The sequence below is a fragment of the Gordonia sputi NBRC 100414 genome (assembly GCF_000248055.1).
GTDB lineage: Bacteria > Actinomycetota > Actinomycetes > Mycobacteriales > Mycobacteriaceae > Gordonia > Gordonia sputi.
In genome coordinates this window covers 1-46056 of record NZ_BAFC01000049.1, presented here as the reverse complement: position 1 = coordinate 46056, position 46056 = coordinate 1, and the positions used below count along the sequence as shown (strand labels likewise).

Genomic DNA, 46056 nt, shown 5'->3' with positions numbered 1-46056 from the left:
AATCGACCTACCCGCGCTCCGCGATTCCTCCGACGACGCGCCGGAGGAATCCGCGGGTGCCTCGGTGACGGTCATTGCGCGCTGTCGTCACCGGTGTGTCGACGCCGTAGCAGCTTGAGTCCTGCGGCGACGATCAGGAACAGGATCACGGCTCCCAGAATCACCGCCACGACGACGAGCCACCCGAGCGGATGATCGTTCGACGTCTCGTCGTGCGCGACTGCGTTGGCGTCGACGGTGATCGGGTCGCGCCCCGAGATCTTCAGCGCGGCGTCGCCGGACGCGTCCGAGGCGTTGCCGGTGAACCAGCGCAGGAGGTCGTCGAGGTCGGCGGCATCGTTGGTCGAGCTCGCGACCAGCATGCTGCGGTCGTCGGACCGCGTCACCTGCAGCGAGCCGAACTGCACCTGCGGATTCAGCGTGACCTTCGATTCGGCGCCCGACGACGAATGCACGGTGACCGTCCCCGACTTCTGCGTCACCGGCAGCGCGACGCCATCGGGGAGCCCCTGCCCGTCGGCGGCGATCAGGACCGCGGGCTGTGTCGACGACGCGGCGTCGGACATCGACACCACGTCGACGCCGAGCGGCACCGCGGACAACCGCTGCATCGTCGTCATGATCGAGACCGCACGCGCGACGTCGGGGACGTCGCCCTTGGTCCACGCGAGTTGTGTGCGCGGCATCAGCGCCTGCGGCAGTGACCCCAGCCCTGCCGGGACTGGCGGATCAGCAGGCGAACTTCGTATCTCGCCGGCCGCCGAGACGCTCAGCGACCCGCGGGTTCCGTTGCCGCAGCCCTCTTTGACGTCGCCCCGTTCGAGCGTGACGATCAACCCGTTGTACCTGCTCAACGCATTGTTGGGCAGGTCGACCCACTGGTTGAACGCGCCCGAACCGTCGGGCTTGATCGTCGCGATGACACGATCACCGAGCCGCACCGACACCACCGGCGACGATCCGTTTGCCGCCGGTGTCGCCGTCCCGATGAGCTGCACACGGATGTCCTTCGACGGCCTGCCCAGGCGGGTCTGGTCGATCCCGAGTGTGATCGACGGCCACGCCGACGACGTGACGATCTGATCGGTGATGCCCAGATCAGCCAACGTCTGCACCTCGGGGGTCAACTGCGGGGCGTCGTGCAGCGGACCGGCTACCGCGGAGGAACTCTGCGCGATCGCCGACAGATTCGAGGTCAGAGCTCGCGCCTGGTTCGTCAGCTCGTTGGCCGGACCACCGATCACGAGGTAGGCGGCACCGTTCTGGTTCTCGACACTCAGCCCGGCGGGCGCCGCACTGCTGATCACGATCTGACGTTCGAGCGAATCCGGTTGACCGCTCGGCACGAGCGAGCCCGCACCCAGGGATGCGACGTCGATGTCGAAGTCGGCCGTGCCGTAGTTCGACGCGACCGATGTCGCCAGACCGACCGCGGCCGACGCCTCGGCGGTCGTCGGCTGCTGCGGCACGAAGACGGTGAGTTTGCGCAGGATTGGGGGAAGGAACTCGGCGACGCTACGCGGGATCGCCTCGCGCCCGGTGAACGAGAGCGTGGTGTCGCGGATGCGGAAGGCGTTGTCCGGGTCGAACTGGCAGATTCCGCTCACCGTCAGATACGCCCGCAGCGTGATGTCGGCGGCATTGCGGGCCACTCGTACGCCCGCCAGCGACAGTTCGATCGGCGAGTTCGGCGCCGGATTGATCGGCGTCCGCGAGATCACCCGGTCACCCTGCACTACATCGACCGTCCCGCCGGTGACGAACGGCGGCACGTCGGTGAACCCGCGCAGTTTGTCCGGCGCCAGGTTCTGCGGCACCGGAATCGACAAACTGACCTGCGACTGCTGGCCCGCGAAGGTGATATCGGAAGCCGCCCCGATGGACCACAGACCCAGCGGCGGTGGCGTATCGCCCTGCGCTGCCAACGCGTCGCCGACCCCGGACAACGACAGCACGGCACACAATGCCGCGGCGATCACCACAATGCGACGGCACATGCCCACTCTGCACACCCAATCCCCCGTGACGGGAACTCCACCTGTCTCGCCTGAATAATCTTGCCGGAAGCACTTGCACGTTCGAGGCTAATGCTGCTCTGATCTGGCTGTCAGCGAACGCATATCAGCGTGTCAGCGTCGGGACCGGCGACCTGCAGCATGTGTGCCGCCGTTGCAGTTTCGAGGCCTTTCCGTGTCCAAACCCCCCGCAGCTTCTGGAAGCATGGGCCGCATGTTCAACGGCAGTTGTCGCCGCCTGGGAGGGTTGGCCGGAGAATCGAGCGGATGATCGACACGCACTTCCGCAACGTCCCGCCGAGTGTGGGTGACCGCGTCGACGGGGGCACATTCGTCGACATCAACGGCGATCTGCTGTGGCATTTTCAAGGTGGCGACCCGATGGGTCCGCCCACCGTGCTCCTGCACGGCTCGTTCTCGTCGGCGTCGAGCTGGGGCGCACAGTTCGGCGATTTCACCGACGCAGGCCTGCGCCTGTTCGTGCCCGAGCGCAGCGGCCACGGCCACAGTCCCGACTATCCCCGCCCCTACACGTTCGCGTCGATGGCCGACCAGGTCATCGCCTACCTGGAGAACGTCGTGCGCTGCCCCGCGAACATCGTCGGCTGGAGTGACGGTGGCGTGATCGCGTTGATGATCGCGCAACGTCGGCCCGACCTCGTCGCCAGAATCGTGATGACGGGTAGCTACGTCAATCGTCGCGGACTCACGGTTTCCGCACTGACCGACCGCTTCGACGAGGACGACGAGGGAGTCGTCGCGTGCCTACGGGACAGCTTTTTGCACGACGACGCGGAATCCGACGTCGTCTTCGACAAGACCGTCGCGATGCTGCGCTTCGAGCCGGATTTCGAGAGCACCGACTTCGCGTCGGTGGCAGCCCCGACCCTCGTCATCGCCGCTGACTGCGGCATCGTGCGTGTCGAGCACGCCGTCGACCTTGCCGCGACCCTGCCGAAAGGACGGCTCGCCGTCCTCCCCGGAACGCACATCCTGCCGCTGGAGTCGCCGCACCTGTTCAACCCGCTGGTGCTGACCTACCTGGCGTCAGATCCCCCGAGCAGCGTCGAACTCTGACTCGATCAGGCCATCGTCGACGATCAGGCCGGTCCCCCGATGCCACGCGAGTCTGCGTTCGCCGTCGGGATCGGCTTCGACGTGATCGCTCCGGTCGATGACCAGGATCTCGCGGTCGTCCTCGAAGTAGCGCGGCCAGTCGTCGCCGGGGACGCCGGTGCGCGCGAAGGCTCCCCACCTCGACTGCACGTCGGCGGTCACACGCGCCACGGCACGCCAGTCCCCGACGCTCAGCGGTGCACCGAGAGCCGAGCGGTAGGCACCGAACACCGCGAACAGTTCGGTCGCGTGCGTCGCTCCGACGCCGAGCTTGTCGAGCACCTTGGTGAAGAAGTCGTAGCGGTAGGTGTAGGTCGGCGCGACCCGACTGTGCCCGTCGGCGTAGGCCACCGCTGGGGCCCAGAAGGTCGCGTCGGCCGACAGTCTCAGCCGTTCGCCCGGACCCGCATAGAGCGCGGAGATCTGCTCGCGGGCACCCTCGTCCTCGACGCGCAGGAGCATGCGCTCGGCGTCGGGAAGCATGTTCCACAGCTTCTCGAAGAGTTTGCCCTCGTCCCGGTTGCCGCCGACGATCAGCGGAACCGCATGTGTTTCGCCTGCTCGCGCCGCGTCGACCGGTAGTTTCGGCAGCAGCGCGCTGCCCGCGACGGGTGCGAACGGTACCGGTTCCGGGGTCTGCGCCCTGGAGGCGAAGCGCATCAGCCGATTGCTCGCCCGGAAGATGTCCTCGGTGCTCGCGCCGTCGAGGAGTGCGCGCGCAGCGACGGGATCGATCGGGTCACCGCGGTCGTCGAGGTCTGCGCTGCGACGCTCCGGGTCGCGCAGCAGGCGCAGGAACTCGTCGGCGAACGTTGTCGCGCTCGGCTTGCTCACGACGAGTTCGGGTGCGGGGCTCTCGGCGATCGCGCGCGCGAACAAACCCTTGGCTTCCGGCGTCGCGAGCAGCGTCAGCACCGCCGATCCGCCCGCACTCTCGCCGAACACCGTCGTGTTGTCCGGGTCGCCGCCGAATGCCGCGATGTTGCGCTGTACCCAGCGCAGCGCGGCGAGCATGTCCGACAGGCCCGGGTTCTCGTCGAAGGTGCGATCCGGCGTCGAATACCCGCTGAAATCGAGCATCCCGAACGCCCCGAAGCGGTACTGCACGGTGACGACGACGACGTCCTGCGTGCGTGCGAGCGCCGAGCCGTCGTAGAGCGGAGTCGCCGCGGTGCCGAGGATGTATGCGCCGCCGTGGATGAAGACCATCACCGGGCGCGGCGTCGACGACTGCTCCTCGGGAGAGAAGACGTTGAGTGTCAGGCAGTCTTCGCTGGTCGGGGCGTAGCGGCCGGGACCGGTCGCCGTGAATCGACGTTCCTGAACGGCGGCATTGCCGAATGCCGTGCAGTCGCGCACGCCAGGCCACGGCGCCACCGGCTGTGCGTCACGGAAGCGGCCCTCGCCGACGGGAGGAGCCGCGAACGGGATGCCCTTCCAGCTGATGGTTCCGCGTCGAGCGCGCCTTCCCCTGCGGCCCCCGACCAATCCGTCGGTCGTGGTCACGATGGTCTCGATCAACGTCATTGCCCCAACCTAACGAACGTCGGGAGACCACGGTCACACAGGTCCGATGCGACACGCGCTGTCGGGCTACTGCTGACGGCGCTGGCGCGCGAACTCGGCGAGCACCACACCAGCGGCGACCGACGCGTTGAGGCTTTCGACGTCGCCCGCCATCGGAATCGAGAGGATCGAGTCGCACGTCTCGCGCACGAGCCGCGACAACCCCTTGCCCTCCGAGCCGACGACGATCACGGTCGGACCGGTGCCGTCGTAGTCGTCGAGCGTCACGTCGCCCTCGGTGTCGAGGCCGACGATCTGCGCGCCGGTCTCGGCCCACTCCTTGAGCGTGCGGGTCAGATTCGGGGCCTGCGCGACCGGCAGCCGCGCCGCCGCGCCCGCACTGGTCCGCCAGGCGACCGCCGTGACACTCGCGCTGCGGCGCGCCGGAATCACCACACCGTGCCCACCGAATGCTGCGACCGAACGGATCACCGCGCCGAGATTGCGCGGATCGGTGATGTTGTCGAGCGCGACGAGAAGCGGCGGGGTGCCCGACTCCATGGCATCGCGCATGAGGTCGTCAGGGTGCGCGTACTGGTACTCGGGCACCTGCAGCGCGACGCCCTGATGCAGGCCGTTGGCCGACATGCGGTCGAGTTCGGGCTTACCGACCTCGAGGATCGCGATGCCCTTGTCCGCTGCGAGTTTCACCGATTCGGCGACGCGGTCGTCGGGTTCGCTGTTGACCGCGATGTAGAGGGCCGTCGCGGGAACACCCGCGCGCAGACACTCCAGTACCGGGTTGCGGCCGAGCACGTACTCCGGTCCGTCGTCTTTGCGACGCGGATTCGGCCGTCCCGCAACACTTTTCCCGGCAGCCTTCGCCTTCTTGTGTGCGGCATGGTACGGCCGGTCGACGGCCTTGGGTGTCGCGCCACGGCCTTCGAGACCGCGTCGACGCTGCCCACCGGAGCCGACGGTTTGCCCCTTCTTACTGCCCGATTTGCGCACTGCGCCACGGCGTTTGGAGTTTCCGGCCATCGTTGTCGTCCCGTCCGCTTGAATTGCTTACTTGCCCTTGAGCGCCCAGGTGGGGCCGTCTGGGGTGTCGGTGACCTCGATACCGGCCTCCGACATGCGATCTCGCACAGCATCGGCCGTCGCCCAGTCCTTGTCGGCACGCGCCTGTGCGCGCCGACCGAGTTCCGCGTGCACCAGTACGTCGAGCGCCGACATCGCATCGGTCTCGTCGGAGCCTTCCAACCAATGCTCGTCGAGAGGATCGACGCCGAGCACACCTATCATCGCGCGCACCGACTCTGCCGCGGCAAGCGCGGCGGCACCGTCGCCCGCTTCGAGAGCGGTGTTGCCCTCGCGCACGACGTTGTGGATCGTCGCCAACGCGGCGGGCACGCCGAGATCGTCGTCGAGCGCCGCGGCGAAGTCGGGGTGCACCTGTCCGACGGCCACCTGTCCCACGCGCGAAACAACCCGTCCCACAAAGGATTCGATACGCCGATATCCCGCAGCAGCCTCGGTGAGCGCGCCGTCGGAGTACTCGAGCATCGACCGATAGTGCGCACTTCCGAGGTAATAGCGCAGTTCGACGGCCCGTACGCGCTGCAGCATCGCCGGGATGGATACGACGTTGCCGAGCGACTTGCTCATCTTCTCGCCACCCATGGTCACCCAGCCGTTGTGCAGCCAGTACCGGGCGAACGGATCGCCCGCGCCGTGCGCCTGCGCGATCTCGTTCTCGTGGTGCGGGAAGATCAAATCCATTCCACCGCAATGGATGTCGAACTCGGGACCGAGCAACGACGTCGCCATCGCCGAGCATTCGAGATGCCAGCCGGGCCGTCCCGGACCCCACGGCGTCGGCCACGACGGCTCGCCTGGTTTCGCGGCCTTCCAGAGGGTGAAGTCCTGCGGGTTGCGTTTGCCGGTGCCCGCACTCTCGCCCTGGTGCATGTCGTCGAGCTTCTGTCCCGACAGCGCGCCGTAATCGGGGAGGCTCCGGACGTCGAAGTAGACATTGCCGTCCGACGCGTAGGCGTGTCCGCGCGCGATGAGTCGCTCCATGTACTCGACCATCTGCGTCACGAAGCCGGTCGCGCGCGGTTCGGCCGACGGCGGCTGCACCCCGAGTGCGTCGTACGCCTTCGAGAACTCGCGCTCGTGCGTCGCGGCCCACTCCCACCACGGCCGCTCCGCTTCGGCGGCCTTGCGCAGGATCTTGTCGTCGATGTCGGTGACGTTGCGGACGAACAGGACGTCGTCTCCCTTGTACTCCAGCCAGCGGCGCAGCACGTCGAATGCGATGCCGCTGCGCACGTGACCGATGTGGGGAACGCCCTGCACCGTTGCGCCACACAGATAGATCGTCACTCGGCCGGGGTGCAGCGACACGAAGTCGCGCACCTCTCGAGCAGCGGTGTCATGTAGGCGCAAGGTCACGACGTGCGATTCTACCGGTCGCCCCGCGTGGGCTCCGCCCCGGTGAGCAGGGTCGGAACCGCCTCGGTCACCAGCGCCGTCGCCACCGCAGCCACTCCCTCGCCGCGGCCGGTCATCCCGAGACCGTCGGTTGTGGTCGCCGACACCGACACCGGGGCGCCGAGTGCGTCGCCGAGGACCTGCTGCGCTTCCGCACGTCGCGGACCGATCTTGGGTGTGTTCCCGATCACCTGCACAGCGGCGTTGACCACGACGAACCCGTCGTCGGCGAGCAATTGGGAGACGTGCGCAAGCATCGTGACGCCCGACACCCCGTCCCATTCGGGCCGTCCGGTACCGAATACGGAGCCGACGTCGCCGAGCCCTGCCGCCGACAGCAGGGCGTCGCACAGCGCGTGCGCACCGACGTCGCCGTCGGAATGCCCGGCACATCCGGGCGTGTCGGGAAAGAACAGCCCGACCATCCAACACGGAACGGTCGGGTCGAGTGCGTGGGCGTCGGTGCCGATGCCGACTCTCATCGAGGAACTCCTGCAGTCATCGGGCGTCGTTTCATCGAGCACCGTCTTGTCACCGTGCGCAATCTCATCGTGCGACCTCTTGCACCAGATCGCGCGCGATGCGTAGGTCCCACGGCGTGGTGATCTTGAAGGCCAGCGGGTCGCCCGCGACGACGTGGACGTCGATGCCGATGCGCTCGGCGAGTCCGGCGTCGTCGGTGGCGAGGCCGGAGTCGTCTGCGTGCGCTGCGATCAGCGCGTCGCGGGTGAAACCCTGTGGCGTCTGAATGGCGCGAAGTGGTTCGCGGTCGACGGTGTCGAGGACCCGGCCAGAAGCGTCGACGCGTTTGAGTGTGTCGGCCACCGGCAGTCCGGGCACCACAGCGCGATGGCCGGCGAGTACGGCATCGACGACCGCGCGAAAAACGCGGGGAGGTGTGAACGGCCGCGCGGCGTCGTGCACGAGCACGATGTCGGTGTTGCCACTCACCGCAATACCGGCACGCACCGATTCGGAACGGTGCGCACCACCGGGCACAACAACTGCCGACGGGACGAGCGCTGCAGCATGCTCGACCAGATCTGCGGGAACGACCACGACGACCTCGGCGTTGATGTCAGCGTCGAGGACGCCGTCGACACAACGCTCGAGGATCGTCGATCCGCCGAGATCGACGAATGCCTTGGGCTGGTCGAGTCCGAGTCGGGTACCCGAACCGGCCGCAGGGATGATGACGCTGGTCAACGGTCCGCCGAATATCGGCTTGGTCCCTTGGGCCACGTCGATCAGTAGCCGGTCGGCGTCAAGACGCCGCGGCCAGCACCTCGTCGAGGATGCTGGTGGCCCTCTCGTCGTCGGTGTTCTGTGCGAGCGAGAGCTCGTCGACCAACACGCGACGGGCGCGGGTCAGCATGCGCTTCTCGCCAGCGGACAAGCCACGATCCTGCTCGCGGCGCCACAGGTCGCGCACGATCTCGGCGACCTTGATGATGTCGCCGGAGATCAGCTTCTCCTGATTGGCCTTGAAACGGCGGGCCCAGTTGGTGGGCTCCTCGGTGTGGGGCGCCCGCAGCACCTGGAACACCTGGTCGAGTCCCTCTTCGCCTACGACGTCACGGACGCCGACATACTCGAGCTTCGTCGAGGGAATCTGGACTGTCATATCACCATCGGCAACCTTCAGAACGAGGTATTCGATCTGCTCACCTTTGATGGTCCGGGTAACGATGTCTTCGACCCGGGCAGCACCGTGATGGGGGTAGACAACGGTGTCGCCAACTTTGAAATTCAATGTTCCGTGCCCCTTTCGAGTAGGCCCAGTCTAGCACGGGGGTCATTTGGGTCACATCCAACGGTGCAGGTCAAGGCACTACTACTAGGCCGGGAGCCCCCGACTTTCACCGTTGCAGCAGGTGAGCGGGTGAGGCCATAACAGCCTCGACGACAACGCGCAAGGGCTCGCTCCACAGCTCCTTGCGAGAGTGTTTTCGACGCCCCGCCCGCCCGCGTTCGAGGCACGCGAAATCCGGCTCGCAGATACCAATCCGGTACCCCGTCGGGCTTTTGGCACGCCCGCCCACTACGCTGCGTAGTGCAGGGTTCGCGCCAAGCGATTTCGGCCTTTCGATTACCTGGGAGGAACGGGTGTCTGTGTCATCGCAGAATGAGGCAACTCGGAGTGGGACAACTCGGAGTGAGTCGAGCCATCCGACTCGTCGTGTGCGTCGGTTCGCCGAAGCCACAGCCATCGCAGCAGTCGGAATCGCGATCGCGTTCGGGACGACCGGCTGTGGCGCCGGACAGATCTCGCAGACGTCGAATCAGCTGCCCGCCGTCAACGGCAACAACGCCAGCCTCGGCAGCATCGAACTGCGCGACGTGCAGATCGTCTACCCCACGCAGAACGCTGCGTCGGTCTTCGACAACGGCGGCCCCTTCGAGCTGTCCTGGGTGATCGCCAACCAGAGCGAAATCGACACCTACCGGCTCACCAACGTGACTGCCGAGCAGGGCACGGTCACCCTCAAGGACCGCTACGACCTCCAGCCGGGCAAGGCGCTGCGCGCGGGCGAACCCGCCGCCCTCGTCAAGGATTCGAGCATCACCGACGAGAAGCGCATGTCCGCGACTCTCGACGGCACCGGAAAGTCAGTCGCTGTCGGGCTGACCACCAAGCTGACCTTCACCTTCGAGAAGGTCGCCGCCAACGGCTCCACCTCCCCGGTCGGCTCGGTCACCGTCGACACTCCCGTCGACTCCGGCACGCTGCTCACCCGCCAGGACAAGGTCCGCGAGGCCGAGGCACCTGCCGACGAGCACGCCGAAGACGCACCGAACGTCCTGCCCAACTGACTCCTTTCGCAGCTCCGCTCGCGTTGGCCGCGGTTCACGCTCACCGGCTTCCTTCCGGCTTATCGAATTCAATGAGCGGGAGGGAAATGGGTGAGCGTCACGGCCCCTCCCGACACATCCCGGTCGGCATGCCGAGACGTGTCGGTGGCCTGACCTAGGCTCAGATTCGTGGCAAAACCCAAGTCGACGTTCCGCTGTTCCGCGTGCGGCCATTCCGTCGCGAAGTGGGTGGGGCGCTGTCCAGAGTGCGGCGAGTGGGGCACCGTCGACGAGGTGGCCGCACTTCCCGCCGCGACCGCCGCGCACAGCGCTGTCGCGCCGTCGAGTCCGGCTGTTCCGATCACCCAGGTCGACGCGGCGTCGTCGAACGCAATCCCCACGGGCATAGCCGAATTCGATCGTGTTCTCGGGCGCGGCGTCGTGCCCGGATCGGTGATTCTGCTCGCGGGCGAGCCGGGCGTCGGAAAGTCGACGCTGCTTCTCGAAACGGTCAAGCATTGGGCACGCGGCGGGCGTATCGCGCTGTACCTCACCGGCGAGGAGTCGGCAGGGCAGGTCCGGTTGCGCGCCGAACGTACCGACGCGGTTCACGAAAACGTCTATCTCGCAGCCGAAACCGACCTCGCCACGGTCCTCGGCCACGTCGACGCCGTCCGCCCGTCACTACTCGTGATCGACTCGGTGCAGACCATGGTCGCGACCGGAACCGACGGCGTGACGGGCGGTGTCACGCAGATCAGGGCTGTCACAACGGCACTCGTCTCGCTGGCCAAGAATCGCGGGATCGCGGTCATCCTCGTCGGGCATGTCACCAAGGACGGCAACGTCGCCGGACCGCGCTCACTCGAGCATCTCGTCGACGTCGTGCTGTCGTTCGAGGGCGACCGCCACACGTCGTTGCGTATGGTGCGTGGCATCAAGAACCGGTTCGGCTCCGCCGACGAGGTCGGCTGCTTCGAGCAGCGCTCCGACGGCATCCATCAGGTCTCCGACCCGTCGGGAATCTTTGTCCACCAACATGATTCGGATGTGAGCGGATCGTCGTCGATCGTCGCGATGGACGGCAAGCGCGCGCTCGTCGGCGAGATCCAGGCGCTGCTCGCCGAGTCCAAGATGGCCAACCCACGGCGGGCGGTGTCCGGTCTGGATTCCGCACGCTCCGCGATGGTCCTCGCCGTGCTGCAGGGTCGGGCAGGGTTGCCGCTGGGCGAGAAGGAGATCTATCTGTCGACGGTCGGCGGGATGAAGGTCACCGAGCCCGCCGCCGACCTCGGTATCGCGCTCGCGGTGAACTCCTTCGTCACGAACAAGCCGACGCCGCGCACCACCGTCGCGATCGGCGAGGTGGGCCTGGCCGGAGAGGTTCGTCGGGTCTCGGCGGTCGGACGTCGGGTTGCCGAGGCCAAACGGTTGGGCTTCACGCACGCGATCATCCCCGCGGGCTCCGACGACCCGCTACCCAAGGGCATCCGGGTGACGCGAGTGTCGGGTATTTCCGACGCCATCAGCGCGGTCACGATCAGAGATGTGTCCCGCGCACCGTTCTGAGGCTCACGGAGTATTCGACATCACGGGCGCGACATGCGCTGCTTGTACTCGTCGGCCATCGCGCTGTTCTCGACGTGCTCGGCGAAGTGCTGCCGTGCGTCGATGGTCACAAAGATGCTGTGGCCGACGACGACCGGCTGCGAGGGGTCGCCGAGATGGCCGACGGCCTCGACGTAGACCTTGCGACGCTGCCTACCGAGGATGTCGGCCCGCAGGTACAGCGTCGAACCGATCGGGACCGGGGCGACGAAGTCGACCTCGAGGTGCACCGTGACAGCGGACGGTCCGATCAGCAGCGGGACGGTCCCCATCACCTCGTCCATCGCCGTCGACAGGATGCCCCCGTGGATCACACCGGGGCCGCCCTCGAATCGCGGCTCGACAAGCATCGACGTCTCGACAGCGAACCCGTCGGCCGCGCGCACCTCGAGATGCAGTCCCTGCGTTGACTCGGCGCCACAGCCGAAGCACAGCGGATTGTGCATGCGGATCGGCTCCCCAGGTGCAGCCGCTTTCGGGTGGCGTTGCAGCGGGTCGAGGTCGGTGGGCACCACGAAGTCACGTTTCACGTGCGGTTACCCTAGTCTGCGACGGACCGTGACCTTCACTCGCGGCCGCGAGAAGGGACGCAAGCCATGAGCGACACCGCGCGAACCGAGCCTGGAACACGCTCGGAACTGATGCGTGAGACGCTCGCTCGCGTCGCGCCGGGGACCGGACTTCGGGACGGGCTCGAGCGCATCCTGCGCGGCGGCACCGGTGCGCTCATCGTCATCGGACACGACTCCGACGTCGAGAAGATCTGCGACGGCGGGTTCCACCTCGACGTCGAGTTCGCCCCGACACGTCTACGCGAACTGGCCAAGATGGACGGGGCCGTGGTGCTGTCCACCGACGGTAAGCGGATCGTGCGCGCCAACGTCCAACTCGTGCCCGACCCGTCGATTCCGACAGAGGAGTCGGGCACGAGGCACCGGTCGGCCGAGCGCACAGCGATCCAGACCGGGCATCCGGTCATCTCGGTGAGTGCGTCGATGTCGATCGTCAGCGTCTACGTCGACGGACTCCGCAAGGTGGTCGAGAGCCCCGACCCGATCCTCTCGCGCGCCAACGTCGCGCTCTCGACGCTCGAACGCTACAAGGCGCGGCTCGATGACGTCAGCGCTGCGCTGTCGCGCGCCGAGATCGAAGATTACGTACTGCTCCGCGACGCGATGTCGACAGCCCAACGCATGGAGATGGTGCGTCGGGTCTCGGCCGAAATCGACGACTACGTCCTGGAACTCGGCGTCAACGGCCGACAAGTCAGCCTGCAGCTCGAAGAGCTCATCGCCGAGAACGACACGATGCGTGAACTGCTGGTCCGCGACTACTACGCCAGCCCGGAGCCCGCGACCACCGAAGAGGTACGCGGTTGCATCGAGGCGATCGAAGCGCTGTCCGACGCCGACCTCCTCGATCTTTCCCTCCTCGCGGGCGCATTCGGTTACCCGACGACGATCGAGGCGCAGGACACCGCGATGAGTCCTCGCGGCTACCGCCTTCTCGCGGGCATCTCGCGCTTGCAGTTCGCACACATCGACCGCCTCGTGCGCAGCTTCGGGACGCTGCAGGCGCTTCTCGCGTCGTCGGCCGCAGACCTGCAAGCCATCGAAGGCATCGGCGGCATCTGGGCCAGGCATATCCGTGAAGGACTGTCGCGGCTCGCGGAGACCAGCATCGAGCGGTTCGACTAGCCGATCCACCTCGGCCCAGAGCCGCCTTGACCTTCGAGTGGGTCGAGACTCGATGATGTTCGAGTGAATGACACGGAACTGATGTCGATCGGCGCGTTCGCCGAGCTCGCCGGAATCACGACCAGTGCGCTGCGGTTCTACGACGACGCCGACGTGCTCCGCCCCCACCGCGTCGACCCGGCGTCTGGGTATCGGTTCTACAGCAGGTCGCAGTTGACGCGCGCCACGCGGCTGCGCGGGCTCCGTGCAATCGGGATGCCCCTGCCGACAATCAATCGGTTCTTCGAGGCGACCGCCGAGCAGGCCACGAAGCTCATCGACGAGCAGGTTGCCAAGGTCAACGCTGAGGCCGACGAGATCGCCCGTGCCGCAACAACTCTCAAAGCTTCGCTCGACGATGCAGCCTGCCACCCACTCTGCGCGGTCGCTGGCCCGGTCCTCGCTGCGGCAGTCCATCAAGTCTTGACCTCCACCGCCGACGACCCCGACTTCGCTGTCCTGCGCGGCGTACGCGTCGAGGTCGACGCCGACGGAATCTCGCTGACCGCAACCGATCGCTATCGGCTGACCACCCGAACGTTGGTGGGGAGCCGTCTGCCGACGGCGGACCACCCCTGGGCGGCGACCGTCGCCGGCGAAGACCTCGCGGCGTCGACCTCCCTGCTGCGCCGCAGTCCGTCAGTGACGCTTGACGCCTGCGCCACGACCCTCGATTTACGCGCGGCCGACGGCAACGCGACACATTGCCGCCTGCTGACCGCAGACTTCCCCGATCGCTCGGCATTACTCGACTCTCTCGCCCCTCCGACGCATCGCGTCACCGTCGGGACCCGACAGTTCCTGAAAGCCCTGGAGCGAGCATCGGAGAAGGTCGGTCTGCGTGTCGCCGACGGCCGGGCCATCCTGCTCCTGCCCGACGAATCCACACGACTCGACGGCACGTCGACGGGCCACGACATCACAATCTGGTTCGAGCTGACCACCCTGTACCCGGCGCTGAGCAACGCACTCGGCAGCGACGTGATCCTCGACCTTCGCTCTACCGATCAGCCGGCCACCGTTCGCTCAGCAGACGACGGCGACCTCACGACGCTCGTCATGCCCTGCAGGCCCAACTGACCCCCGAACCGAAGGAGCGCATGGACACGATGGACGCAACCACCACAACCGACCCGACGATGGATGCGATCAGCAAAGCCGTCGCCCTCGGGCACACGGGTGACGCGGCGTCGGCGCAGCGCGATCTACTCGAGATCTGGGACCGCATCGGTGCCGCGGGCGATCCGTTCCACCGCTGCACCCTGGCTCACTACCTGGCCGACCTCTACGACAATCCCGCGCAAGCCTTGGTCTGGGACATCCGCGCGCTCGACGCCGCTGCAGCACTCACCGATGAGCGCACCGGGCAACATCACGACGGACTTCGTGTCGCAGGCTTCTACCCGAGCCTGCACCTCAACATCGCCGACGATCTCCGCCGCCTGAGCGCATTCGACGCCGCGGCCGAGCACATTCGCACCGCAGAGCGGCACGCGGCAGCGCTGTCCGACGATGCCTACGGTGACATGATCCGCACGGCCATCGTTGAGGTCGGTGCGGCCATCGAGAGCAGGGATACCGATCCCAGAGCGTCGGCACTGGCGTCGCCGGCTGAACCCGCAGGACGCTACTGCTGCGCCGGCGCCACGACGTTGAACGTGATCGGCGCCGATTCCTTCTCGCCCATCTTGCCGATCGCCTGATACGACCCGACCGGCACCTGGACGCGCGGCTTGTCGCAGCCGGGGTTGCTCGTCGTACCCGACCAGGTGATGGTGTCCGTGGCTTGCTGCTTCGGTTGCAGCACGACGTTGTTCACGTCTTTCAGCGGCGAGCAATCCTGCGCCGACCACAGCGTGCGCGTGCCGTCGAGTGTCCTCACCACAACATTCTGCGCGGCCTTCCCGACGTCGCGGGTGCACGCGGTCAGACCCGCGTTGGTGGTGACGATCGTGAACACCGGCTGATCGCCGACCGTGTAGGTCGGCTTGTCGGTGTAGAGCACCACGGCGATGTTCTGGTCGGGGCACAGCGGAGTCCCGTTCACTCCCGTCGCGGGAGCCGGGACGTCTCCGGAAGCCTGCGACGCTCCCGGCTGACCGGACACGCCCGCAGCATTGTTTCCGCCGCTACCGCCGCCACCGTTGCCTGCCCCACCGGACGGGGCTTCCGACGACTCCGACGATCCGTACGCGGGCGTCGTCGTTGTCGAGATCGACGACGACGACGCGGCTTTCGACGGCGACTTGTCGCCTCCGGAGGTGGTCCACACGATCAAACCGATGACCAGGGCAAGCACGGCCACACCGACACCACCGGCGACGATACGACGACGCCAATAGATCTCAGATGGCAACGGGCCCTGCGGTTCGATCACGCATCCACGCTAACGGCCACGTTCTATACGACGGCTGACCCGAAGCGGCGTGTCGCTGAGAAAAACGCGCCTGACCGGCGCAAAGTCTAAAGGTTGACTTCAGCTGCGTGATCCGCGAGCCGCGTGAGCGTCACGCAGACGCGGCCTCGTCGACAGCTGGAGACACTTCATGTGCGACAGCTGGAGACGCTTCGTGTGCGCCCTTGTGGCCATTTCCAGCAGTATCGATCTCGACGTAGCTCTGGCCGATGTCGCCGTAGGCACCCTGCAACTGAACGGCTCCCTCATTGAGCGCGTACGTCAGTCCGACGATGGCCAGCTTTCCGTTGGCCACCCGATCGGCGATGATCCGACTGCGCTGCATCAGCAAGCGGCCGGTTTCGACGACGTGTCGCGCCTCGAACTCGTCGACCCTGGTCAGCCCCTCGCTGCGACCCGCGAGGATGCTCGGCGTGACGCGTTCGACCACGTCGCGGATGTAGCCACCGGGAATCTGCAGGTCGTCGAGAGCGTCGAGCGTCGCCTTGACCGCTCCACAGCTGTCGTGACCGAGGATCACGACGAGCGGCACCTCGAGCACCTCCGCGGCGTACTCGAGTGAGCCCATCACCGCCGAGTCCACAACGTGGCCCGCAGTGCGAACCACGAACATGTCGCCGAGACCCTGGTCGAAGATGATCTCCGCCGCCAGTCGCGAGTCGGCGCAGCCGAACAACACGACGTGGGGGTGCTGGCCTGCGACGAGACGCGCGCGGTCCTCGATACCCTGACTGGGATGCTCAGACTCTCCGTTGATGAAGCGCCGGTTACCTTCGCGCAGAACGTCCCACGCCTGTTTCGGGGTCAATCCGATCATGTCGTTTAGTCTGCCACCTCAAGTGCTGCTGGGCTGGTTCGACGCCAATGAGCGCGACCTGCCATGGCGCGAACCAGGGCTTTCGGGCTGGCAGATTCTCATCAGCGAGATTATGCTCCAGCAGACACCCGTGGCCCGCGTCGTCGAACCGTGGCGTGCGTGGGTCCGACGCTGGCCCGTCCCATCGGCGATGGCAGCCGCGTCGCCCGGCGACGTCCTGCGGGCGTGGGGAAAGCTCGGCTATCCGCGTCGTGCACTGCGCCTTCACGAATGCGCGCGGGTGCTCGCCGCCGATCACGACGACAGGGTCCCCGACGACGTCGCGACGATGCTCACTCTGCCGGGCATCGGCGACTACACCGCCCGGGCAGTCGCCTGTTTCGCCTACGGCCAGTCGGTTCCCGTCGTCGACACCAACGTCCGGCGCGTTCTCGCGCGTGCTGTCCACGGGCGTGCCGAGCCCGGCAATCCGTCGAAGAGAGATCTCGCCGACGCCGAGGCCGTGCTGCCCCGCGATCCCGACGGCTCCTATGCGTCGTCGACGCCGCGTTTCAGCGCCGCACTGATGGAGCTCGGCGCCCTGGTCTGCACGGCGCGGAACCCCGACTGCGCGCGGTGCCCGCTGTCGTGCGCGTGGGTCGAGGCGGGCAAACCCGCCCACACCGGCCCGCCCAAGCGCGTGCAGAAGTTCGCGGGTACCGACCGTCAGGTCCGCGGACTGCTACTCGACGTTCTGCGCGGCACCGAGGGGCCGGTCGTCCGCGACCGACTCGACATCGTCTGGACAACCGACACAGCACAGCGTGACCGGGCTCTCGACTCACTTCTCGTCGACGGCCTGGTCGAAATCACCTCGGACGGCCGCTTCTGCCTGGCAGGCGAGGCGGGCTGAGCACACCCCTCGCCCAAGCGGCAGATCAGCCGGACCACGACACGGCCAGCAATATGTCGTTCGTACTCTTCAACTGAGCCCCAAGGGTTGCTAGCTTTGCCTGATGACTGAGCCGCCGAACGAATCGACGCCTTCCGAATCCAACCCGAATGAGCCATACGGGACGAACCCCACGCCGGGCCAACCCCAGTACGGACAACCCCAGTATGGCCAACCCGCACCCGGCCAACCTCAATACGGGCAACCCGACCTCAGCAAGCCCTCGACCGGCCAGCCCCCGACCGGTCAACCCCAGTACGGGCAGCCGCCGACCGGCCAGCCCCAGTACGGGCAACCCCAGTACGGGCAGCCCCAGTACGGGCAGCCTCAGTACGGGCAGCCCCCGACCGGCCAGCCCCAGTACGGCCAGCCGCCGACCGGCCAACCCCAGTACGGCCAGCCGCCGACCGGCCAACCCCAGTACGGCCAGCCCCAGTACGGGCAACCGCAGCCGGGTTCGGTTCCCCCCGGCGGTACGCCACCTCCCGGCCAGTTCGGTGCCGCACCCGGTTACCCGGCCGCACCCGCACCCGGCGCTCCTGGCACCCCGTTCAGCGTCGGCGAGAGCTTCAGTTGGGCATGGAGCCAGTTCAAGGCCAACCCCGGCCCGATGATTCTGCCCGGCGTGATCATGGCTCTCGTAGCACTTGTGTTCTGGTCATTGATCGTCTGGGGTTCGTCGCTTTACACGACCACCACCACCGAAACACTCGGCGGCTCCGAATACGGCGGCACCAGCTACAGCTACGAGACCACGTCGATCAGCGCCGGAGGGCTCGCCGCATTCATCGCCATCTACATCATCGGGCTTCTGATCCTGCTGTACATCGAAGCAGCGATTCTCTCCGGCGCGGTACGTGTCGCCAACGGAGAATCCGTCGACGCCAAATCGTTCCTGGTGCCCATCCGCTTCGGCCCCGTCATCGGCACGGCAATCCTCGTCGGACTCATCACCGGCGTCGCCTCCCTGTGCATCGGTATCGGCGGCCTCATCGCGGGATTCCTCCTGCAGTTCGCTGTCCTCGCGACGATCAGTGAGGGCAAATCGCCAGGCGACGCCATTACTCGTTCGTTCAGGGTCACCACCAACAGGATCGGCGACTCGATCCTGACCCTGATCATCGTGTGGCTCACCAACCTCGTGGGCGCCCTGATCTGCGGCATCGGCCTGATCGTGTCGGCACCGCTCGCCGCACTGTTCCAGGTGCACGCGTTCCGTCGCATCGTCAACGAGCCGATCGCGCCGCCCGCTCCCTGAGCAGCTACCGATACGGCAACGCAGAGAGAAACGCTTCGACGGCGCCCCGGAAGACCTCCGGGGCGTCGTCGTGTATGAGGTGACCTGCGCCGCTGATCTGGATGTGAGCGGAGTGGTCGTTGATCGACGCCATCTTCCGCATCTGCCCCTCGGGCGTCACGGTGTGCTCGGCTTCGATCAGCAGACTCGGCACCGGAACGCTGCGCCACTGATCCCAGAAGTCGCGTTCACCCCACTCCTGCGCGATCGCGGCCCAGGTTGCGAGCTGACCGTGCAACGCGCCGTCGTCGAATGCCTCGTAGAAATACCGTCCCGCGACGTCGCCGAACATCTGCCTGGCGTGTCCGAGTGAGCTGAACCGGTCGGGCCAAGAGTCGAACCAGGGCGTCCACTCGGCGGTGGTGCGGCCACGGAAGTCCGGCGCCATGTCTTCGACGACGAGCGCGCTGACCAGTTCGGGGTACTCCGCGGCGGCGCACCACGCATGCAGCGCGCCCATCGAATGTCCAACCAGCACAGCGGGTCCGAGGTCGATCCAGGTGAGGATCTCGGCGAGGTCGGCGACGAATCGTTCGGTGGAGACCTCCGCGGGATCGGAGATGAGCGCGGCGTCGGCTCCGGTGTGAAATGCGGCGTCGAACGTGAACACCCGGCCGTACCTACGTAGCCAGGGAATCTGCCGCCGCCAGGTGCGGCCACGCCCCATGAGTCCGTGGAGCAGCACGATCGGCCCAACACCGAGCGCGTCCGCCGACTGCTGCGCATCGAGGCCCCGGTCCGGACCGCCGTGATCGAGCAGGCCCGTCTCAGCCGTCACATACCCCGCCTCCGACGTCGGATATCCCGCCTCGGGCGTCGAATATGCAGTCACAGTGAATGAGGTTAATCCGACGCACAGACATTCCGAACTAGGCTGAGGACATGACTGTTGTGAAGATCAACGCGATCCATGTCCCCGAGGGCTCAGGGCCCGAACTCGAGAAGCGCTTCGCACACCGCGCGCACTCGGTCGACGGCTCGAAGGGCTTCCTCGGATTCCAGTTGCTGCGCCCGGTCAAGGGCGACGACCGCTACTTCGTCGTCACGCAGTGGGAGACCGAAGAGGATTTCCAGGCATGGGCTGCCGGTCCCGCACGCGAGGCTCATTCGGGTGAGCGCGCGAAGCCGGTTGCCAGCGGCGCAGACCTTCTCGAGTTCGAGGTCGTCCTCGACGCGAAACCCTCTGCCTGACAATCCCTTTCACACCGGATAGACGATTGCCCACACGGAGAGTGTGAACATGAGCGCACAACCCATGTTCCCGCTCGGCACAGCGCTGCTGCCGGGTGAGGTGCTTCCGCTGCGGATCTTCGAACCGCGCTATCGAACGATGCTCGACGACTGCCTCGCCGTCGCCGACGGACCGCCACGTTTCGGTGTCGTTCTCATCGCGCGCGGTTCGGAGGTCGGCGGCGGCGATGTGCGCCACGACGTCGGAACCTTCGCGGCAATCGACCGCGTGAGCCGCGACCCGGGCGGACTGTCGTACGTCCATTGCGTCGGCACCAGACGCTTCCGGGTGACCGAATGGTTGCCCGACGATCCGTACCCGCGCGCCGAAGTGTCAGTCCTCAACGAGCCGAAGACCAACGCCGCGGCCCGTGCCGACTCGATCGCGCTCGGAGTCCGCATCCGTGAGATCGTCGTCGACGCCTACACCCGGCGTGGCACACCCATCCCCGACGACCTGCCTTCGTTCGACGACGCCGACCTCGACGACGCCGGGCTCTTCGGCTGGGCAGCCCGCCTTCCGATCGGCGCCGCCGACCGACAGTCACTCCTCGAAGCACCCGACACCCCCGCGCGGATCGCGATACTCGACGACGCCGTCGAGGGATTCGCCGCCCGCATCGCCTTCGATTCCTGATCTCGACACCAGAGTTAGAACGTGTTCTAGTATTGGATGTGCGGTGGTTCACACCTGTCCGCGCCCCTCCCCGAAGAGTGTTCAGCAATCTCCAGAGCACAGCGGAGTCGAGGGAAACATCGGGTACCAACTTCAGGAGCACGCATGACCCAGACCGTCGAACCTCGTTCCTCGAACGAGGCAGGCACATCCGACGACCGGACCGAGCTCTACATCGGCGGCACGTGGGTGAAGCCCCATTCGACCGAGATCCTCGAGGTGTTCTCGCCCGCGACCGGCGAGCGAGTCGCATCCGTTCCGCTCGCCGACGAGGTCGACGTCGACACGGCTGTCCGTACCGCTCGCGCCGCCTTCGATGCTGGCGTGTGGTCGCAGAAGTCTCCGGAAGACCGTGCAGCCGTGCTCGATCGCGTGGCCGACATCATCGACGAACGCGCAGAAGCGATCTCGGCTCTGGTGTCGTCGGAGATGGGCGCCCCGCCGAGCGCCGTCGACATGCTGCAGAAGCTGCCCGGCACCGGCGTGCTGCGCTCGTACGCCGAGGCCGCACGCAACTACGCCTGGATCGAGTACCGCAACGGCCTGTTCGGCACCACGCGCATCACGCGTGAACCGGTCGGGGTCGTCGGCGCGATCACCGCATGGAACGTCCCGCTCTTCCTCGTCTGCAACAAGCTCGGCGCAGCACTCGCGGCCGGCTGTTCAGTGGTGCTCAAACCTGCACCGGAGACACCGCGGACGGCCAACGCCGTCGCCGAGATCTTCACCGAGGCAGGCGTTCCCGAGGGAGTCATCTCGATCATCCCCGGCGGACCGGACACCGGCAAAGCACTCGTCGCGCACCCGGACGTCGACAAGATCACGTTCACCGGGTCGACGGCCGCCGGTCGGCAGATCGGCGCCGCGTGTGCCGAGTCGCTCAAACGCTGCTCGCTGGAGCTCGGCGGCAAGTCGGCGGCAATCGTCCTCGATGACGTCGACATCAACAACATCGGCATGATGGTCTTCCTCGGCCTGTTCAACACCGGACAGGCGTGCGTCGCGCAGACCAGGGTGCTGGTGCCCGCGAGCCGCAAGGACGAGATCGTCGCGGCAATGGTCGAGGCAGCCAACGCCATGAAGGTCGGCCTGCCGAGCGAACCCGACAGCCAGCTCGGACCCGTCATCAACAAGCGCCAGTTGGAGAAGATCGAGGGCTACATCGCCAAGGGCAAGGAAGAGGGAGCCACCGCGACCCTCGAAGGCGGCCGCCCCGAGGGCCTCGACTCCGGCTACTTCCTCACCCCGACGATCTTCACCGACGTCACCAACGACATGACGATCGCCCAGGAAGAGATCTTCGGCCCGGTGCTGTCGGTCATCACCTACGACGACGTCGACGACGCGATCGCCATCGCCAACGACTCCGACTACGGTCTGGCGGGCACCGTGTGGACCGCCGACGTCGAGCGCGGCATCGAGATCTCCGAGAAGATCCGCACCGGCACCTTCGGGATCAACTTCTACGCCATCGACCCCGGCTCACCGTTCGGTGGCTTCAAGAGCTCGGGCATCGGCCGCGAATGCGGGCCAGAGGGACTCGAGTCGTTCGTCGAACACAAGTCGACGATGATGCCGATGGGCTATCAGGTCTCCTGACTCGAGTCCCAGGCTCGGGTTTACAGCAGCGAGCTCACGAATCCGCCGTCGAGCACGAGGCTGCTGCCGTTGCACCACGACGATTCGTCCGAGGCAAAGAAGGTCACCGCAGCAGCTACTTCTTCCGGCGTTCCGTAGCGTCCCTGCTTCTGCGCCATGACTGCGTCGAAGCCGCCTTCGGGTAGTCCGAGGGCGGCTTCGAACAGTGGAGCCGCGGTGGTGACCAGTTCCGTATCGATGAAGCCCGGCAGCACGGCGTTGACCCGGATTCCGTGCGCCCGGAACTCCGCGGCTGCGGTCTCGGTGAGGTTGCGTACTGCAGCCTTGGCCGCGGCATACGGCGCGATCAGCGCGGAGCCCGCGGTCGCGGTGATCGAGCTGATCGTCACGATCGACCCTCCGCCGGACGCGATGATCGCCGGTGCGGCGTAGCGGATCGAGAGAAACACGCCGTCGAGGTTGACCGAGGTGGTCTTGCGCCAGTCCGCGTACGACATCTCCGCAATCGGCTGCACGGAACCGACCCCCGCGTTGGGAACCATGATGTGCAGCCCGCCGAAATGCTCCTGCGTGTCGGCGATCAGTTGCTGCACCTGCGCCTCATCGGTGACATCCGTGGTGCACGCGATAGCGCCGTCGATCGAGTACGCGACCGACTTGGCGGCGTCGGCGTTGATGTCGGAGACCACCACACGCGCACCCTCCTCTCCGAACCGTCTGGCGATTGCGGCGCCGAGTCCTGCGCCCGCTCCGGTGACAACGGCAACGCGGCCGTCCAGCTTCTGTGACATGAGTTGGTCCTCTTTCTCTACTGGTGGGACGTTTTCTACGTATAGGTCGGAGTGAGTCGAAATACGAAGTCAGACAAGGGAAGCGGTGAGCCCGCCGTCGAGCACATAGTGGCTTCCGGTTACCCAACTCGCGCGGTCTGATGCGAGGAAGCACGCGACCTCCGCGATGTCTTCCACGGTTCCGAGACGTCCCTGCTTTGCGGCGACGAGGTCACCGAAGGGGGCGTCGGTCGCCGCTTCGAACTCGGGGGCGAGCCGGTCGACCATGGACGTATCCGCGAATCCGGGACAGACGGCGTTGACGCGAATTCCGGTCTGACGGAGTTCGACCGCGAACACACGGGTGAGCTGGATGAGCGCCGCCTTGGTGGCGCAGTACGAGCCGAGCAGCGGACTTCCGCCGACCCCCGCGACCGATGCGATGTTGACGACGTTGCCCTTGCTTTCGGCCAGCGCGGGCACGGCAGCCTTGGTGGCCACGAACGGTCCACGGACGTTCACCGCGAAGATCTTGTCGAAGCTGTCCGTCGACTGCACTGCGAGCGGTGCCGCGATCTCGATGCCCGCGTTGTTGACCAGCACATCCAGCCCGCCGAGCAGTTCCTGCACCCGAGCGATCGCGTCGACGACGCTCGCCTCGTCGGTCACGTCGCAATTGGCTACGCCTGCCGCACTCAGATCGGCTGCTGTCTTGTGAGCCGCGTCCTCGTCGAAGTCACTGATCACCACCTGGGCGCCGCGGCTGATCGCCAGCTCGGCGATTCCCCGCCCGACACCGCGCGCAGAACCGGTGATGAAAATGCGCTTACCCTGCAATTCCGAATTGGACACTTCCGACATCAACACGAACCTCTCTCGAATCTGTTGGCGCTGCACAACAGGTGCGACGACATCACCGATAGGTGCCTGAATTCGAGGACTGCATCGTGCTTCATCACGAAAGTCGTTGCGGCGGGCGCTAATTCGCGGAACTAGCCGCTCGACGCCGCCCTGCTGTGTGCCACACGACACTATCTATGCCGGAGTGACCTACACCATGTCCTCCGGACATGAAGTCCACGGACAGATTTGGCTCGTCCGCACAAAGGGGTGTTACCACTAACCAGCGGGTGGTGCCGACGATTCGGTGGGAGCGTCAGGCGACGGACTCGGTGCCGGACTTGCCGATGACGGCCCGGGGAGCGGGACCGCACCTGCCGGCGGAGTCGATGTCTGCTCGATACGACTGCGGAACGAGTCGTCGGTGATGATCTCGATCTTCTCGATCATCCAGGTGTCGTCGTGGCGGACCATCGAGAACGTCAGTCGGCTCGGGTCCACCCGCACGAGGTCCTTACCGTTGCGGCTGACCGACTGATTCATGAAGAGCAGCACCGTCGAGGTGTCGCGTGTGTTGGTCACGACGCCCGCGTCCTGGATGACGGCCTGAGAGACGACGCGCTGCTTGCGCACTCCCTCGACAAAGTTGTCCTTGTCGTCGGGCAGCGGCTGCGCGATCAGCCTGTCGTACTCGGTCTTCGCCGATCCGATGACGACGTTCTTGGACCGCTGCACGTGATCGGCGACGTTCACCGGGTCGTAGCCGAACATCGTCGTCGCGTAATCCCTTGCCGCAGACAGTGATGACTCACGCGAGTCCTCCGTGGCACGAGCGTCGAAGTACCTGAATCCGAGAAACCCGGTCAGCACGGCACACGCCACCGCGATGACGGCGAGTCCCACTCCGACGAGGCGTCGCGTCGTGATTGCGGTCGCCATCAGACCACCCACTCGAAGTTGGTCATCTTGAGATCACCGTTGATCCGTGTGATGTCCACTCGCCAGCGGAACGTCTGAATAACGGTCTCCTGCTTGGGATCCTGCGACTTCATCTCCCACCCGTACACGACGATCACCGAGCCCTCGTCGTCGGTCGCCTTGGTGACCGCGTCGGTGATCACCGACGACGTGACGGTCTGATTCTGGGTACGGATCAGGTCGGTCACCTGGGCCATGGACTGCTTGATCCGTTGCTGCGCAGGGCCACTCGTCTTGTCCTGCACTGTCTGCAACGCCTTGTCGACGTTGCCGGGGTTGAGCGATGTCAGGTCGATGGTCATCTGACGCGCAAAGCCCGAGTACGACGCTCGCAGCTCGTTGTGGTGATCGAGCCGACTGGTTCCGACGGCGAAGAAGGTCGACGCGACGACGCACGCGACGATGAACAGCGCGCACACCACACCGGCGACGACCCACTTGCCACCTGCTCCGCGACCCACTCGCGCGCGACGTTCCACCTGCCGGCTCGGCGTCGAACCCTGCCTTTTGGCGCGGCGTTCGCGGTAGCTGACCGCGGATTCCCCGGCGGGTTCGGCGGTGCCCCCGGCGGGTTCGGCGGTGCTCTCGGCAGTTTCCTCGGCGGCCTCAGCGGGCTCCACAGCGCTCTCAACGGCCTCGGCTTCGGCGGTGTTCTCGTCGAGTTGCTCCGGTGCCGGCGCGCTCTCGGCGGGCTTGATCGGTTCGCGCTTGTTCTTGCGGCCCCGGCGCAGCGGTGCCGAGCGCACCGGTTGAGCGCCCACCTGCCGATTCACCCTGCCATCCCGCTGGTGATCAATCCCTGCCACGTGCTGCTTTGTCCTTGACTGTCGCTGCTTGCAGGAGCGTCCCTGCCGGTTCCGGCGTTGTACGTCTTGCCGTCCGGGCCGATGAAGTCACCCGTATCCGGATCGTACGTGGTGCCGTAAACGGCCGGACCAGCCTCATACGACCCGGGGGTACCAGGCGTCGTATAGCCGGCGGGGGCGGGCACGAGGCCCGGGATCCCGTTGGGCAGAGCGACGTTCTTCTCCGTGCTCGCCTTGAAGCCCGTCCGGCATTCCTCAGGCGTCGGGGCGCGTCGGCCGGGGAACTCGGCGCACGGGAAGTTCCTGGCACCGCGAACCGCGATCTGCGCATCCTGCGGTAACCGGCACAGCAGACCGGGAGGCAGGTCGCGGGCGGTTTGCACCGCGGGACTGCGCCACTCGTTGGACGGCATGAATCCGACGGTGCACGGCGCGGGATCCTGGAAGCCCAGCGAGAACAGGACGCTCGGCCCGTACTCGGCCGAGCCCTGATGAACCGCGGTCAGCAGCGAGCTGATCAACCGCGGATAGATCACCACCACCTGCTGGAGATTCGGCAGGTAGAGCGCCAGTGTCTTCGACGCGACGCCGAGGTTGTTGATCAGCATCGGCAGCGTCTGATCCATGTCTGCGAACAACTGCTGCGACTTCGACGCCGTCGACGGCCCCTTGGTCAGGATGTCGGTGATCTCCGGCTTGTTGGCACGCAACTGATCGGTCACCTTGACGGCGTTCGCCGTCCACGCACGGACCGAGTCCGCTGTCCTGTTCTGCGTCTCCAGCAGCGGGCCGGTCTGCTTGATCAGATCGATCGTCACGTCGACGTTCTTGTCGGCGTCGGCGACGAGGAGCGTCATCGAGTCGAGCAGGCGCCGAAGATCCTCACCGGTTCCGTTGAATGCGGTGAACGCCTCGTCCATCACGTTGCGCAATCGGGTGTCGCCCACCTTGGCGAGCAGGGCATTGGCCTGCTCGAGCACCGACGAGATCTCGACCGGCACGTCGGTGCTGTGCACGACCGCACCGTCGCCGAGATAGTCACCACCCGATCCGGACTTGGGTGTGAACTCGACGAACTGCTCGCCGACCGCCGACACGCTGCGGATCGACGCAGTGGAGTCTGCGGGGATCTTCGCCGAGCTGTCGATCGACAGCGTCGCCGCGACACCGTTCGACGTGAGGCGGACCTCCTTGACCTTGCCGACGTTCACTCCGCGGTAGCTGACGTTCGCGTTGGTGTAGATGCCGCCCGTGCTCGGCAGTTCGAGTGTCACGTCGTAGCGACCGACACCAGCCATCGCGGGCAAGCGCACGTAGTACACGGCCATCGCGACAAGTGCGACGACGGTGACGATCGCGAAGATCGTGAGCTGCATCCGGACGAACCTGGTGATCTTCATCGGCCACCACCGTTCGCGGGAACGGGTGTCCGGGGAGCGGACGTCCGGGGGGCGGTGGACGTTCCCGTTGCGGTCGACTCCTGCGTGCCGGCGGGGACAGGGTCCGCACTGTCGGGCCGCTTCTCACCGCCGGGTACCAGCGGCGACGTGAACGGATCCAGCCCGCGCTTGGCCGCTCCGGCAGGTTGGCCGGTCACCCCTTCCGGTCCGACGAGACCCGAGGTCATCAGAATTGTCTGCTTGAGCCTGTCGACCGTCAGGTCGAGCACGAGGTCGGAGTTCACGTAGTCGCCCTTGACGATCTGCGGAATCGTCTCCTCCAAGAAGGGGAAGGTGAACAGGATTCTGGTCGCCCCCGGCAGCGCCGGACCCGCCGCAGCGAGTGCGCCGAGCGTCGGATTCAGGTTCGCGACGATGGTCTTGATGTCGTCGGTGTTGGCGCGCAGCACATCGTTGACGGTCTTCGAGAGGCCACTGAGCGCCGACAATGCGCCGGTGAACTTGTCGCGTTCGTCGTTGAGCATCGCCAAGATGGCCGGCCCGTCGGCGAGAGCCTTTTCGACGGTCGGCTTCTGCTGGTTGATCGTCGTACTCAACCGGTCGAGGCCGTCCATCGCGTCGATGATGTCGCCCGACTGGCTCGAGAGGTCGGAGATGAGCGTGTTCAGGCGCGGCACGAGCGCGCGGATCGACGCCGCGTTGCCGCCGAGCACCTGACTGAGCTCATGGGTGATGTCGCCGAGCTGCGAGAGTCCACCACCGTTGAGCACCACCGATAGTGCACTGAGCACCTGTTCGGTGGTCGGGTATGCGCACTGGGGTACCTGCTGGGCGGAGTTGATGTCTGCGACCCGCTGGCCCGATGGCTGCTCGATGTTCTTCTGCTCCGGGCACGCGGGCAGCGGGATCTGATCGCCGGCGTGCAGGTAGCCGGTTGTCGCCTTGTCGGGTGGCACGATCGCCAGATGCGTCGACCCGAGCACGCTCGTCATCCCGACCTTCACGTACGAACCGCGTGGAACCTGCACCCCCGGGTTGAGCCTGATCGGCACCGCCGCATGCCAATTCGCGTCGACATCGATATTGCCGACGCTTCCGACCGTCACGTCGTTCAGCATCACCGGTGAGTTGTTGGTGAGACCCGCCGCGGTCGGGATCACCGCTGAGATCTCGTACGATCCGTTGCCGGTGCCCTGCGCGCCCGGCACGGGCAGGCTGTCGGCGCCGTCGAATCCACAGGCCGTCGCGATGGCCGTGACCACCGCGATCATGAGCGCGCCGCGCAGGCTCCTGCGGCGCGACCCGCGAGTTCGGTTGGGGCGCAGCATCAGCCCTCACCTCCCCACGGCACCAGCAGGTCGCCGAGCCCGCCGCCGTTACCGCGACGCGTCGCTGCGTCCTGATCGCGAATGCCCTGCTGGGCGCGGGCCTTGACGTCGGCGTTCTGGTAGGTGACCTGGCTGGGTAGTGCGCTCTTGCCGACGACCGGATCGGAGAGGAAAGGCGGGTACGCCACCGAGATCGAACCGAGAACGGGCGCAAGCACATCGACACACTTCTCGACGTCGGCCTGGCTCTGGCCCGGCCTGTTGTTGGCCTCCATCGTTCCGCAGAGCAGCGTGATGAGGTTGTTGCCCATGCCCAGCCCGAAAACGCCGGACAGTGAACCGGTCAGCGGGTTGTAGATGTTGTAGAAGTTGGCGAGCTGATTGGGCGCCGAGTGCAGCAGCCCGCGGATCTGGTTGTCCTTGTCCGCGAGGATGCGCGTCGTGGTCGACAGCTTCGCCACCGAGCTGGTCAACGCCTCCTTGTTCTGGTCGATGAACGCCGTGATGTCGCTCATCGCGGAATCCAGATTGTGCATCGCGCCGTCGAGCTGCGTCGTGTTGTCGGCGAGAACATCTGTCACAGAGGCGATCCGGCCATTGAACTGAACCAGCTCCTCGTGACTCGTCGAGAGCGCGTCGGTGAGCTTCTGCAGGTTGCGGATCGTCGAGAACAGGTCGTCGCGGCCCGACGACAGCGTCGACATCACGTCGGAGAGGTTGGTGATCGACGAATTGATCGCCTCACCGTTGCCCTGCAGGTTCTTGTCGGCGACGTCCATCAGCTTGGCGGCCGATCCCTTGTCGGCGCCATCGGGTCCGATCGCCTTGGTCAGACTCGAGAGTTGCTTCTTGACGTCGTCCCACTCCATCGGAACAGCGGTGCGCTCCATGGGAATCGCGCTGCCGTCGTTGAGCTGCTCTCCGCCCGCGTAGACCGGAGTCAGTTGGACGAACCGGCCGGAAACGAGACTCTGAGCCACCACCACGGCCCGTGCGTCGGCCGGAATCGCCGTCGACCGATCGACGTCGAGCGTCACCTTCACATCGCCCGCACGAGGCGTGATGGAGCTGACCTTTCCGACGCGGACACCGAGCACACGCACGGTGTCGCCGGTGTAGAGACCGTTCACCGACGGGAAATAGGCGGTGATCGTCTTGGTGGTCGCCCTGTCGTAGACCGCGTATCCGATGATGGCCGCGAGAACCAGCAGCGCCACCAGACCCGCTGCGCCCCATGCCTTTCGACTCCCCGGGAGGGAACGACGGAATGCCATGTCAGCCACCTGCCGTCGGGGTCGGGTAGGTCGGCGGCGGCGCCGGTGCCGTGTTCTTCTGCGGGGAGGGCGGCGCTTGGCTCCAAGCCTGCGGCAGCAGCGGGAAACCGCTGTAGCCGAACGCCTTCCACGCCTCGGGATACTTCTGCTGAAGGATCTTCATGAACGTCGCGGTGTAATCGCCGAAAGTACTGACGCCGACCAGGGATTCGAACCGCGGGCCCGATGCGACGGCCTCGCCGAGCGCATTGGCGTACGGCCCCAGCCGGTCGAGGGTCTGTTTGAGGTTCTCCTCGTTGTCGTTGAGGATGTCGAGCACACCGTCGAGTTTCGTCAGGGCCGGCCGCAGTTGTTCGTTGTTCTCCTTGATGAATCCGGAGATCTGCTCGGCGACGTCGCGGGTCCCACTGATGAGCTGCGCGATGGCGGTGCGTCGGAACTGCAGTTCGCCGACGAGCGAATTGGCATCCACGAGAAGCTGATTGATCTGCTTGCTCCGGTCACCGATCACGTCGGTGACACCGTTGGCTTTGGCCAGCAGTGCACGAAGGTTGTTGTCGCGGTCGGCAATCGCCTTGGACAGCCGTGACACGCCGTCGACCGCGCCCTGTACTTCGTCCGGGGTGGACGAGAACGTCACCGACAGGGTGTCGAAGGCCTTGTTGAGCTGATCGGTGTCGGTCTGTGCGAGCGAATTGGTCGACTCGTCGAGAGCGTCGGAGAGTGAATACGGTGCGATGGTGTTCCGGTTGGCGATCGACTCGCCCGGCCGGATCCGTCCACCGCCGTGCGGCAGAATCGTCAGATTCCTTCTGCCGAGCACTGTTTCGGTCTTGATCGCGGCCTGCGTATCCGTACCCATCACCACGGTATCGTTCATGCGAAAGGTGACCGAGGCCTTCGTGCCCTGGTCGGTCGGTGCGAGCACGATGTTCTCGACCGTACCGACCTTCACGCCGGAGACCGTCACGATGTCGCCGGTCACCAGCCCGCCCGCGTCGTCGAAATATGCGGTGTATCTGCTGATCGGTGACAGATACGGCAGCTCGTCCATCTGCATCGCGACGATCACGACCATCGCGGTGACGACTACGCCGATGAGTCCAATCTGAACTCTGCTGCGCCCGTTGAGGAGCGCCCGCTTCTCGCTCATGTCGCCGCGCACCTCCCTCCGGCCTTCGTGGTATCGCCCATCACGTCGTTGGAGGTGAAGAAGTACTGCTTGCCGTCGGGTCCGCTGAGCAGCAACCGGATTCGACAGAAGTAGATCTGCAGCCATGCACCGTAGCTGCCGAGATTGGAGAGCTTCTTGAAGTCATTGGGGAGTCGTCCCGCGAGTTGCCGCAGGTATGGCTCCGACTTCAACAGGTTGCCCGAGACCGTGCCCGTCTCGGCGACGATCTGCTTGAGATCGGGACGCGTCGCACCGAGCAACCCCGACAGTCCGTTGGTCACCGCGGCCGTCTGCGTCAGCGCGTTTCCGATGGTTCCGCGCTGTGCCGACAGGCCGGTGATCAACTGCTGCATCTGGTCCAGGCTGGTGTCGAGACCCTTCTTGTCGCCGTCGAGAATGCCGAGCGTCTGGTTGAGGTTGTCGATGACGTCGCCGATCAATTGGTCCCGATCGGCGAGCGCGCCGGTGAACGACGACGTCTGCGCGAGCAGATTGGTCAACGCCTCCCGCTGTGCTCGGCCCTGAAAGACCTCGATCAGCGACGCAGACAGTTGGTTCACCTCGTCGGGGTTGAGCGTGCGGAACAGCGGTTTGAACCCGCCGAGCAACTTGTCGAGGTCCATCGCGGGCTCGGTCTGCCCGATCGGGATCGTCGCCCCCGAGGGCAGTGTGTCGTCGGGATCGCCCTCGCCTTGCTCGATGTCGACATATCGGTCGCCCGTCAGGTTTTCGTAGCGGATCAACGCGCGCACGGATCGCGGTAGCCGGTACTTCTCGTCGACGCTGAACGACACCTCGGCGTCGTTGCTTCGCGTCAACCCGACCTTGTGCACGGTGCCGACCTGCACGCCGGCGATCTTCACCTTCGACCCCGACTTCATCTCCGACGCACTCGTGAAGATCGCGGAATAGTCCGACGACGATCCCGGCCGATAGTTGCTGAACACGGCGACGAGGCCGACGAAGACCAAGATCATGACGGTCGCGAATGCGCCCAGCTTGATGACGGTGGCGCGGAACGCGCGGGTGCGATTGTCAACCACGGGCGGGCTCCCCGAAGAGCACCTGGAAGAGCTTCTCGCGTGAGGCCTTCGGAGTGGTGCGTGGCTGGTAGGGCACGGGAGCGTTGTCGGTTACGTAGAAACCCGAGTTGACGTCGGTTGTGGGATCACTCAGGGCTCCATCGCAGGTCGGCGGGCCGTCGGCGCCGACAATCGGGAGGCTCTGCGGATACGTGTAGGGGTCGGTGCCCGGCTGTAATCCGGCGTACAGCAGCAGGTTGTTGTTCTTGCCGCCGAGCATCGGCTTGGCGAGATCAGCGGCCTGCGCGCTGGCCGTCAAGAAGCACGTCAGTCCCGGCGACTGGTAGCCGAGAAGCCGCGCGACGGGGTTCAGGTTCGACAGTGTGTTGATCAGTGTCTGCTTGGGCGGCGAGAGCACGCCGTTGATCGTATTGGCCATCCCAGTCGCGTTGATCAGAAGCGCGTCGAGGTTGGCCGAGTTGTCGAGCAACGTGTTGCCGAGGAACGTCGCGTTGTCGATGGTCCGCATCAGATCCGGCATGGCGTCGGCGTACACATTGGTCGCTCCCGCGGCCTGTTCGATCGCCTCGTTGAGCTCCGGCAGATGAGGGTTGGTCTTCGCGAGCAACCCCGACAGTTGGTCGAGCGAGGCACCGATCTGCTTGCCCTGCCCCGACAGTGCAGTGTCGACGGCGCCCATCACGGCGTTGAGCTTGTCGGGCTGGAGGTCGGCGAGCACGTTGACCAACTGTTGGAAAACGGTATTGAGTTCGACGACGACCCGGTCGGCCGCGATGACCTGCCCGGCGTAGAGGTGGCCCTGCGGTCCGGTCTCTGGGATCACCAGGTTGACGGCTTTGGCCCCGAAAACCGTGTTGGATTTGATGTCTGCGGTCACGTTCGCGGGGATCTGCGACATTTTGTCGCTGTCGATGTCGAGGTCGAGCACCGCGTGACCGTCGGCCTGCCTGATCGTCGCGACCCTGCCGACCTGCACACCGCGCAGTTTCACCTTGGCGTCGGGACTCATCACCAGACCGGCTCGCGGCGTGTTGAGCGTGACCGACTGAGTGTCGGCGAACCAGCCGAGGAACTGTGCGCCGGCACCGACGACAACCGCGACGAGACCACCCACCATGATCACCGCTGCCGTCTTGCGGACCAGTGGGCTCCGCTCTTGTCTGCGCGCCATCTGATCAGCCCGCCAGGTTGAACTTGCCGTCGGCGCCGTAGATGGCGAGCGAGGTGAGCAGAGTGATGACGACGACAACCACCAGCGACGCGCGCACCGCGTTGCCGACCGCGACGCCCACGCCGACCGGACCGCCGTCGGCGTTGTAGCCGTAGTAGGTGTGGATCAGCATCACCGCGATGGCCATACAGATGGCTTGCACGAACGACCAGAGGATGTCCGACGGGATCAGGAACGTATTGAAGTAGTGGTCATACACACCCGACGACTGCCCGTAGAGCACGACCGTTGCGAATCGGCTGGCGACGAACGCTGCGAGGGAGGCCAGCGAGTAGAGCGGGATGATCGCGATCATGCCCGCCACGATGCGCGTGCTGACCAGGTAGGGAATCGACGAGATCGCCATGGTCTCCAGTGCGTCGATCTCCTCACTGACGCGCATGGCACCCAACTGTGCTGTCGCTCCCGCGCCGATCGTCGCGGCAAGCGCGATACCCGCGATCACCGGAACCGCGATGCGGACGTTGATGAACGCCGAGAAGAATCCCGTCAGCGCCTCGACACCAATGTTGGCCAGCGAACTATAGCCCTGAACCGCGATGGTGCCGCCCGTGAACAACGTCAGGAATCCGACCACGACGACGGTGCCGCCGATCATCGCCAGCGCACCAGAGCCCATGGAGATCTCCGCGATCAGCCGAAGCGTCTCCTTCTTGTACTGGCGTACCGCTCGCGGGATCGCAATCAGGCTGTCCCAATAGAAGAGCGCCTGATCGCCGATCTGGTTCCAGTCGTCGCCCGCGCGTTTGATCGCGACTCTGGCGGTCTGGAGCCGCGTCGTGAAGGGAAGGACCATTTCTCAGCCCGCCGTCGCCTTCACGCCGACCGCGGTCACCACGACGTTGACGACGAACAGCGCCATGAAGGAGTAGACGACGGTCTCGTTCACCGCGTCGCCGACGCCCTTGGCCCCACCCTTGACGTTGAGTCCCTGATAGCAGCCGACCAATCCCGCGAACAGCCCGAACAGCGCCGCTTTGACCATCGAGATCATCAGCTCACCGAAGCCGGTGAGCAGCGTGAGGCTGGCGAGGAACGCACCCGGATTGACGTCCTGCAGATAGACCGAGAACAAGAATCCGCCGCCGATACCGATCGTGCACACAAGGCTGTTGAGCAACAGCGCCACGCCGGTCGAGGCGATCACGCGAGGAACCACCAGTCGGTGCACCGGGTTGATCCCGAGCACCTCCATCGCGTCGATTTCCTCGCGGATCGTCCGTGCGCCGAGGTCGGCGCAGATTGCCGTGGCGCCCGCTCCGGCGACGATGAGCACCGTGACAATGGGACCGATCTGAGTGATCGTGCCGAGCGCTGCGCCTGCTCCCGACAGGTCTTGCGCACCGATCTCGCGCAGCAGGATGTTGAGCGTGAAGCTGACGAGCACGGTGAAGGGGATCGCCACGAGCAGCGTCGGCATCATCGAAACACGCGCGATCGCCCACGATTGCTCGACCGTCTCCCGCCACTGAAAAGGACGATGAAACAGCTCGCGGAATGAATCGACACCTAGGGCAACGAAGTCGCCGACCTGTTCCAGCGGCGCGTCAAGCCTGCGCGACAAACGTCTGCTCCTCTTCCCCGGTTTCCAAGCAACCTAGCACGCAAAACACACAGAAGTGGGTCAGTTGACCAGCCCACGCGCCGTGAAGGTTTTCGACGGATCGCGCTCGGCAAAATACGACGTGAGCGTCTTCGCGAGATCGTCGGAATCCCAGGTGCCACTCTCGGCCTCGAAGACCTCGTCGACGGTCGGCGCGGCCATCAGGGTAACGCGCGGACCATAGACGACGAAGACCTGTCCGGTCACGTCGTCGGAGTCGGGCGACGCCAGAAAATTCACGAGTCGTACAACGTGCTCGGGCGACAGCGGGTCGACGCCATCGGCGGGTCCATCACCGAATACCGCGGCGGTCATCGCTGTCCGCGCGCGTGGACAGATCGCGTTTGCACGCACGCCGTAGCGCTTGAGCGCGCGCGACGAGGAGAGGGTGAGCGCGGTGATCCCGGCCTTGGCCGCGGCGTAGTTCGCCTGCCCCTCGGGGCCGAGCAGACCGGCTTCCGACGAGGTGTTGATCAGGCGCCCGTAGACGGGTCCGCCCGCCTTCTTCGACTCGTTGCGCCAGTAGGCGCCTGCGTTGCGGTTGAGCAGGAAGTGTCCCCGGAGGTGGACCCGGATCACCAGATCCCACTCGTCGTCGGTCATGTTGAACAGCATCTTGTCGCGGACGACGCCCGCGTTGCTGACCACGACGTCGAGTCGGCCGAGGTCTTCGGTGGCAACGCGCATGATCTCTGCCGCGACGCCGGAGTCGGAGATGTCGCCTGCGACGGGCACCGCTCGGCCGCCCGCGCCGGTGATGGTCTCGATCGTGTCGCTGGCGTCGAGCGCGTTCGCGAGGTCGTTGACGATCACGGTCGCACCCGCCTTGGCGAGACCGATCGCCTCGGCCCTGCCGAGACCAGCACCGGCGCCGGTGACCACGGCGACCCGATCGTCAAGTGACTGCACCATCACGAACCCCTTTCAATTACTAGAACCTGTTCTAACATGCGCGCCCTGCGCGCCGGAACAGAACCCCCGAAACCACTCGTCGAATTCACTCGAGCCGCAGTGCCGACTTAGGACATCCGGCCACTGCCCGACGCACCTCGTCGACCTTCTCGTCGGGCACCTCGTCGGACAGAATCACCAGGTAGTCGTCGTCATCGAGGTCGAAGAACTCGGGTGCGAATCCGACGCACACACCGTTGGCCTCACATAGGTCGAAATCCGCCTTGATTCGCATCAGTACCCCTCTTCGTTGTCAGGTCCGCTGGTTGACGGCTGGGTGGATACAGGTTAGAACGTGTTTCAGAAGTTGGCGAGTACCCACCGAAAGCACAGGGGTCGAACATGCGCATCGCGTACACAGAGCAACAGGCCGATCTCCGTCGCGAGCTGCGGTCGTATTTCGCAGGGCTGATGACAGACGAACGACGCGCCGCACTCACGGGCGGTGACGGCGAACTCGGCGAGGGCGACGCGTACCGCGACGTCGTGGCACAGATGGGCTCCGACGGCTGGCTCGCGCTCGGCTGGCCGACCGAGTTCGGCGGCCAGAACCGTTCGATGATGGACCAGTTGATCTTCACCGACGAGGCCGCGATCGCGGGCGCGCCCGTCCCGTTCCTGACCATCAACTCGGTTGCGCCGACGATCATGAACTACGGCACCGACGAGCAGAAGGCCTTCTTCCTGCCCAAGATCGCGGCGGGTGAACTGCACTTCTCGATCGGATACTCCGAGCCGGAGGCAGGCACCGACCTCGCGGCTCTACGCACGACCGCCGTGCGCGACGGCGACGAGTACGTGATCAACGGACAGAAGATGTGGACGTCGCTGGTCGCATACGCCGACTACATCTGGCTCGCGTGCCGCACCGACCCGTCGACCCTCGAGCCCGGCGGAAAGAAACACAAGGGCATCTCGATGCTCATCGTCCCGACCGACAGCGCCGGATTCGACTACACCCCGGTCCACACGATGTCGGGCGTTGACACATCGGCCACCTACTACTCCGACGTCCGGGTACCGGTGAGCGCGCGAGTCGGCGAAGAGGGCGGCGGCTGGCCGCTGGTGACCAATCAGCTCAACCACGAGCGGGTCGCGCTCTGCAGCGCCGCCCCCGTGCAGACCGCGCTTCGCGAAACCGTCGCTTGGGCACAGCAACACAAGACCGGCGACGGCCAGCGCGTCATCGACGCACCGTGGGTGCGCACAAACCTCGCGCGGGTACACGCGAAGGTCGAGTACCTGAAGTTGATCAACTGGAAAATCGCCTCCGCCGCGGCATCCGGCGGATCGCCGAGTCCTGCCGACGCCTCGGCCACCAAGGTTTTCGGCACCGAATTCTCCACCGAGGCTTACCGTTTGCTGATGGAGGTCGTCGGACCCGCCGCGACGCTCCGGCAGGATTCGCCCGGCGCCCAGCTCCACGGCCGACTCGAGCGCTACCAGCGGACCTCGCTGATCCTCACCTTCGGCGGCGGCACCAACGAGATCCAGCGCGACATCATCGGCATGCTGGCCCTCGGCCTCCCGCCCGCCCGCCGCTGAGGCGCTGATCGAGCTACTTTTCGCTGATCGAGCTTGTCGAGATCACCCCGCTGATCGAACCCCACCACCGCTGATCGAGCCACCTTTTGCTGATCGAGCTTGTCGAGATCACCCACCCACCGACCAAACCCCCACCCGCTGATCGAGCCCACTACCGCTGATCGAGCTTGTCGAGATCACCAGCCCGCCAACCGACCCCCACCCGCCGACCGAGCCAACAACCGCTGATCGAGCTTGTCGAGATCACCCACCCACCGAGGAGCACCCGCCATGGACTTCACTCTCCCCGAGACCGCAACGGCGGTGCGCGATCTCGCCGCCGACATCGCGACCAAGATCAGCACCTCCGAGCGAGTCGCTGCGCTCGAAGCCTCGTCGGCGCCACTCGACGACCAGCTCTGGCGTGAACTCGCAGCCGCGGGCCTGCTCGCTCTCGAACTCCCCGAAACCCTCGCGGGCGACGCCGCAGGCGAGCTCTCGACCGTCGAGAACACCGCCGTCGCAGAGCAACTCGGCACGCACCTCGCCCGCGTCCCCTTCGGACAGCACGCGATCGCGGCCGGCCCGATCCTCGCCCGATACGCCGCCACGACGCTCGCAGCCGAGCTACTGCCCCGCCTCGCCGACGGCACACTCATCGCAACCGCCGCCGTCGAAGAAGACCTCGGCGACGACGCGCTCTCGCCCACAACCACTCTGACCAAAACCGACGACGGATACGTGCTGCGCGGCAGCAAGATCAACGTCGGCTATGCCGCTGCGGCAGGGCTGCTGTTGGTCACCGCACATGATTCCGATTCGGTCGCGGTCGCGGTCGTCGATGCCTCCACCACCGGCATCACGATCACCGAAACCCGCTCCACCGGCCTCACTCCGACCTATCACGTCGAATTCTCCGACGTCGCACTCGACGATGCCCATGTCCTGCACGGCGTCGACGTCGTATCCGACCTCGTCGATCGCCTCACCCTCGCGGTCTGTGCTGAGCAGTCCGGGGTGCTCGCCGCCGCGCTGGACGCCACCGCACGCTACGCCCGCGAACGTGAACAGTTCGGGCGGCCGATCGGCTCGTTCCAGGCCGTCGCGCAGCGCCTCGCGGACGGTTACATCGACGTCTCGGCGCTGTCGCTGACCACCACCCAGGCCTCGTGGCTCCTCGCGCAGTCCGACGAGGGTTCGTCCGGCGACCCCGAACACCCCGAAACCACCGGCAGCGCAGACGTTTCCGCTGCCATCGCCACCGCGAAGTTCTGGGCAGCGGAGTCGGGGCATCGAGTGGCGCACACGGCCGTCCACGTCCACGGCGGCGTCGGATTGGATACGAGCCATCCCACGCACCGATACTTCCTGCGCGCCAAGCAGAATGAATTCACCCTCGGATCTGCCAACACTTCGCTCCGACGGCTCGGCGACGCGCTCGCGGCTGACCCTGCATGACGAATATACCGTCGTGACCGTCACCGATCTCCTGTCGAAGCTGGCCGACGTCACCGACCGCGGACTTTACGTCGACGACGAATTCGTTACGTGGAGTGAGCATCTGCGACGCTCCGCGCAACGCGCAGCCGCTGTCACCGACCTGTTGACCGACGGCCGACCGCCCCACGTCGGCGTGCTGATGAGCAACGTCGCCGAGTTCAGCTATCTGATCGCTGCGGCGGCGCTCGGCGAGTTCGTCGTCGTCGGCCTCAACACCACCCGACGTGGCGCCGCCCTCGCCGCCGATATCGCCACCGCCGACTGCGATCTGGTCCTCACCTGCTCCGACACCCGGCACCTCCTCGCCGACGTCGACGTCGGCGCGCGAACTATCGACGTCGACTCCAACGAGTGGCCGAAACTACTTGCACCCCAAGTCGATACACCCGTCAAGTTCCCCGCTTCCGCCGACGACGATCTGCTGATGCTGATCTTCACGTCCGGCACCACCGGCGAACCGAAGGCGGTCCGCTGCACCCATCGCACGTTCGCCGCAAGCGGCACGATGCTCGCCGAACGCTTCGACATCGGCCCCACCGACAACATCTACCTCTCGATGCCGATGTTCCACTCCAACGCCACCATCGCCGGCTGGTCGGTCGCGGTGGCAGGTGCAGCGTCGATCACGTTGCGGCGCAGGTTCCCTGCGAGCGCCTTCCTACCCGACGTTCGCCGCTACGGCATCACCTACGCCAACTACGTCGGCAAGCCACTCAACTACATCCTGGCGACGCGCGAGAACCCCGACGACGCCGAGAACCCGCTGCGGATCGTGTACGGCAACGAGGCGTCGGAACGCGATCGACGACGCTTCGCCGCCCGATTCGGCTGCAGCGTCATCGACGGCTTCGGTTCCACCGAGGGAGGTGTCGCCATCACCCGCACTCCCGACACTCCCGACGACGCCCTCGGACCATTGCGCTCACCGACAGCCATCGTCGACCCGGAAACCGGCGATCCCACACCTCCGGGCGAGATCGGCGAGATCGTGAATACCTCCGGCCCAGGACTTTTCAGCGGCTATTACTGCGACGACGCCGCGACTGCAGAACGCATGCGCGGCGGGGTTTATCACACCGGCGACCTCGGCTGGGTCGACGACTCCGGCTACATTCACTTCGCCGGACGCCTCGGCGAGTGGATGCGCGTCGACGGCGAGAACCTCGGCGCCGGACCGATCGAGCGAATCCTACTGCGCAACAGCCATATCCAACAGGCCGCCGTGTACGGGGTGCCCGTCGAGATCGGCGACGAGATCGAGGCAGTTCTGGTCGCCCCAACACTCGCGCCATCAGAGTTCGCCGACTTCCTCGCCGCCCAGAGCGACCTCAGCCCCAAGCAATGGCCCCACCGCGTGCGCATCGTCGACGAACTACCCGAGACCGCGACCTTCAAGACACTCAAACGCACTCTGCGCGAAGCTGATTCACCCGCGACCTGGACGCGCCACGGCCGCACGTACGCCTGACCGCCAACCCCGCCACCGCCGCTTCGCCCGGCCTGCACCGCCCGACCGTCGTCCCTGCCCGCCGCGCAGAAACTAGGGGAAGGATTGTTTCCCCCAGTCTCCGACCTCTCCCCGCCAAACTTCGCGCGGAAACCCCAGAAACCCGAGGAAAGATCGCGCCCCGTGCCCCCGGCCCTATACGCCGGGCTCCCGCGCCCTGCACCCCAACCATCATCGGCACGACGACTTGTCCACAACGCCGCGAAACTGACCTACTTATCCACAGACCGCCGTCGTCGACGACTCCCTTCCGCGACTTTCAGCCACGATCAGTCCGTGACCACATTCCCCGTATCCGACCCCGAAGGGTCCACCTCCGCCAGCCGAATAATCTACCGACGCAGCGTAATCGGCGAGGGCGGCACCGACCGCGACATCCGACGTGCGCTCAAAGAGCGACAGATCGACCGATTGCGCCACGGCTCGTACGTGTCGTCTTCCGCGTACGCCGACCTCGAAGACCACGAACGCACCGAGACCAGATACCGCGACACGGTCGTGGCCGCGGCACGCAGCGGCACCTCCCGCCGATTCCTCAGCCATCAGTCCGCGGCGGCCATGCTCGACGTGCCGCTCCTCGACCCCGACCACTCAGTCGTGCATTTCGTTTCAGAGCGCTCCGGGCGCACGTCGCCGGGACTCGTCATCCACCAGGCACCGATCCCCGACCACCATCTGGTGACCGTCGACGGATTCCAGGTCACGTCGATCGGGCGAACCGTCTGCGACGTCGCACGTCTCGGTACCTTCCGGCAAGCTGTGTGCGCCCTCGACAGCGGGCTCTACCAAGGGCGCATACGCGAGCAACCCGTCGACCTTCAGCCCATCGTCGACGCGCTCGGCCCCTGCCACGGAATCAACGTTCTCCGAACTGCACTGATCCTCGCCACCGACCAGTCGGAATCGATCGGCGAAACGATCAGCCGCTGCGTTCTCTGCGACGCCGAACTCCTCCCGAACCCCGAACTGCAGGTCGTCATCACACTCCCCGACGGCACCACGTACCGCTGCGACTTCGGCTGGCGTGATGCGACGGGCCGACTGCGCGTCGTCGGCGAGTTCGACGGTCGGACCAAGTACCACCGCCAGTCCGCGGCCAGCGGCGGTGCCCTTCCCGAAGACGTGATCTACGACGAGAAGCTGCGCGAGGACGCCATCCGAGCCCGCGACATCGCCGTCGTGCGCTGGAACTGGAACGACCTCGCCGCCCCTCGACGCCTCGTCGGACGAATCTACGATGCGTTGCAGCGCAGCGGCGTCGTCGAGTGACCAGCGACGTCGAGTGTCCGTCCGCGGCACAAACTAGGGGAAACAATCCTTCCCCCACTCCCACACCCTTCCCCGCCAAACATCGCGGGGAAACCTCAAAAACCCGAGGAAAGAAGTCTTCCCCTACTTCCTGCCCGGCCACCAGCCCCGCGCCCGCCCAATCCCGACCCAGCCAACAAAACCGCGATTCGACGTCCCGCCCGCGCAGAAACTAGGGGAAACAATCCTTCCCCCACTCCCACACCCTTCCCCGCCAAACAACACGGGGAAACCTCAAAACCCCACGGAAAGAACCCTTCCCCTACTTCCTGCCCGCACCCCGACGGCCCCCGCACCCCCGACCGCCAGCAACACGCCGCGCCAGCCCCCTACTCCAGCGTCTTCCCGAGCCGTGCGGCGGACTCCTGGTACTCGCTGACCAGGTCGGCGATCAGTGCGGCGACGGGGGTGATCGAGTTCAGCCGGCCGACGATCTGGCCCGCGGGCATGGCGACGACGCCTGCGTCGTCGGCCTGCGAGATCCGCGCGTGCGCCTCCCCCACGAGCAGATTCTGCAGCGGCATCGGTAGCGGCTCCGGAGCGCCGGGAGCATCCCAGGCGTCGGTCCACTTCGTCTTCAACAGTCGGGCGGGCTTGCCCGAGTAGATCCGACGACGCACCGTGTCCCTCGACGACGCCGCGAGCAGCGCCTTTTGCACCGTCGACGGCCCGTCGCCGGTGGCGCCGAGTCGGTACTCGGCCGCGGTCAGCCAGTACGTGCCCATCCACACACCCTGTGCGCCAAGAGCTATCGCCGCCGCCATCTGCCGACCGCTGCCGACTCCGCCCGCTGCCAGCACGGGTGCGCGATCGCCGACGGCGTCGACGAGTTCAGGCCAGAGCACCATCGACGTCACCTCACCGGTGTGCCCGCCACCCTCGTAACCCTGTGCGATCACGATGTCGACGCCCGCTTCGACATGATGCAGCGCATGATCTTTCGCGCCCGCAAGCGCTGCGACCTGCACACCATTCTCGTGCGCGACGCCGATCACGTCCGGCGGCGGTGAGCCCAGCGCGTTCGCGATCAGCTTGATCTGTCCGTACTTGCGGGCGTGCGCCATCGCAACGTCGACGTGCGAGCGCGCCACTGAGTGCAGCCAGCCGAGCACTCCGGCATCCACCCGGTTGCCGTCGGGCAGCGGCGGCACCCCGAGATCGTCGAGGGTACGTTCGACGAATGCCCGGTGCTCGGGCGGAATCATCGACTCCAGGTCGACTTTACTTCCCTCCGTGGGGATCTTGGCAGGCATCACGACGTCGACGCCGAACGGCTTACCGTCGGTGTTCTCGTGCATCCACTCGAGCACGTCATCGAGCTCCGACGCGTCGTTGAACCGTACGCACCCGAGGACACCCATTCCGCCTGCCCGGCTGATCGCGGCCGCGACCTCCTGACTCGGCGTGAAGCCGAAGATCGGATAGTCGATACCGAACCTCTCGGTCAGCTCCGTGCGAATCACTCTCTCGCCCATTTCTTTACGCCCTTCCACTGACGGCCTGTGCCGACGCGTCGGCCGGTCGCGACTCGGTGATTTCCCTACCCCATCGATAGTTCGGTTTACCCGCCGGAGACCGTTTGATCTCGTCGACGTACCACACGCTGCGCGGACACTTGTATCCCGCAACCTGTTCGCGCACAACCCTGTTCAGGTCATCCAGGGTGGGTCTGGCGTCGTCACGCGTAGCGATGACTGCCGCGACACGCTCGCCGTACCGTTCGTCGGGAACGCCGACGACGACCGTGTCGAACACATCCGGATGCGCCTTGAGTGCCGCTTCGACCTCTTCGGGAAACACCTTCTCGCCACCGGTGTTGATCGACTGCGATCCACGCCCCATCATCGTGATCGACCCGTCGGATTCGACGGTCGCCAGATCACCGGGGATCGAGTAGCGAATCCCGTTGAACTCCTTGAAGGTTCGTTCGGTCTTTGCCAGATCGTTGTAGTAGCGCAACGGAATATTGCCGGAACGCGCCAGGATTCCCACCTCGCCCGAGCCGGGCTCGACGGGCGTTCCGTCCTCACGCAGCACCACGGCAGCCTTGTCCGCGGTCACCCGAGGAGCACCCGTGTGCGACTGACCCTTCTGCGCCGCCGACATTCCGCTGAAACCCGTTTCCGACGACCCGATCGCGTCGATCACGAGAAGGTTCGGCAGCAGATCGAGGTACTCGTCCTTGACACTCGCAGAGAAGAGCGCAGCCGACGATGCCAGTGAGACAACGGAACTGGTGTCATACGTACGCCCGTCGGGATGTCCGGCCTGCAATGCGTCGACCATCGGACGCGCCATCGCATCTCCGGTGATCATCACGACGTTGACCTTGTGCCGCTCGATGATCTGCCAGGTGCGGTGCGCGCCGAACTCCGGGTAGATCACGGCCTTGCCGCCGACGAAGAGTTCCTGGAACACAGCCCACTGCGACCCGCCGTGGATGAATGGCGGGATCGGAAAGCGCACCAGTTGGCCACCTGCCGCACCGTCACGAGCCTGCTGCCACTCGTCGGACACGCGCTCCCCGGTGTAGAAGCTGATGCCCCCGCCCAGAACCCGCCAGATGTCCTCCTGGCGCCAGACGACGCCCTTCGGGAATCCCGTCGTGCCGCCGGTGTAGAGCATGTACAGGTCGTCGTCGCTCCGCGGCTCGAAGTCACGGTCGACGCTCCCCCTCGCGATGGCATCCGTGTAGGGAATCGCGCCATCGGGGGCAGGTTCGACGCTGCCGTCTTCGATGACGATCACGTGCGCCAGTTCCGGTGCATTCGGTAACACGTTCCGCACGCGGTCACCGTACTGGCGCTCGTAGATCAACACCTTCATGTCGGAGTCGGTGACGATGTGCTCGAGTTCGGCCGCGACGTACCGGTAGTTGACGTTCACCATCACCGCACGGACCTTGAAGATCGCCAGCATCGCGACGACACATTCCAGTGTATTCCTGCTGTACAGGCCCACCGATTCTGTCGGCCGGACGCCGAGTGTGATCAGTTCGTGCGCGAGCGCGTTTGCCTCTCGCTCCAGCTCGGCATATGTCATCGACCGACCGTCTGTTTCCAGTGCGGTCCGGTCGGGCATCAGGTCGACGGCGTGCTCGATCAGGTCGGCGATATGGAAGGCCATGACGACAAAATTAGAACGTGTTACTGTTTTCGGCAAGGCCTGTTCGGCTACCGATCACCAGCCACCAAGGAGCACCGATGCCGGAGTGCCTCGTCGAGAAGCGCGGACACGTTCTCATCGTCACCATGAATCGCCCCGAAGCGCGCAACGCGTTGTCGACGGAGATGATGGCGATCATGGAGGAGGCCTGGGATCAGGTCGACGCCGATCCCGACATTCGTGTCGCCATCCTGACCGGCGCGGGCGGATACTTCTGCGCGGGCGCCGACCTCAAGTCGATGAACGCCAAGCCCGCAGGCGACAAGTTCGCCGACGGCGGGTGGGACCTCACCCGGATGCCCGCACTCCTCAAGGGTCGTCGACTCACCAAACCGCTCATCGCAGCCGTGGAGGGACCGGCGATCGCAGGGGGCACCGAGATACTGCAGGGCACCGACATCCGTGTCGCGGGCGAGAGCGCGAAGTTCGGTGTGTCCGAAGCCAAATGGGGCCTGTTCCCCCTCGGAGGCAGCGCCGTCCGGCTCGTTCGTCAGATCCCGTACACGATCGCCGCCGACATCCTGCTCACCGGACGCCACATCACCGCAACCGAAGCCAAGGAGTACGGCTTGATCGGCCACGTCGTGCCCGACGGTTCGGCACTCGATAAGGCCCTCGACATCGCCGACGTCATCGCCGCCAACGGCCCGCTCGCCGTCCAGGCGATCCTCAAGACCATCCGCGACACCGAGGGAATGCACGAGGAGGACGCGTTCAAGATCGACGCCGACCTCGGGGTGCGCGTCTTCATGAGCAAAGACGCCAAAGTCGGCCCACGGGCATTCGCCAACAAGGAAAAGCCCGTCTTCACCGGCGAGTGACCACTCGCTAACTCCGCGGAGTGACCACTCGTTGACAGGCCAACCGGAAGGCGGCAGGGTCGGAGCATGGCGCGGCTGCACATCGACAACGACTGGTCAGGTCAACGATTTCCGAGTCCCGGGCGTCGAAAGCCACTGATCGGCGACCTCGGCGTCGCCGATCCCCGCCATCCGTTGCTGAGGATGTTGACGCTCGGCGCCAACCTCGGCCCGATCTACGAGATGCAGGTCTTCCGCCAGAAGTTCGTCTTCATCGCCTCGGCCGAACTCACCGCGGAACTCTGCGACGAATCGCGGTACTGCAAGGCACTTCCGCCCGCGATCGAGGCGCTACGCGACTACGCGGGCGACGGCCTGTTCACGGCGCGTAACGACGAGTCCAATTGGCAACTCGCACATGACCTTCTGATGCCCGCATTCACCAAGTCGGCCATGCGGTCCTATCACCCGATCATGCTGCAGACGGCCGGCGAACTGTTCGACTACTGGGACGCACTACCGACCGACCCCGCAGGCACCACCACCGTCGACGTCACGCGTGACATGACGAAGCTGACCATGGAAACGTTGAGCCGCACCGCATTCAGCCACGACTTC

General features: G+C 65.8%; 44 protein-coding genes. 17 read left to right on the top strand and 27 right to left on the bottom strand.

The annotated features are described in order from the left end of the window. Positions 1–71: 71 nt before the first annotated feature. Positions 72–1997: a hypothetical protein gene (locus GOSPT_RS07670; protein ID WP_039855142.1), complete on the bottom strand. Its 1926-nt coding sequence runs from the start codon at positions 1995–1997 to the stop codon at positions 72–74. 285 nt (positions 1998–2282) lie between these two features. On the opposite strand from GOSPT_RS07670, the gene GOSPT_RS07665 reads away from it, so the two are divergent. Beyond that, positions 2283–3092, top strand: a complete 810-nt coding sequence (locus GOSPT_RS07665) for an alpha/beta fold hydrolase (RefSeq protein WP_005204815.1) — start codon at positions 2283–2285, stop codon at positions 3090–3092. Here GOSPT_RS07665 and GOSPT_RS07660 read toward each other — a convergent pair. The 6 genes from GOSPT_RS07660 to GOSPT_RS07635 form a co-directional block, all read right to left on the bottom strand. Further along, positions 3063–4658: a carboxylesterase/lipase family protein gene (locus GOSPT_RS07660; RefSeq protein ID WP_005204814.1), complete on the bottom strand. Its 1596-nt coding sequence runs from the start codon at positions 4656–4658 to the stop codon at positions 3063–3065. The two genes, GOSPT_RS07665 and GOSPT_RS07660, sit on opposite strands and share 30 nt — an antisense overlap. A gap of 66 nt (positions 4659–4724) precedes the next feature. Continuing rightward, a complete protein-coding gene (gene rlmB, locus GOSPT_RS07655) occupies positions 4725–5678 on the bottom strand; it encodes a 23S rRNA (guanosine(2251)-2'-O)-methyltransferase RlmB (RefSeq protein ID WP_005204812.1) in 954 nt (317 codons plus the stop codon). 27 nt (positions 5679–5705) lie between these two features. Next, positions 5706–7094, bottom strand: a complete 1389-nt coding sequence (cysS, locus tag GOSPT_RS07650; protein WP_039855140.1) for a cysteine--tRNA ligase — start codon at positions 7092–7094, stop codon at positions 5706–5708. A gap of 11 nt (positions 7095–7105) precedes the next feature. Beyond that, on the bottom strand, positions 7106–7615 hold the full coding sequence (ispF, locus tag GOSPT_RS07645) for a 2-C-methyl-D-erythritol 2,4-cyclodiphosphate synthase (protein ID WP_005204808.1): 510 nt from the start codon (positions 7613–7615) through the stop codon (positions 7106–7108). Between the two features lie 64 nt (positions 7616–7679). Continuing rightward, positions 7680–8375: a 2-C-methyl-D-erythritol 4-phosphate cytidylyltransferase gene (gene ispD, locus GOSPT_RS07640; protein WP_005204807.1), complete on the bottom strand. Its 696-nt coding sequence runs from the start codon at positions 8373–8375 to the stop codon at positions 7680–7682. Between the two features lie 22 nt (positions 8376–8397). Further along, positions 8398–8886: a CarD family transcriptional regulator gene (locus GOSPT_RS07635; RefSeq protein ID WP_005204805.1), complete on the bottom strand. Its 489-nt coding sequence runs from the start codon at positions 8884–8886 to the stop codon at positions 8398–8400. Between the two features lie 428 nt (positions 8887–9314). Between GOSPT_RS07635 and GOSPT_RS07630 the strand changes: the two genes are divergently transcribed. Further along, complete coding sequence (locus tag GOSPT_RS07630) at positions 9315–9947, top strand: copper chaperone PCu(A)C domain-containing protein (protein WP_005204803.1); 633 nt, start codon at positions 9315–9317, stop codon at positions 9945–9947. Positions 9948–10115: 168 nt separating this feature from the next. After that, the gene (gene radA / locus GOSPT_RS07625; protein WP_039855138.1) at positions 10116–11495 is read left to right on the top strand and encodes a DNA repair protein RadA; all 1380 of its coding nucleotides are present in this window, start codon (positions 10116–10118) and stop codon (positions 11493–11495) included. 20 nt (positions 11496–11515) lie between these two features. On the opposite strand, the gene GOSPT_RS07620 is transcribed toward radA, so the two are convergent. After that, complete coding sequence (locus tag GOSPT_RS07620; RefSeq protein ID WP_005204798.1) at positions 11516–12064, bottom strand: PaaI family thioesterase; 549 nt, start codon at positions 12062–12064, stop codon at positions 11516–11518. 66 nt (positions 12065–12130) lie between these two features. On the opposite strand from GOSPT_RS07620, the gene disA reads away from it, so the two are divergent. The 3 genes from disA (at position 12131) to GOSPT_RS07605 (ending at position 14973) form a co-directional block, all read left to right on the top strand. Continuing rightward, complete coding sequence (gene disA, locus GOSPT_RS07615; protein ID WP_005204795.1) at positions 12131–13231, top strand: DNA integrity scanning diadenylate cyclase DisA; 1101 nt, start codon at positions 12131–12133, stop codon at positions 13229–13231. Positions 13232–13294: 63 nt separating this feature from the next. Continuing rightward, a complete protein-coding gene (locus GOSPT_RS07610) occupies positions 13295–14350 on the top strand; it encodes a DNA polymerase III subunit beta family protein (protein ID WP_005204794.1) in 1056 nt (351 codons plus the stop codon). A gap of 20 nt (positions 14351–14370) precedes the next feature. Beyond that, positions 14371–14973: a hypothetical protein gene (locus GOSPT_RS07605; protein WP_005204792.1), complete on the top strand. Its 603-nt coding sequence runs from the start codon at positions 14371–14373 to the stop codon at positions 14971–14973. Here the strand turns inward: GOSPT_RS07605 and GOSPT_RS07600 are convergent. After that, positions 14898–15647 (bottom strand): hypothetical protein, encoded by a 750-nt coding sequence (locus GOSPT_RS07600; protein ID WP_005204790.1) that lies wholly within the window; start codon positions 15645–15647, stop codon positions 14898–14900. The two genes, GOSPT_RS07605 and GOSPT_RS07600, sit on opposite strands and share 76 nt — an antisense overlap. A 130-nt stretch (positions 15648–15777) precedes the next feature. Continuing rightward, positions 15778–16503 carry a carbonic anhydrase gene (locus GOSPT_RS07595; RefSeq protein WP_005204789.1) on the bottom strand — a complete coding sequence of 242 codons (726 nt, stop codon included), beginning with the start codon at positions 16501–16503 and terminating at the stop codon, positions 15778–15780. On the opposite strand from GOSPT_RS07595, the gene GOSPT_RS07590 reads away from it, so the two are divergent. Further along, complete coding sequence (locus GOSPT_RS07590; RefSeq protein WP_039855136.1) at positions 16502–17395, top strand: iron-sulfur binding domain-containing protein; 894 nt, start codon at positions 16502–16504, stop codon at positions 17393–17395. The genes GOSPT_RS07595 and GOSPT_RS07590 overlap by 2 nt on opposite strands. 103 nt (positions 17396–17498) lie before the next feature. Continuing rightward, the gene (locus GOSPT_RS07585; RefSeq protein ID WP_005204786.1) at positions 17499–18692 is read left to right on the top strand and encodes a hypothetical protein; all 1194 of its coding nucleotides are present in this window, start codon (positions 17499–17501) and stop codon (positions 18690–18692) included. Positions 18693–18696: 4 nt separating this feature from the next. On the opposite strand, the gene GOSPT_RS07580 is transcribed toward GOSPT_RS07585, so the two are convergent. Further along, complete coding sequence (locus GOSPT_RS07580; protein WP_005204785.1) at positions 18697–19563, bottom strand: alpha/beta fold hydrolase; 867 nt, start codon at positions 19561–19563, stop codon at positions 18697–18699. Positions 19564–19613: 50 nt separating this feature from the next. Between GOSPT_RS07580 and GOSPT_RS07575 the strand changes: the two genes are divergently transcribed. The 3 genes from GOSPT_RS07575 to GOSPT_RS07565 all read left to right on the top strand — a co-directional run bounded on the left by GOSPT_RS07575 (position 19614) and on the right by GOSPT_RS07565 (position 22236). After that, on the top strand, positions 19614–19922 hold the full coding sequence (locus GOSPT_RS07575; RefSeq protein ID WP_005204783.1) for an antibiotic biosynthesis monooxygenase family protein: 309 nt from the start codon (positions 19614–19616) through the stop codon (positions 19920–19922). A 64-nt stretch (positions 19923–19986) separates the two neighbouring features. Beyond that, entirely contained in the window at positions 19987–20598 is a 612-nt protein-coding gene (locus tag GOSPT_RS07570; RefSeq protein ID WP_005204782.1) for an LON peptidase substrate-binding domain-containing protein, read from the top strand. Between the two features lie 144 nt (positions 20599–20742). After that, positions 20743–22236 (top strand): aldehyde dehydrogenase, encoded by a 1494-nt coding sequence (locus GOSPT_RS07565; protein WP_005204780.1) that lies wholly within the window; start codon positions 20743–20745, stop codon positions 22234–22236. Between the two features lie 20 nt (positions 22237–22256). On the opposite strand, the gene GOSPT_RS07560 is transcribed toward GOSPT_RS07565, so the two are convergent. From GOSPT_RS07560 to GOSPT_RS07495, 14 genes are all read right to left on the bottom strand, one after another. Further along, on the bottom strand, positions 22257–23027 hold the full coding sequence (locus tag GOSPT_RS07560; RefSeq protein ID WP_005204778.1) for a glucose 1-dehydrogenase: 771 nt from the start codon (positions 23025–23027) through the stop codon (positions 22257–22259). Between the two features lie 69 nt (positions 23028–23096). Next, the gene (locus GOSPT_RS07555; protein WP_005204775.1) at positions 23097–23867 is read right to left on the bottom strand and encodes an SDR family NAD(P)-dependent oxidoreductase; all 771 of its coding nucleotides are present in this window, start codon (positions 23865–23867) and stop codon (positions 23097–23099) included. 258 nt (positions 23868–24125) lie between these two features. Beyond that, positions 24126–24785 (bottom strand): hypothetical protein, encoded by a 660-nt coding sequence (locus GOSPT_RS07550; protein ID WP_005204773.1) that lies wholly within the window; start codon positions 24783–24785, stop codon positions 24126–24128. Continuing rightward, the gene (locus GOSPT_RS07545) at positions 24785–25585 is read right to left on the bottom strand and encodes an Rv1363c family protein (protein WP_231894777.1); all 801 of its coding nucleotides are present in this window, start codon (positions 25583–25585) and stop codon (positions 24785–24787) included. The genes GOSPT_RS07550 and GOSPT_RS07545 overlap by 1 nt, the downstream gene beginning before the upstream one ends. A gap of 8 nt (positions 25586–25593) precedes the next feature. After that, entirely contained in the window at positions 25594–27030 is a 1437-nt protein-coding gene (locus tag GOSPT_RS07540) for an MCE family protein (RefSeq protein WP_005204770.1), read from the bottom strand. After that, on the bottom strand, positions 27027–28358 hold the full coding sequence (locus GOSPT_RS07535; protein ID WP_005204769.1) for an MlaD family protein: 1332 nt from the start codon (positions 28356–28358) through the stop codon (positions 27027–27029). Before GOSPT_RS07535 ends, GOSPT_RS07540 begins: the two co-directional genes overlap by 4 nt. Further along, positions 28358–29632, bottom strand: coding sequence for an MCE family protein (locus GOSPT_RS07530; RefSeq protein ID WP_005204767.1), 1275 nt, complete (start codon positions 29630–29632; stop codon positions 28358–28360). The genes GOSPT_RS07535 and GOSPT_RS07530 overlap by 1 nt, the downstream gene beginning before the upstream one ends. 1 nt (position 29633) lies before the next feature. Further along, entirely contained in the window at positions 29634–30785 is a 1152-nt protein-coding gene (locus GOSPT_RS07525) for an MCE family protein (protein ID WP_005204766.1), read from the bottom strand. After that, positions 30782–31849 carry an MCE family protein gene (locus GOSPT_RS07520; RefSeq protein WP_005204764.1) on the bottom strand — a complete coding sequence of 356 codons (1068 nt, stop codon included), beginning with the start codon at positions 31847–31849 and terminating at the stop codon, positions 30782–30784. Before GOSPT_RS07520 ends, GOSPT_RS07525 begins: the two co-directional genes overlap by 4 nt. Beyond that, the gene (locus GOSPT_RS07515) at positions 31842–33020 is read right to left on the bottom strand and encodes an MCE family protein (protein WP_005204762.1); all 1179 of its coding nucleotides are present in this window, start codon (positions 33018–33020) and stop codon (positions 31842–31844) included. Before GOSPT_RS07515 ends, GOSPT_RS07520 begins: the two co-directional genes overlap by 8 nt. Positions 33021–33024: 4 nt before the next feature. Continuing rightward, entirely contained in the window at positions 33025–33876 is an 852-nt protein-coding gene (locus GOSPT_RS07510; protein ID WP_005204760.1) for an MlaE family ABC transporter permease, read from the bottom strand. A 3-nt stretch (positions 33877–33879) separates the two neighbouring features. Continuing rightward, positions 33880–34644 carry an MlaE family ABC transporter permease gene (locus GOSPT_RS07505; protein ID WP_005204758.1) on the bottom strand — a complete coding sequence of 255 codons (765 nt, stop codon included), beginning with the start codon at positions 34642–34644 and terminating at the stop codon, positions 33880–33882. A gap of 60 nt (positions 34645–34704) precedes the next feature. Further along, positions 34705–35595 carry a 3-oxoacyl-ACP reductase gene (locus tag GOSPT_RS07500; protein WP_005204756.1) on the bottom strand — a complete coding sequence of 297 codons (891 nt, stop codon included), beginning with the start codon at positions 35593–35595 and terminating at the stop codon, positions 34705–34707. Positions 35596–35680: 85 nt separating this feature from the next. Beyond that, a complete protein-coding gene (locus tag GOSPT_RS07495) occupies positions 35681–35869 on the bottom strand; it encodes a ferredoxin (protein ID WP_005204755.1) in 189 nt (62 codons plus the stop codon). Positions 35870–35976: 107 nt separating this feature from the next. Here GOSPT_RS07495 and GOSPT_RS07490 point away from each other — a divergent pair, with 107 nt between their 5' ends. The 4 genes from GOSPT_RS07490 (at position 35977) to GOSPT_RS07475 (ending at position 41434) form a co-directional block, all read left to right on the top strand. Further along, complete coding sequence (locus GOSPT_RS07490) at positions 35977–37179, top strand: acyl-CoA dehydrogenase family protein (protein ID WP_005204753.1); 1203 nt, start codon at positions 35977–35979, stop codon at positions 37177–37179. Between the two features lie 270 nt (positions 37180–37449). Then, positions 37450–38616: an acyl-CoA dehydrogenase family protein gene (locus tag GOSPT_RS07485; protein ID WP_005204750.1), complete on the top strand. Its 1167-nt coding sequence runs from the start codon at positions 37450–37452 to the stop codon at positions 38614–38616. A gap of 13 nt (positions 38617–38629) precedes the next feature. Next, a complete protein-coding gene (locus tag GOSPT_RS07480) occupies positions 38630–40126 on the top strand; it encodes an AMP-binding protein (protein ID WP_005204748.1) in 1497 nt (498 codons plus the stop codon). Positions 40127–40441: 315 nt separating this feature from the next. Further along, complete coding sequence (locus tag GOSPT_RS07475; RefSeq protein ID WP_005204746.1) at positions 40442–41434, top strand: hypothetical protein; 993 nt, start codon at positions 40442–40444, stop codon at positions 41432–41434. Between the two features lie 368 nt (positions 41435–41802). On the opposite strand, the gene GOSPT_RS07470 is transcribed toward GOSPT_RS07475, so the two are convergent. Continuing rightward, positions 41803–42933: an NAD(P)H-dependent flavin oxidoreductase gene (locus tag GOSPT_RS07470; protein ID WP_039855144.1), complete on the bottom strand. Its 1131-nt coding sequence runs from the start codon at positions 42931–42933 to the stop codon at positions 41803–41805. A 19-nt stretch (positions 42934–42952) separates the two neighbouring features. Then, on the bottom strand, positions 42953–44599 hold the full coding sequence (locus GOSPT_RS07465) for an acyl-CoA synthetase (RefSeq protein ID WP_005204742.1): 1647 nt from the start codon (positions 44597–44599) through the stop codon (positions 42953–42955). Positions 44600–44676: 77 nt separating this feature from the next. On the opposite strand from GOSPT_RS07465, the gene GOSPT_RS07460 reads away from it, so the two are divergent. Together GOSPT_RS07460 and GOSPT_RS07455 are read left to right on the top strand one after the other, a co-directional pair. Continuing rightward, positions 44677–45459, top strand: coding sequence for a crotonase/enoyl-CoA hydratase family protein (locus GOSPT_RS07460; RefSeq protein WP_005204741.1), 783 nt, complete (start codon positions 44677–44679; stop codon positions 45457–45459). A 66-nt stretch (positions 45460–45525) separates the two neighbouring features. After that, the coding region (locus GOSPT_RS07455; RefSeq protein WP_005204739.1) for a cytochrome P450 at positions 45526–46056 on the top strand (531 nt) is incomplete at its 3' end.

Bases quoted from the DNA above. Each gene is read 5' to 3' on its own strand.
- GOSPT_RS07670 (WP_039855142.1), bottom strand. From the start codon at position 1,997: ATGTGCCGTCGCATTGTGGTGATCGCCGCGGCATTGTGTGCCGTGCTG.
- GOSPT_RS07665 (WP_005204815.1), top strand. From the start codon at position 2,283: ATGATCGACACGCACTTCCGCAACGTCCCGCCGAGTGTGGGTGACCGC.
- GOSPT_RS07660 (WP_005204814.1), bottom strand. From the start codon at position 4,658: ATGACGTTGATCGAGACCATCGTGACCACGACCGACGGATTGGTCGGG.
- rlmB (WP_005204812.1), bottom strand. From the start codon at position 5,678: ATGGCCGGAAACTCCAAACGCCGTGGCGCAGTGCGCAAATCGGGCAGT.
- ispF (WP_005204808.1), bottom strand. From the start codon at position 7,615: ATGAGAGTCGGCATCGGCACCGACGCCCACGCACTCGACCCGACCGTT.
- disA (WP_005204795.1), top strand. From the start codon at position 12,131: ATGAGCGACACCGCGCGAACCGAGCCTGGAACACGCTCGGAACTGATG.
- GOSPT_RS07605 (WP_005204792.1), top strand. From the start codon at position 14,371: ATGGACACGATGGACGCAACCACCACAACCGACCCGACGATGGATGCG.
- GOSPT_RS07590 (WP_039855136.1), top strand. From the start codon at position 16,502: ATGTCGTTTAGTCTGCCACCTCAAGTGCTGCTGGGCTGGTTCGACGCC.
- GOSPT_RS07595 (WP_005204789.1), bottom strand. From the start codon at position 16,503: ATGATCGGATTGACCCCGAAACAGGCGTGGGACGTTCTGCGCGAAGGT.
- GOSPT_RS07585 (WP_005204786.1), top strand. From the start codon at position 17,499: ATGACTGAGCCGCCGAACGAATCGACGCCTTCCGAATCCAACCCGAAT.
- GOSPT_RS07575 (WP_005204783.1), top strand. From the start codon at position 19,614: ATGACTGTTGTGAAGATCAACGCGATCCATGTCCCCGAGGGCTCAGGG.
- GOSPT_RS07570 (WP_005204782.1), top strand. From the start codon at position 19,987: ATGTTCCCGCTCGGCACAGCGCTGCTGCCGGGTGAGGTGCTTCCGCTG.
- GOSPT_RS07565 (WP_005204780.1), top strand. From the start codon at position 20,743: ATGACCCAGACCGTCGAACCTCGTTCCTCGAACGAGGCAGGCACATCC.
- GOSPT_RS07560 (WP_005204778.1), bottom strand. From the start codon at position 23,027: ATGTCACAGAAGCTGGACGGCCGCGTTGCCGTTGTCACCGGAGCGGGC.
- GOSPT_RS07555 (WP_005204775.1), bottom strand. From the start codon at position 23,867: ATGTCGGAAGTGTCCAATTCGGAATTGCAGGGTAAGCGCATTTTCATC.
- GOSPT_RS07550 (WP_005204773.1), bottom strand. From the start codon at position 24,785: ATGGCGACCGCAATCACGACGCGACGCCTCGTCGGAGTGGGACTCGCC.
- GOSPT_RS07540 (WP_005204770.1), bottom strand. From the start codon at position 27,030: ATGAAGATCACCAGGTTCGTCCGGATGCAGCTCACGATCTTCGCGATC.
- GOSPT_RS07535 (WP_005204769.1), bottom strand. From the start codon at position 28,358: ATGCTGCGCCCCAACCGAACTCGCGGGTCGCGCCGCAGGAGCCTGCGC.
- GOSPT_RS07530 (WP_005204767.1), bottom strand. From the start codon at position 29,632: ATGGCATTCCGTCGTTCCCTCCCGGGGAGTCGAAAGGCATGGGGCGCA.
- GOSPT_RS07525 (WP_005204766.1), bottom strand. From the start codon at position 30,785: ATGAGCGAGAAGCGGGCGCTCCTCAACGGGCGCAGCAGAGTTCAGATT.
- GOSPT_RS07515 (WP_005204762.1), bottom strand. From the start codon at position 33,020: ATGGCGCGCAGACAAGAGCGGAGCCCACTGGTCCGCAAGACGGCAGCG.
- GOSPT_RS07510 (WP_005204760.1), bottom strand. From the start codon at position 33,876: ATGGTCCTTCCCTTCACGACGCGGCTCCAGACCGCCAGAGTCGCGATC.
- GOSPT_RS07500 (WP_005204756.1), bottom strand. From the start codon at position 35,595: ATGGTGCAGTCACTTGACGATCGGGTCGCCGTGGTCACCGGCGCCGGT.
- GOSPT_RS07495 (WP_005204755.1), bottom strand. From the start codon at position 35,869: ATGCGAATCAAGGCGGATTTCGACCTATGTGAGGCCAACGGTGTGTGC.
- GOSPT_RS07490 (WP_005204753.1), top strand. From the start codon at position 35,977: ATGCGCATCGCGTACACAGAGCAACAGGCCGATCTCCGTCGCGAGCTG.
- GOSPT_RS07485 (WP_005204750.1), top strand. From the start codon at position 37,450: ATGGACTTCACTCTCCCCGAGACCGCAACGGCGGTGCGCGATCTCGCC.
- GOSPT_RS07465 (WP_005204742.1), bottom strand. From the start codon at position 44,599: ATGGCCTTCCATATCGCCGACCTGATCGAGCACGCCGTCGACCTGATG.
- GOSPT_RS07460 (WP_005204741.1), top strand. From the start codon at position 44,677: ATGCCGGAGTGCCTCGTCGAGAAGCGCGGACACGTTCTCATCGTCACC.